This is a genomic window from Neorhizobium vignae (assembly GCF_000732195.1).
GTDB classification, from domain to species: domain Bacteria; phylum Pseudomonadota; class Alphaproteobacteria; order Rhizobiales; family Rhizobiaceae; genus Neorhizobium; species Neorhizobium vignae.
The window spans coordinates 277888-332725 of the sequence record NZ_JNNU01000005.1 but is presented as its reverse complement, the minus strand read 5'-3'; the positions used below and the strand labels follow the sequence as shown (position 1 = coordinate 332725).

At 61.9% G+C, this 54838-nt stretch carries 63 protein-coding genes and 1 tRNA gene (2 of these 64 running past the window's edge); 29 read left to right on the top strand and 35 right to left on the bottom strand.

Annotation, left to right across the window (positions count from 1 at the left end; translation table 11 throughout):
• Positions 1-149: the 5' end (the start) of a glycosyltransferase family 2 protein gene (locus tag GQ59_RS10785; RefSeq protein WP_037080953.1), read on the bottom strand. Its footprint begins 871 nt before the window's first position; only the first 149 of its 1020 coding nucleotides appear in the window; its start codon is at positions 147-149; its stop codon lies beyond the left edge, outside the window.
• Positions 150-234: 85 nt separating this feature from the next.
• Here GQ59_RS10785 and GQ59_RS10780 point away from each other — a divergent pair, with 85 nt between their 5' ends.
• A complete protein-coding gene (locus GQ59_RS10780) occupies positions 235-1197 on the top strand; it encodes a lysylphosphatidylglycerol synthase transmembrane domain-containing protein (RefSeq protein WP_037080951.1) in 963 nt (320 codons plus the stop codon).
• Here GQ59_RS10780 and GQ59_RS10775 read toward each other — a convergent pair.
• From GQ59_RS10775 to GQ59_RS10730, 11 genes are all read right to left on the bottom strand, one after another.
• The gene (locus tag GQ59_RS10775; protein ID WP_037080949.1) at positions 1194-1622 is read right to left on the bottom strand and encodes a type II toxin-antitoxin system VapC family toxin; all 429 of its coding nucleotides are present in this window, start codon (positions 1620-1622) and stop codon (positions 1194-1196) included. The genes GQ59_RS10780 and GQ59_RS10775 overlap by 4 nt on opposite strands.
• Entirely contained in the window at positions 1619-1891 is a 273-nt protein-coding gene (locus tag GQ59_RS10770) for a type II toxin-antitoxin system VapB family antitoxin (RefSeq protein ID WP_244447948.1), read from the bottom strand. The genes GQ59_RS10775 and GQ59_RS10770 overlap by 4 nt, the downstream gene beginning before the upstream one ends.
• 54 nt (positions 1892-1945) lie before the next feature.
• Positions 1946-3448, bottom strand: coding sequence for an AMP nucleosidase (gene amn / locus GQ59_RS10765; protein ID WP_037080945.1), 1503 nt, complete (start codon positions 3446-3448; stop codon positions 1946-1948).
• 74 nt (positions 3449-3522) lie between these two features.
• Complete coding sequence (locus GQ59_RS32330; RefSeq protein ID WP_156376348.1) at positions 3523-3693, bottom strand: hypothetical protein; 171 nt, start codon at positions 3691-3693, stop codon at positions 3523-3525.
• 298 nt (positions 3694-3991) lie between these two features.
• Positions 3992-4288 (bottom strand): hypothetical protein, encoded by a 297-nt coding sequence (locus GQ59_RS10760; protein ID WP_037080944.1) that lies wholly within the window; start codon positions 4286-4288, stop codon positions 3992-3994.
• Positions 4289-4740: 452 nt separating this feature from the next.
• A complete protein-coding gene (locus tag GQ59_RS10755) occupies positions 4741-4995 on the bottom strand; it encodes a hypothetical protein (protein ID WP_037080942.1) in 255 nt (84 codons plus the stop codon).
• A gap of 86 nt (positions 4996-5081) precedes the next feature.
• Positions 5082-5348 (bottom strand): hypothetical protein, encoded by a 267-nt coding sequence (locus GQ59_RS10750; protein ID WP_037080940.1) that lies wholly within the window; start codon positions 5346-5348, stop codon positions 5082-5084.
• An 86-nt stretch (positions 5349-5434) separates the two neighbouring features.
• The gene (locus GQ59_RS10745; RefSeq protein ID WP_037080938.1) at positions 5435-5650 is read right to left on the bottom strand and encodes a hypothetical protein; all 216 of its coding nucleotides are present in this window, start codon (positions 5648-5650) and stop codon (positions 5435-5437) included.
• Between the two features lie 78 nt (positions 5651-5728).
• Positions 5729-5998: a hypothetical protein gene (locus tag GQ59_RS10740; RefSeq protein WP_037080937.1), complete on the bottom strand. Its 270-nt coding sequence runs from the start codon at positions 5996-5998 to the stop codon at positions 5729-5731.
• Positions 5999-6085: 87 nt separating this feature from the next.
• Entirely contained in the window at positions 6086-6304 is a 219-nt protein-coding gene (locus GQ59_RS10735; protein ID WP_037080935.1) for a hypothetical protein, read from the bottom strand.
• A 571-nt stretch (positions 6305-6875) separates the two neighbouring features.
• Entirely contained in the window at positions 6876-7211 is a 336-nt protein-coding gene (locus tag GQ59_RS10730) for a DUF2147 domain-containing protein (protein WP_037081163.1), read from the bottom strand.
• A gap of 538 nt (positions 7212-7749) precedes the next feature.
• Between GQ59_RS10730 and GQ59_RS10725 the strand changes: the two genes are divergently transcribed.
• On the top strand, positions 7750-8016 hold the full coding sequence (locus tag GQ59_RS10725) for a sel1 repeat family protein (protein WP_007758903.1): 267 nt from the start codon (positions 7750-7752) through the stop codon (positions 8014-8016).
• A 187-nt stretch (positions 8017-8203) separates the two neighbouring features.
• Here the strand turns inward: GQ59_RS10725 and GQ59_RS10720 are convergent, their stop codons facing one another.
• The 3 genes from GQ59_RS10720 to GQ59_RS10710 form a co-directional block, all read right to left on the bottom strand.
• Positions 8204-9313, bottom strand: a complete 1110-nt coding sequence (locus GQ59_RS10720) for a pyridoxal phosphate-dependent aminotransferase (RefSeq protein WP_037080933.1) — start codon at positions 9311-9313, stop codon at positions 8204-8206.
• A 77-nt stretch (positions 9314-9390) separates the two neighbouring features.
• Positions 9391-10254, bottom strand: coding sequence for a LysR family transcriptional regulator (locus tag GQ59_RS10715; RefSeq protein ID WP_037080931.1), 864 nt, complete (start codon positions 10252-10254; stop codon positions 9391-9393).
• Between the two features lie 344 nt (positions 10255-10598).
• Positions 10599-10952 carry a PilZ domain-containing protein gene (locus GQ59_RS10710; RefSeq protein WP_084683116.1) on the bottom strand — a complete coding sequence of 118 codons (354 nt, stop codon included), beginning with the start codon at positions 10950-10952 and terminating at the stop codon, positions 10599-10601.
• 283 nt (positions 10953-11235) lie between these two features.
• On the opposite strand from GQ59_RS10710, the gene GQ59_RS10705 reads away from it, so the two are divergent.
• From GQ59_RS10705 to GQ59_RS10685, 5 genes are all read left to right on the top strand, one after another.
• Positions 11236-12465 (top strand): NAD(P)/FAD-dependent oxidoreductase, encoded by a 1230-nt coding sequence (locus tag GQ59_RS10705; RefSeq protein WP_037080930.1) that lies wholly within the window; start codon positions 11236-11238, stop codon positions 12463-12465.
• Positions 12466-12476: 11 nt separating this feature from the next.
• Positions 12477-13277 carry an aldolase/citrate lyase family protein gene (locus GQ59_RS10700; RefSeq protein WP_037080929.1) on the top strand — a complete coding sequence of 267 codons (801 nt, stop codon included), beginning with the start codon at positions 12477-12479 and terminating at the stop codon, positions 13275-13277.
• Positions 13278-13402: 125 nt separating this feature from the next.
• Positions 13403-13492: transfer RNA gene (locus GQ59_RS10695), tRNA-Ser, on the top strand.
• 418 nt (positions 13493-13910) lie between these two features.
• Entirely contained in the window at positions 13911-14963 is a 1053-nt protein-coding gene (locus tag GQ59_RS10690) for a porin (RefSeq protein ID WP_037080928.1), read from the top strand.
• 182 nt (positions 14964-15145) lie between these two features.
• Positions 15146-16186 (top strand): porin, encoded by a 1041-nt coding sequence (locus GQ59_RS10685; protein WP_037080927.1) that lies wholly within the window; start codon positions 15146-15148, stop codon positions 16184-16186.
• A gap of 154 nt (positions 16187-16340) precedes the next feature.
• Here the strand turns inward: GQ59_RS10685 and GQ59_RS10680 are convergent, their stop codons facing one another.
• The gene (locus GQ59_RS10680; protein ID WP_432762577.1) at positions 16341-18332 is read right to left on the bottom strand and encodes a lytic transglycosylase domain-containing protein; all 1992 of its coding nucleotides are present in this window, start codon (positions 18330-18332) and stop codon (positions 16341-16343) included.
• 359 nt (positions 18333-18691) lie between these two features.
• Here GQ59_RS10680 and dapA point away from each other — a divergent pair, with 359 nt between their 5' ends.
• The 4 genes from dapA to GQ59_RS10660 all read left to right on the top strand — a co-directional run bounded on the left by dapA (position 18692) and on the right by GQ59_RS10660 (position 21592).
• A complete protein-coding gene (dapA, locus tag GQ59_RS10675) occupies positions 18692-19576 on the top strand; it encodes a 4-hydroxy-tetrahydrodipicolinate synthase (protein WP_037080925.1) in 885 nt (294 codons plus the stop codon).
• A gap of 119 nt (positions 19577-19695) precedes the next feature.
• Positions 19696-20172 carry an SsrA-binding protein SmpB gene (gene smpB, locus GQ59_RS10670; protein ID WP_037080924.1) on the top strand — a complete coding sequence of 159 codons (477 nt, stop codon included), beginning with the start codon at positions 19696-19698 and terminating at the stop codon, positions 20170-20172.
• Between the two features lie 93 nt (positions 20173-20265).
• Positions 20266-20559, top strand: a complete 294-nt coding sequence (locus GQ59_RS10665; protein WP_037080923.1) for a WYL domain-containing protein — start codon at positions 20266-20268, stop codon at positions 20557-20559.
• A 67-nt stretch (positions 20560-20626) separates the two neighbouring features.
• A complete protein-coding gene (locus GQ59_RS10660) occupies positions 20627-21592 on the top strand; it encodes a lysylphosphatidylglycerol synthase transmembrane domain-containing protein (protein WP_037080922.1) in 966 nt (321 codons plus the stop codon).
• Positions 21593-21624: 32 nt separating this feature from the next.
• Here the strand turns inward: GQ59_RS10660 and GQ59_RS10655 are convergent, their stop codons facing one another.
• Together GQ59_RS10655 and GQ59_RS10650 are read right to left on the bottom strand one after the other, a co-directional pair.
• Positions 21625-22686, bottom strand: coding sequence for a bifunctional transcriptional activator/DNA repair enzyme AdaA (locus tag GQ59_RS10655; protein WP_037080921.1), 1062 nt, complete (start codon positions 22684-22686; stop codon positions 21625-21627).
• An 85-nt stretch (positions 22687-22771) separates the two neighbouring features.
• Positions 22772-23347, bottom strand: coding sequence for a LabA-like NYN domain-containing protein (locus GQ59_RS10650; RefSeq protein ID WP_037080920.1), 576 nt, complete (start codon positions 23345-23347; stop codon positions 22772-22774).
• Positions 23348-23636: 289 nt separating this feature from the next.
• Between GQ59_RS10650 and rpoZ the strand changes: the two genes are divergently transcribed.
• Together rpoZ and GQ59_RS10640 are read left to right on the top strand one after the other, a co-directional pair.
• Positions 23637-24044, top strand: coding sequence for a DNA-directed RNA polymerase subunit omega (gene rpoZ, locus GQ59_RS10645; RefSeq protein ID WP_037080919.1), 408 nt, complete (start codon positions 23637-23639; stop codon positions 24042-24044).
• A 158-nt stretch (positions 24045-24202) separates the two neighbouring features.
• Positions 24203-26419, top strand: coding sequence for a RelA/SpoT family protein (locus tag GQ59_RS10640; RefSeq protein ID WP_037080916.1), 2217 nt, complete (start codon positions 24203-24205; stop codon positions 26417-26419).
• Between the two features lie 66 nt (positions 26420-26485).
• On the opposite strand, the gene GQ59_RS10635 is transcribed toward GQ59_RS10640, so the two are convergent.
• Positions 26486-27964, bottom strand: a complete 1479-nt coding sequence (locus GQ59_RS10635; protein WP_174459611.1) for an FAD-dependent oxidoreductase — start codon at positions 27962-27964, stop codon at positions 26486-26488.
• Positions 27965-28147: 183 nt separating this feature from the next.
• A complete protein-coding gene (locus GQ59_RS10630) occupies positions 28148-28801 on the bottom strand; it encodes a glutathione S-transferase family protein (protein ID WP_037080914.1) in 654 nt (217 codons plus the stop codon).
• A gap of 300 nt (positions 28802-29101) precedes the next feature.
• Between GQ59_RS10630 and GQ59_RS31035 the strand changes: the two genes are divergently transcribed.
• The 7 genes from GQ59_RS31035 to GQ59_RS10600 all read left to right on the top strand — a co-directional run bounded on the left by GQ59_RS31035 (position 29102) and on the right by GQ59_RS10600 (position 33661).
• Complete coding sequence (locus GQ59_RS31035; protein WP_084683115.1) at positions 29102-29257, top strand: DUF3563 family protein; 156 nt, start codon at positions 29102-29104, stop codon at positions 29255-29257.
• 227 nt (positions 29258-29484) lie between these two features.
• Positions 29485-30045: a DUF2062 domain-containing protein gene (locus tag GQ59_RS10625; RefSeq protein WP_037080912.1), complete on the top strand. Its 561-nt coding sequence runs from the start codon at positions 29485-29487 to the stop codon at positions 30043-30045.
• Between the two features lie 40 nt (positions 30046-30085).
• The gene (gene acpS, locus GQ59_RS10620; RefSeq protein ID WP_037080909.1) at positions 30086-30487 is read left to right on the top strand and encodes a holo-ACP synthase; all 402 of its coding nucleotides are present in this window, start codon (positions 30086-30088) and stop codon (positions 30485-30487) included.
• Between the two features lie 83 nt (positions 30488-30570).
• On the top strand, positions 30571-31320 hold the full coding sequence (gene lepB, locus GQ59_RS10615) for a signal peptidase I (protein WP_037080907.1): 750 nt from the start codon (positions 30571-30573) through the stop codon (positions 31318-31320).
• The gene (gene rnc / locus GQ59_RS10610; RefSeq protein ID WP_037081156.1) at positions 31317-32036 is read left to right on the top strand and encodes a ribonuclease III; all 720 of its coding nucleotides are present in this window, start codon (positions 31317-31319) and stop codon (positions 32034-32036) included. Before lepB ends, rnc begins: the two co-directional genes overlap by 4 nt.
• Positions 32037-32046: 10 nt before the next feature.
• Positions 32047-33000: a GTPase Era gene (era, locus tag GQ59_RS10605; RefSeq protein WP_037081154.1), complete on the top strand. Its 954-nt coding sequence runs from the start codon at positions 32047-32049 to the stop codon at positions 32998-33000.
• Between the two features lie 157 nt (positions 33001-33157).
• A complete protein-coding gene (locus tag GQ59_RS10600; protein WP_037080905.1) occupies positions 33158-33661 on the top strand; it encodes a PAS domain-containing protein in 504 nt (167 codons plus the stop codon).
• Positions 33662-33670: 9 nt separating this feature from the next.
• On the opposite strand, the gene GQ59_RS10595 is transcribed toward GQ59_RS10600, so the two are convergent.
• A complete protein-coding gene (locus GQ59_RS10595; protein WP_051903898.1) occupies positions 33671-34060 on the bottom strand; it encodes a hypothetical protein in 390 nt (129 codons plus the stop codon).
• 187 nt (positions 34061-34247) lie between these two features.
• Here GQ59_RS10595 and recO point away from each other — a divergent pair, with 187 nt between their 5' ends.
• Entirely contained in the window at positions 34248-35000 is a 753-nt protein-coding gene (recO, locus tag GQ59_RS10590) for a DNA repair protein RecO (protein ID WP_037080904.1), read from the top strand.
• Positions 35001-35015: 15 nt separating this feature from the next.
• Here the strand turns inward: recO and GQ59_RS10585 are convergent, their stop codons facing one another.
• From GQ59_RS10585 to GQ59_RS10575, 3 genes are all read right to left on the bottom strand, one after another.
• Positions 35016-36257, bottom strand: coding sequence for an MFS transporter (locus tag GQ59_RS10585; protein WP_037080902.1), 1242 nt, complete (start codon positions 36255-36257; stop codon positions 35016-35018).
• Positions 36258-36528: 271 nt separating this feature from the next.
• Positions 36529-37428 (bottom strand): DMT family transporter, encoded by a 900-nt coding sequence (locus GQ59_RS10580; RefSeq protein ID WP_037080900.1) that lies wholly within the window; start codon positions 37426-37428, stop codon positions 36529-36531.
• Between the two features lie 241 nt (positions 37429-37669).
• The gene (locus GQ59_RS10575) at positions 37670-38068 is read right to left on the bottom strand and encodes a VOC family protein (protein WP_037080899.1); all 399 of its coding nucleotides are present in this window, start codon (positions 38066-38068) and stop codon (positions 37670-37672) included.
• Positions 38069-38155: 87 nt separating this feature from the next.
• On the opposite strand from GQ59_RS10575, the gene GQ59_RS10570 reads away from it, so the two are divergent.
• The gene (locus tag GQ59_RS10570; protein WP_037080898.1) at positions 38156-38863 is read left to right on the top strand and encodes a helix-turn-helix transcriptional regulator; all 708 of its coding nucleotides are present in this window, start codon (positions 38156-38158) and stop codon (positions 38861-38863) included.
• A gap of 65 nt (positions 38864-38928) precedes the next feature.
• Here the strand turns inward: GQ59_RS10570 and GQ59_RS10565 are convergent, their stop codons facing one another.
• A complete protein-coding gene (locus tag GQ59_RS10565) occupies positions 38929-39546 on the bottom strand; it encodes a TetR/AcrR family transcriptional regulator (RefSeq protein ID WP_037081150.1) in 618 nt (205 codons plus the stop codon).
• A 158-nt stretch (positions 39547-39704) separates the two neighbouring features.
• Here GQ59_RS10565 and GQ59_RS10560 point away from each other — a divergent pair, with 158 nt between their 5' ends.
• The gene (locus GQ59_RS10560; RefSeq protein ID WP_037080897.1) at positions 39705-40928 is read left to right on the top strand and encodes an MFS transporter; all 1224 of its coding nucleotides are present in this window, start codon (positions 39705-39707) and stop codon (positions 40926-40928) included.
• A 163-nt stretch (positions 40929-41091) separates the two neighbouring features.
• Positions 41092-41559, top strand: a complete 468-nt coding sequence (locus GQ59_RS30535; protein WP_152564293.1) for a hypothetical protein — start codon at positions 41092-41094, stop codon at positions 41557-41559.
• Here the strand turns inward: GQ59_RS30535 and GQ59_RS10550 are convergent, their stop codons facing one another.
• The 3 genes from GQ59_RS10550 to GQ59_RS10540 are packed head-to-tail and all read right to left on the bottom strand — an operon-like array spanning position 41560 to position 45860.
• A complete protein-coding gene (locus GQ59_RS10550; RefSeq protein WP_037080896.1) occupies positions 41560-42411 on the bottom strand; it encodes an MOSC domain-containing protein in 852 nt (283 codons plus the stop codon). It abuts the gene before it with no gap.
• 12 nt (positions 42412-42423) lie between these two features.
• The gene (locus GQ59_RS10545) at positions 42424-43062 is read right to left on the bottom strand and encodes an HD domain-containing protein (protein WP_037081146.1); all 639 of its coding nucleotides are present in this window, start codon (positions 43060-43062) and stop codon (positions 42424-42426) included.
• Between the two features lie 20 nt (positions 43063-43082).
• A complete protein-coding gene (locus GQ59_RS10540; RefSeq protein WP_037080895.1) occupies positions 43083-45860 on the bottom strand; it encodes a DUF2339 domain-containing protein in 2778 nt (925 codons plus the stop codon).
• A gap of 364 nt (positions 45861-46224) precedes the next feature.
• Between GQ59_RS10540 and GQ59_RS10535 the strand changes: the two genes are divergently transcribed.
• The 5 genes from GQ59_RS10535 (at position 46225) to GQ59_RS10515 (ending at position 50215) form a co-directional block, all read left to right on the top strand.
• Positions 46225-47265: an ABC transporter substrate-binding protein gene (locus tag GQ59_RS10535; protein ID WP_037080892.1), complete on the top strand. Its 1041-nt coding sequence runs from the start codon at positions 46225-46227 to the stop codon at positions 47263-47265.
• A gap of 182 nt (positions 47266-47447) precedes the next feature.
• Positions 47448-48236, top strand: a complete 789-nt coding sequence (locus GQ59_RS10530) for an ABC transporter ATP-binding protein (RefSeq protein WP_037080891.1) — start codon at positions 47448-47450, stop codon at positions 48234-48236.
• On the top strand, positions 48233-49054 hold the full coding sequence (locus tag GQ59_RS10525; protein ID WP_037080890.1) for an ABC transporter permease: 822 nt from the start codon (positions 48233-48235) through the stop codon (positions 49052-49054). Before GQ59_RS10530 ends, GQ59_RS10525 begins: the two co-directional genes overlap by 4 nt.
• 82 nt (positions 49055-49136) lie before the next feature.
• Positions 49137-49526 carry an MbcA/ParS/Xre antitoxin family protein gene (locus tag GQ59_RS10520; protein WP_007768817.1) on the top strand — a complete coding sequence of 130 codons (390 nt, stop codon included), beginning with the start codon at positions 49137-49139 and terminating at the stop codon, positions 49524-49526.
• Positions 49523-50215, top strand: coding sequence for an RES family NAD+ phosphorylase (locus tag GQ59_RS10515; RefSeq protein ID WP_037080888.1), 693 nt, complete (start codon positions 49523-49525; stop codon positions 50213-50215). Before GQ59_RS10520 ends, GQ59_RS10515 begins: the two co-directional genes overlap by 4 nt.
• 79 nt (positions 50216-50294) lie before the next feature.
• Here the strand turns inward: GQ59_RS10515 and GQ59_RS10510 are convergent, their stop codons facing one another.
• The 7 genes from GQ59_RS10510 to GQ59_RS10480 all read right to left on the bottom strand — a co-directional run.
• Entirely contained in the window at positions 50295-51218 is a 924-nt protein-coding gene (locus tag GQ59_RS10510) for a mechanosensitive ion channel family protein (RefSeq protein ID WP_037080886.1), read from the bottom strand.
• A 120-nt stretch (positions 51219-51338) separates the two neighbouring features.
• Positions 51339-51863 (bottom strand): tyrosine phosphatase family protein, encoded by a 525-nt coding sequence (locus GQ59_RS10505; protein WP_037080883.1) that lies wholly within the window; start codon positions 51861-51863, stop codon positions 51339-51341.
• The gene (locus GQ59_RS10500) at positions 51860-52444 is read right to left on the bottom strand and encodes a YfbR-like 5'-deoxynucleotidase (RefSeq protein ID WP_037080880.1); all 585 of its coding nucleotides are present in this window, start codon (positions 52442-52444) and stop codon (positions 51860-51862) included. Before GQ59_RS10500 ends, GQ59_RS10505 begins: the two co-directional genes overlap by 4 nt.
• A gap of 32 nt (positions 52445-52476) precedes the next feature.
• Positions 52477-53319 (bottom strand): CAF17-like 4Fe-4S cluster assembly/insertion protein YgfZ, encoded by an 843-nt coding sequence (gene ygfZ, locus GQ59_RS10495; protein ID WP_037080877.1) that lies wholly within the window; start codon positions 53317-53319, stop codon positions 52477-52479.
• A gap of 361 nt (positions 53320-53680) precedes the next feature.
• The gene (locus tag GQ59_RS10490; protein WP_037080875.1) at positions 53681-54445 is read right to left on the bottom strand and encodes a hypothetical protein; all 765 of its coding nucleotides are present in this window, start codon (positions 54443-54445) and stop codon (positions 53681-53683) included.
• 16 nt (positions 54446-54461) lie between these two features.
• The gene (locus GQ59_RS10485) at positions 54462-54719 is read right to left on the bottom strand and encodes a hypothetical protein (protein WP_007752665.1); all 258 of its coding nucleotides are present in this window, start codon (positions 54717-54719) and stop codon (positions 54462-54464) included.
• A 101-nt stretch (positions 54720-54820) separates the two neighbouring features.
• A protein-coding gene (locus GQ59_RS10480) for a TIGR02301 family protein (protein WP_037080871.1) crosses the window boundary here: on the bottom strand, positions 54821-54838 show its 3' end. 411 nt of this gene lie beyond the right edge of the window; only the last 18 of its 429 coding nucleotides appear in the window; the start codon falls outside the window, past its right edge — the gene reads right to left on this strand; it ends in the stop codon at positions 54821-54823.

The following is a 54838-nucleotide window of genomic DNA, read 5'->3' as shown; positions in this document are numbered from 1 at the left end:
GTCGTGGCGTAACCGTCCATCGCCGCGCAGATCCGCTCGATCAGCGGGCCGACGCTTTCTTCTTCGTTGAAGAGGGGCACGACGAGGGACAGTTCGATCGGCTCGGCCGTCTCGATGAGGCCCGTCACCGACTCTGCTGTTGTACGCACCTTGCGTTTCTCCTAAACCACGGGCTTGAAACGGCGCGCCTCGATGGCGGCAAAACCCGAAATATCACATGGGGCACCCTACTATATGAAGAATTCTCCGGTTGCCAGCCGGGCATGGATAATTCGCCACGCGATGACGCTCGCAACGTTGGCGATCATCGCCCTCTACGCCGTGTTCATCCAATGGGTCTGGGGCTGGCAGAGCGTCGTGTCGCTGTGGAGCAGCGCCGGCTGGGGCTCGGCGGCGGTAGCGCTGGTGCTGCTGCTCGGCACCTATGTCCTTAGAACCTGGCGCATCTACGACTATTTCCCGGCCGAGACCGGCGGCCGGTTCGGCACGCTGCTGCGGCTCGTCCAGGTTCATAACCTCTTGAACATCATGCTGCCCTTCCGCACCGGCGAGGCGAGCTTTCCGCTGCTGATGAAGCGCGAATTCGGCCTGGGCGTTGCGCGCAGCACCGCAGCGCTGTTGGTCATGCGGCTTTTCGACCTGCACGCCCTGCTCGCCGCCGCCGGCACCGGGCTGGCGCTGCAGACAGGGAAACTCTGGGCCTGGGCGCTCTGGCTCGCCTTCCTCATCCTGCCGGCAATCGCCTTCGCGCTGCGCGGCCCGGCCTTCCGGTTTGCGGCCAAGATCCTGCCGAACAAGGCGAAAAAACTGCTCGACGAGATCAAAGCTGGCCTGCCGCTCGATGCGAAGGCCTTCGCCCGTGCCTGGGGCGCGACGCTGATCAACTGGTTCACCAAGATCGCCGTTCTCGCCTGGGTCCTCGGCCTTTTGGGTGACCTCTCGATCGCCGCAAGTTTCGGCGGCGCCCTCGGCGGCGAACTCTCTTCGGTGCTTCCGGTCCACGCCCCCGCCGGCGTCGGCACCTATCCCGCCGGCATCACCGCCGGCGCCGTCGCCTTCGGTGCCGGCACCGCCGGACTGCCCCTGGAGGAACTCGGCCAGGCGGCCGTCAATGCGCATCTCCTGGTGATCGTCTCGTCGCTGGTGGGGACGGCGCTGTCATTGCTGGTGGCGAGGCCGACACATCATCGCAGTTAAGCCAATTCGCTCAGCGATATCGCCACGTCCCGGAGTTCCGCTTCAGAGCTTTGGCGCAGCTTCCGAACAAGGCTTTCATCTGCGGTGACGAAGCGAATGTCCTCCTTGAGCGCAAGCGCCAGATAGATGCAGTCATAAGCCGGATGATCGAGTTTGATTGCCAATTCGACGCTGGACGTGAAAGACGGCAGCATTTCCCGCAATTGCAGGACCGAGCCTTCGATGAGCCTTGCGGCAAAATGCGCCTCAGCAGCGGAAAGCTCGCCGCGCCGCGACTTCTTCCAGAGGATGTTGGCGCATTCGGTGAGGATCAATTCCGGAGCAACCAGCGTGTTAGCCTGGAGTAGCGACAGCGCCTCAGGGGTTCCCTCTTCCTGGACCACCCATTTGATGACGACGCTTGCGTCGACGACGAACGTTGTCACCGTTCCCCGCGTCCCTCACGCATCAACACTTCTGAAGGCGTGTGAAGACGATCCGCGGTCAAGGCCCGAAATTCGGACGCCAATGTCTCAAAGGTCGGTCGGCTGTGATGCGGACCGTCCCAGCCCAGGCCGGAAAGTTCGCTCAGAGCTCGACGCTGGCGTTCATTCGTGACGAATCGACGAAGTATCTCTTCTACGGTCGCCGTGGTCGGCAAACCGGTAATTTCCTTCGCTTCGTTTAGCAGTTCATCGTCGAGATTTAAGGACATTCGCATCTGGAGCCCTCCGGAGACACCAGAATATAGTCCTAAATCAGGGCGATGTCACTGAAACGCCGTCTCATAAAAGCTTCTCAGCTTGCGTGAATGCAGCGTCTCGGTCGGCATGGCCGCGAGTTTCTGCACGGCGCGGATGCCGATCTGCAGGTGCTGGCTGACCTGGGTGCGGTAGAAGGCGGTCGCCATGCCGGGCAGTTTCAGTTCGCCATGCAGCGGCCGGTCGGAGACGCAGAGCAGCGTTCCGTAGGGCACGCGGAAGCGGAACCCGTTGGCGGCGATCGTCGCCGATTCCATGTCGAGGGCGATTGCCCTTGACTGGGAGAGCCGCTTCACCGGTCCGCGCTGGTCGCGCAGTTCCCAGTTACGGTTGTCGATGGTCGCGACCGTGCCGGTGCGCATGATCCGCTTCAGCTCGAAGCCCTGGTAGCCGGTGACCTCCTCGACGGCGCTTTCGAGCGCCTGCTGCACTTCGGCAAGGGCGGGGATCGGGATCCACACAGGCAGGTCGTCGTCGAGCACGTGGTCCTCGCGCACATAGGCATGCGCCAGCACATAGTCGCCGAGGCGTTGGCTGTTGCGCAGGCCGGCGCAATGGCCGACCATCAGCCAGGCATGCGGTCGCAGCACGGCGATATGGTCGGTGATCGTTTTCGCGTTCGAAGGCCCGACGCCGATATTGACGAGCGTGATGCCCGCATGGCCCTTTTTCTTCAGGTGATAGGCCGGCATCTGCGGCATGCGCACGACGGCGTCGGTTTCCGGCTTGTCGCTGCCCGCAAGGGTAACGAGGTTGCCGGGCTCGACGAAGGCCGTATAGCCGTCGCCACCCCTGGCCATCATCTCGCGCGCCCAGGCGGCGAATTCGTCGATGTAGAACTGATAGTTCGTGAACAGCACGAAGTTCTGGAAATGATCCGCGCTGGTCGCCGTATAGTGGCTGAGGCGGGCGAGCGAATAGTCGATGCGCTGCGCGGTGAACGGCGCAAGCGGCGCCGGCTCTCCGGGCACCTGGTCGTATTCGCCGTTGGCTATCAGGTCGTCGGTGTTGTTGAGATCCGGCGTGTCGAAGAGGTCGCGCAGCGAGATGTCGGCGAGCGAACTGGTCGCGGATGCTTCGACATGTGCGCCTTCGCTGAAGGCGAAATGCAGCGGGATCGGTGTTGTCGATTCCGAAATCGTCACCGGAACGCTGTGGTTGCGCATCAGGAGGCCGAGCTGTTCTTTCAGGTAATGCCGGAACAGCTTCGGCCGCGTGATCGTCGTCGTATAGACGCCGGGCGACGAGACATGGCCGTAGGACAGGCGCGAGTCGGCGTGGCCAAAGGAGGTCGTCTCGATGCTGACCTGCGGATAGCAGGCACGGTAGCGGCCGGTCACGGCCGCACCATCGGCAAGCGCCCCAAACGCGTCGATCAGGAATTTCGTATTGCGTTCGTAAAGTTCGGTCAGGGCGTCGACCGCCTCGACCGGATTGTCGAATGCGCGCGGCTCTACCGGGCTTGGGCTGATGAAGGAAAGCGGGGTCAAGGAAAAGATTCGTGTGTTCATGCGCTATTATAGAGAGAACTCGATAACAATCAAACGACGTTGAAACGCTCCCGCCGATTGAACACCTGGACTTTTCAAAGGGCCGCGACGCAGTTCGGCGTGGCGGGATGATAGCAGGGCACCCCGGTGCCAAGATGCACGCGCAGATCGTTGCGCGCCGGAACGGCCACGAGTGCCGCAAAGGCGAATGCGAAAATGGTCATGATCAGCGTCACGATTGTCAGGCGGCGTGCAAGGATGGTCATGGTTCTCTCCCCAAAGCCAATGACGGCAGAATAAAGGCGCGGGGCTGAATGCGTCCTGAGAGAGAGTTTCATCCAGGGTTCAGAATGGTTAACGCCGAATGGGCGGGCGGTGCGACGAAAATCGTTCATGACGCCGTCGGCGGTAACATCCGCTCGCCGAGGCGTAGCCGCGCCCCCAGAGACGGCATCCATGAAAAAAGCCGGCCACGAGGGCCGGCTTCAAATTGGTCTGTCGGTGGAGAGGTCATCCCGTGCGTCGTTGCGACCTGCGCGGGATGCGGTATCTTGAAGCAACTGCTTAGTTATGCGGACGCAACGTACCGTCGTAGTAGTCGCCTTCGTCCTGTCCACCATCGAGATCGGCGTTGCCGCTCGCGTTGTTGTTGTACATGTAGCCGGCGCTCGGATAGATGCTGCCGGTCGACATGGTGTCCACGCCCTGACCGCGATCCTGACCGCGATCCTGCTGGATGGTCGGCGGCGAATGAGGCAGGCCGTCCGGGTCCGAATAGACCGCATTTTGTGCTGCGGCGGCACCGGCGAAACCGGCCGAAATGATAAGAGCGGCAATACCGGAAGTGAGATAGGTTTTCATTTTCCAGTCCTTTCCATCTGTTTTCATGGTGCGAAGCGATAGGTTCATCGCTCCGTCCGAGCTACAAATCCCTGGAAGGGAGGATCGTTCCAATAGAAATGGGGCGGACATGCCAACTCCCGGTTTTTTCTGAACGCCAGAAAAGTCTGTAATATTGCGGGAAACCGGCTGCGCAGGGCCAAATGCAGGAAATCTCACGAAGAAGAGCATCAACGTGATTGATTCGTGGAAAAGCTTCACTTAATCTTGAACTCGATGGCTGGTTTCAGAGTCCGGCCATCACGCACCGGAAAGACGATTGCGACCCGTCTTTCCAATCGGTGTCTTGAATGAACTGCGAATACCAGCCGCTCGCGCGGCTGGTATTTCATTTTTTCCGTATGTTTGCTGTCTGTTTGATCCCGCACCGGGCAAGGCTCTGTGCGGCTATCGATGGCGAACGAACTTAGGCGTTAGTTCGGGCGGTTGACGCCGCTGTAGTAGTCGCCGCTGTCCAGATCGGAAGCGCGGTTATCGCGGCCACCGCCATTGTTGAACGGAAGCTTGCCGTCCTGACGATCGATGCTGCCGGTGTTCAGGCGATCGATGGATGTGGCGGGCCCGGTCTTCTGGGTGCCCTGGTAATAGTCGCCTTCAGCAAGTGCTGCACCGGCGAACGAAACCGAAGCGATCAGGGCTGCGGCGAGGGCGGAAGTGATCTTTGTCATTGTCTTGTGCCTTTCAGAGTTGCCCGCGGCAGTGAGTTTGCGACCCGTCCTGCGGACATATGTGGGGTATCTTGAATAGGAGGCGGTTAGTTCGGACGAACTGCGCCTTCGTAGTAGTCGCCACGGTTCAGGGTGACCGTGCCGTCGAACGACTGGCTCGACTGGGCAGAACCATGGGCGCGAGCGATCGAACCGGTATAGCCGAAGCTGTCGACGCGAGCGCCATGGACGGACTGAGCCTGCTGGGTGGGCTGTGCGCCTTCGTAATAGTCGCCTTCGTCAGCAAGGACGGCGGTGGCGAAGGAAGCCGAAGCGATGAAGGCTGCGGCGATAGCGGAAGTGATCCTGGTCATTGTGGTAGTCCTTTCAGAGTGTTCCGCGGCTTCAAAGTTTGCGACCTGGCCTGCGGATCGTTGTTCGGTATCTTGATGAGTTGCTGTTAGTTCGGGCGGTTTGCGCCGTCGAAATAGTCGCCGCTGTTGACGTCGGCCTTCTGGGCATCAACATTCTGGTCGATGCTGCCGGTCTGAACGTGGTCGACGGTAGCGGAAGCCTTGGCGGCGCCTTCGTAATAGTCGCCTTCAGCGAGAGCTACGGAAGCGAAGGAAGCCGAAGCGATAAGGGCGGCGGCGAATGCGGAAGTGATCTTGGTCATTGTGGTAGTCCCTTCAGAGTTGTCCGAGGCTCTTAGTTTGCGACCTGGCCTGCGGACGATTGTTTCGATGTGTTGCGGTTAGTTCGGACGAACTGCGCCTTCGTAATAGTCGCCACGGTTCAGGGTGACCGTGCCGTCGAAGGACTGGTTCGAACCCTGAGCGTTGGAGACCGAGCCCGTGTAGCCGTAGCTGGCCGAACCCTGAGCCTTCTGATGTGTTGCCGGGTGCTGCTGGCCGGCCGACGGCGGAGTAACGCCTTCGTAGTAGTTGCCTTCAGCAAGGGCGGCGGTGGCGAAGGAGGCCGAAGCGATCAAGGCAGCGGCGATAGCGGAAGTGATCCTGGTCATTGTGGTAGTCCTTTCAGAGTGTTCCGCGGCTTCAAAGTTTGCGACCTGGCCTGCGGATTGTTGTTCGGTATCTTGAATGAGCTGCGATTAGTTCGGGCGGTTTGCGCCTTCATAATAGTCGCCGCGGCCGATCGAAGCGGGGATCTGGTTCTGTTGATCCTGAGCAATGCTGCCGGTCTGAACGTGGTCGACGGTAGCGGAGGCCTTGGAGGCACCTTCATAATAGTCGCCTTCAGCGAGGGCGACGGAAGCGAACGAGGCGGAAGCGATAAGGGCTGCTGCGAATGCGGAAGTGATCTTGGTCATTGTCTTTATCCTTGGGTTATGTTCGGTTCGGTCTTGGGTCGAACCAGAGTGAATTTCTGTTTGCGATGCTGATATCGGACCGATCGGTTCGATCCGAAAGCCCTCATTTCGGCGACTGCTGTCAACGAAACGTTGACAGCGAAAACGGCCGGGAAAAAATGCACGTAATGGGAGTGTATAGTGGCCAGTTCTCGAGAAAAGCCACGAATAAATCGATTAGGTTACGATTTGTTAAGATAATTAATCAGCAGAATCAACAGGATATGTGGTTATGGAACGGCTTGCACGGAGTGCGTGCAATTTTCCGGACATTATGTCATTTTAGCGGCTTTTGTGTGGCTTAAACCGTGTTCAAGGGGTATTCAAGTTTTTCACAAAACTGTGACATTGAAACTCTGCGAATTTTTACGCCCAAAATCGATGCCGTTTGCGTGATCAAATTGCCTTTTCTTGATGCGGCGCAGCAAAATATTCGGGCACCTCTTGACGGTTGGAAACGAAAAATGACCGTGCCGTTGCCGGCGCGGCCATTTCTGCACTTCTTGTACGGGACGATATTTGGGCGATCGGCTTAGAGGCGCGTCCAGGTCTGCGACTTGCAAAGGATGGCGAGAACGCAGCCTTTCATCTTGAGCGAATTGCCGCTGACCGAGCCGGACCCGCTATAGGTCTTATCCTCCGCGGGGTCGGTGATCTCGCCGCTATATTCGCCGTCCTTGCCGGAGAGCTTGCCGATCTGCTTGCCCGAATGTTTGCCGGTCTTCAGCGTCACGCAATAGGCGGTGCCGCATTTGCCGATCACGGCGGTCTCGCCGCTCGCGGTCTTCCAACTGCCTTCGATCGGCTCTGCGGCTCGGGCTCCGGTCGCGGCAAGTGCCAGCACTGCAACAAGCATCACTCTGCGCATCATGATTGTCTTCCTCCTTCGCTTCCGCCGCTGAGCTCCTTGAGAGCAGACAGACAGCGCGGTTTCCTCCAGTTCGCACCCCTCTGTACGAACTTGCGCTGAAATTATCTTACGCACACGTAAAGGTAAATATGAATGTGGGTCGATATGGCTGAATTTCAGGTGACCGGGAGGGCTGGGTTTTCACAGCCGGGGGCGGGGTTCGCCGAACCGAACCGTATTCGTAGTTAGCGATCGGTTTAAATCGTTTTCTAAACTTTTCGTAAAAATCGCCGCAAAATCCTTAAAATGCAAGGCATCCCATGTTTAACAAAAGCTCAAGTTTACGAAGTGTTTTATCTTTGTTTTCGTTGAATTAATCATGCTTTTTAGGCGTCTTTTGGAAGGTTGGGCGCATAGTGAAGTCATCAAACGAGCGGGAAAAACCGCCGGCCGGAAGGATCGAAACAGCCGCTTGAAGACGGTGATCCGGACGGAGCCCGAAAGGGCATGAAACAGGGCAGACGACGAACAACAGGCTTTAACAGGGATCAAACCGATGGCACGCTTTGAAATGAACAATTCCGGAATGGCCACCATGGGTGGCGAAACCCGCGCCGACACTTTCTGCGAAATGGGCCTGATGTATGCGACCGGCCGTGGTTGCGACGTCGATCTCGTTTCCGCTCACAAATGGCTCAACATCGCCGCGATCAAGGGCTCCGACCGCGCCGCAGAACTGCGCGCCGACCTCGCACAGACGATGAGCAAGATGCAGCTGGCCGCCGCACTCCGCGCCGCTCGCGAATGGATGACCATGCACTGAGCTCCTGAAGGAGCGCCGTGGTCGACGAATTGACTGGCCCCGCAAGAGGGCCGGCGGGAGAACAATCCAAAAAACAGCCCCAAAGGGGATCGGGAGACAGGACGGTCGGGTCTGGACGGGGACGACCGCCTGAAATTGAGACCGCGACCGGCAGGAACAAGGCCGGCGCGGTCGTTTTGCGTATAGCCTATAGGCTCTTCAGCACCTTCGGCAGCGCTTCCTCGAAAAGCGCCATGTCTGATTCCGGACCCGTGCTGACGCGGATGCAGCGGTTGAGCTGCGCGACACCCGGCATGCGGATGAAAACTCCGTGTTCCATCAGCCCATCGACGATCGAGCGCGCATAGGCGCCGTCGCGGCCGCAATCGATCGCCACGAAATTGGTGGCGGACGCCAGCGGCTTCAGGCCATTGGTTTCAGCGATGGCGGAAATCCGGTCCCGCGAGGCCTTGATCCACCCGATCACCTGGGAGAGGTAGGCCTGGTCTTTCAGCGCCGCAAGTGCCGAGGCAACACCGATCCGGTTCATGCCGAAGTGATTGCGGATCTTGTCGAAGGCCTCGGCAGTGCCGGGCGTCGAGATCGCGTAACCCACCCGCGAGCCGGCCATGCCGTAGGCCTTCGAGAAGGTCCGGGTGCGGATGATGTTCGGCCGGTCGATCAGGGCGGCGATATCGGGCGTCGCGCCGGCCGGGCCGGTCTCGCAATAGGCCTCGTCGAGAATCATCAGGCAGGTTTCCGGCAGCGCCTTGGCAAAAGCGACGATGCTGTCGGCATCCCACCAGCTTCCCATCGGATTGTCCGGATTGGCGAAATAGACCAGCGGCGCGTTTTCGCGGCGCACGGCTTCCAACAACCCGTCGAGGCTTTCGCGGTCATCGACGTAAGGCACCGTCACCAGCCGGCCGCCATGGCCGGCCACATGGAAGTTGAACGTGGGGTAGGCGCCGAACGAGGTGACGACGGGCATGCCCGGCTCGATCACCATCCGGACGATCAGCCCAAGCAGGCTGTCTATGCCTTCGCCGACGGCGATGTTGTTCACCTGACAGCCCAGATGCGTGGCGAGCGCCTGCTTCAGTTCGAAATTCTCCGGATCCGCATATTTCCAGGTGCTGGCCGCTGAGGCGCTGATCGCTTCGATGACGGAAGGCGCAGGGCCGAAGCCGTTTTCATTGGCGCCGATGCGCGCTTTCACCATGAGACCGCGATTGCGCTCGATGGCCTCGGGTCCGACGAAGGGGACGGTGGCGGGAAGGGCGCTGATCAGCGGTGTAAAGCGCAAAAATGCAGGCATGGACTTCAGTTCCGGTTCTTTTAAAACCGGCACACAATAGGATCGATTCACCGGCATGCAAGTCCGCTTGAGCTCGATTAGGCTTCATCGCCGCTAAATCTTTTCGCCTCCCGTTTGAAGAGCGCGCCGAGCCTTTCGATGACCTGACGTACCTCCGGCCGGTGCCGGTCGTCGTCATTGGCAACGATCCACATTGTGTAGGTGAGCTCTGCGATGATTCCGCCCTCGCGTACCAGGCCGGGAACGGAATCGCCAATGAAGCACGGCAGCACGCCGCGCCCGTTGCCGCTTGCAATCAGCCGCAGCAGCAGTTCCGGGGAATTGGTCCAGGTGCGGATATCAGCCTCGTGCTGCTGAAACACCCATTTGTCGGCCGGCGAATGGGAGCTTTCGGTGCCGATCGAAACCCACGGCATGGCCTCGTCTTCGGCAAGCCTGTCCACTCTATATATACAGTGTGCGACAGTGACCGAGCGGCGGGTCGCCACATTGCCGGATTCAGGCCTTTGACCGACGATCCCGACATCCGTTTCGCGATAGGTGAAATCGACCCCCTTGTGCAGCGATTTGCAGCAGAGCCGGAACCGGTCCTGCTTGCCTCGAATCTCGGACGTATGGTCGCTGACGAAACCGGAAAGCCATGCGTCGGCGCCGATCGAAACGATCGGCAGGGCAAAGGCCTGCGCCTTCCAGCCGGCGATGCTGTCGGCCGTCTTTTGCATGGCGCGGACATGTTCGAGCAGCGTTTCGCCATCCGGCGCCAGCCGATAGCCCTGCTGGCTGCGCACGAACAGGGTCCGGCCGGTTGCCCGCTCGAGCGCCAGCATCCGCCGGCCGATCGTCGGGGCACTGAGGCCCGTGCGGGCGGCGGCACCGCTCAAGGCCCCTTCGCTCGCCACATGCAGGAACAGTTTGAGATCGTCCCAGCCCGCGTCCGTCATGTCAGGCACCCTATCGTTTCACCGGTGATCTTCCCATCGTTCATGGATGAAAAGCGGCTTTCGCCGGCGCGTCTACAAGGCCCGCGGCAAATCACTAGCTCGATGGCATCGCATCATAGATGGAGTGACCGCCATGCTTCTCAACTGGGTGAGACTTTGGGAACAGCTGAACAAGGGAAAGGACAGGCGCTGCCTGAACGGGCAGCGGCATCCGATGGCCGATCCCCTCGAGGGGGCCGAATGGGCCGGGCTGCTGTGGGCCGTGCCGTTTCTGGCGCGGCTGACGAGCGGCGGCCATGAGCGGCGGGAGAAAACGGCCCCCCGGCCGCGGGACTATCTGCCGGTCAATGACTCGTCTCGAAGCTCAGCCGGATCACGTGGTGCAGAAACTCGGCGTCGATCAGCATGTTGAAGCCGACGGTGACCTTCTCTTCTTCGCGGCGGATCACCGTGCATCCGATATCGTCGTGGATGCCGAGGATTTCGAGGAAGAAGTTGTTGGGCATCGGCAGCGTCGGGCCCACCTCGATTTCCGCACCGTAGAGCGAGATGCTGCGGATCAGGCAGCGGAAGCTGGTTTTGGTGCTGAGATGATGGCCGACCAGGATGACCTTGCCGGGGCGGTCGATCGTGAACTTCTCGAAGGCCTGGTCGCGCGGGCCGTCTTTTCTGGTGTCCTGGTTCATATTCAAGGGCATGACACCCTCCCGTTTTCATTCCTACTCTGTGACTATATTCCTCCTGCGCTGACACATTCTGAAACGGAATGATAAAATGCGACGGATAGGCAGGGATATTGAGGGCAAATCCGGAGTTTTCACGCTGTAGAGGCGGTTTTTCCTTTCCGTGTGGGACAGCTGCCAACTCATCGCGCGTAATCGGCCATGTCGCGTTGTTGACGGACCGGTGTCGCGGGGATACCCCTTGCGATCGGACGAGTGGTGCTATCAACGAAACCATGATCGGTGTGGGGAGCGAGACGTGACGGGCAGGTTGGTGATAATCGGTGCGGGCCAGGCGGGTTTCGCGCTCGCTGCAAAGCTCCGGGCTCTGAAGGATGCACGGCCGATCACGATCATCGGTTCCGAAAACGTGATCCCCTACCAGCGCCCGCCGCTCTCCAAGAAATATCTGCTCGGTGAAATGGAGTTCGAGCGGCTGACCTTCCGGCCCGAAACCTGGTTTGCCGAAAACGATGTCGAGCTTCTGCTCTCGACCTATGTCGAGGAGATCGACCGCAAGGCGAAGTCAGTCCGCATGCAGGACGGTGCCGTGCTGGAATACGACACCCTGGCGCTCGCCACCGGCTCGACGCCGCGCACGCTTCCGGCAAGTGTCGGCGGCGATCTCGACGGCGTCTTCACCGTGCGCGACAAGCGCGATGCCGACCTGCTCGCCGTCGAGATGAAACCGGGCCGACGGCTCCTTATTATAGGCGGCGGTTATATCGGCCTCGAAGCGGCCGCCGTCGCCCGCCATCTCGGCCTCGAAGTGACGTTGATCGAAATGGCCGACCGCATCCTCCAGCGCGTCGCTGCAAAGGAGACCGCCGACGTGATGCGCGCCATTCACGGCAGCCATGGCGTGGTCATCCGCGAAAAGACCGGCCTGCACCGCCTGATCGGTGGAAGCGGCCCCGAAGGGAAACACGTGCGCGCCGCCGAGCTTTCCGACGGCAGCACGATCGAGGTCGATTTCGTCATCGTCGGCATCGGCGTGAAGCCGAACGACGATCTGGCTCAGCAATGCGGCCTCGAAGTCGGTAATGGCGTGATCGTCGACGAGTTCGTCCGCACCTCGGATCCGTCGATCTTCGCCATGGGCGACTGCGCCATGCTGCCCTGGAAGGGCGAGCGCATCCGTCTCGAATCGGTACAAAACGCCGTCGACCAGGCGGAAGCCGCCGCAGCGATCCTTGCCGGCGGCTCCGCGCCCTATGACGCAAAGCCCTGGTTCTGGTCCGACCAGTACGATGTGAAGCTGCAGATCGCCGGCTTCAACATGGGGTATGACGAGACGCTGGTGCGCAAGGGTGCCCGCGAAGGCAGCCTGTCGATCTGGTATTTCCGTGAGGGCCGCTTCATCGCCGTCGACGCGATCAACGACGCCAAGGCCTATGTAAGCGGCAAGAAGCTGCTCGACACCGGCATCGAACCGAGCCGCGCCGTCCTCGCCGATCCGTCCGCCGACCTGAAACAGCTCCTCTCCTGAAGGGAAACGCCATGCCGTCTCCGAAGAATCACTTCAAGGCGGCGCTCGAAGCCCGCCAGCCGCAGATCGGTCTCTGGCTGAACATGGGCGAGGCGCTGACCGCCGAGATCGCCGGCCATGCCGGTTTCGACTGGCTGGTGATCGACGGCGAGCACGGGCCGAACGACCTGCGCAGCATTCTCGCGCAATTGCAGGCGCTTGCCACCTCGCCTTCGGAAGTGGTCGTGCGGCCGCCGATCGGCGAGACCTGGGTCATCAAGCAGATGCTCGACATCGGTGCCCGCACGCTGCTGGTGCCGATGGTCGATTCGGCCGAGCAGGCGCGGGAACTCGTCCGGGCCGTGCATTATCCGCCACGCGGCGTGCGCGGCGTCGGTGCCGCCGTCGCCCGCGCCTCCGGCTTCAACGCCATTGCCGACTATGCCGAGACGGCCGCCGACGAAATCTGCCTGATCGTCCAGGCCGAGACCATGGCCTCGATCCGCGACCTGGAGAACATCGCCGCGGTGGACGGCATCGACGGCGTCTTCATCGGCCCGGCCGATCTTTCGGCCGACATGGGTTATCTCGGCCGCATGGAGGCCCCGGAGGTCCAGGAGGTGATCGAGAAGGCGATCGGCACGATCGTGAAATCCGGCAAGGCGGCCGGAATCCTGACGTTCAGCGAAACCCTGAACCGCCATTATCTCGATCTCGGCGCGAGCTTCGTGGCCGTCGGCGCCGATGTCACCGAATTTTCGGGCGCGTTGCGATCACTGGCCGGCCGTTACGGCCGGGGCGGCGGCGTCAGCAGGCAGCGTTCGGGCTACTGAGAATCACCGAAGCTGCGGGAATGGAATCACTTGTTGCGATTCGTGTGTCTTTGCCGGTGGAATCGCATGACATTTCCATAAAAGACCTTGCCATCGATATCGTTTCCCAATAATCAGGCCCGACCGGAGAGGTGGCCGAGTGGTCGAAGGCGCTCCCCTGCTAAGGGAGTATACCCGAGAGGGTATCGTGGGTTCGAATCCCATCTTCTCCGCCATTCCAGGCTCGAAACGCCCGCCCAATCCTGAAATCCAATCCCGTTCTGATCGACCTTTACGCTTTGCCCGCAGGACCGCGCAGTCGCGCCGCGTGACGGGTGAGGTGATTCCCTTCCGGAGCTTTCCCGAGGCGCTAAGTGGCTGCCAGATAAGCCCTTTCTTAACAAAGTGTAAAATACCACCTAAGCCAGTCCCCGGCTTTGTGTCCTTTCGGCAACAGACTTGGGGGAAGCGGGTACCGGAAGGGCGCCCGATTGAAGTTCCAGATTGCATGACCCTCCCCGTCTTGTATTTTCAAATCCGGAAGCGAGGCGGTGGATCGTCCTTCTTCTAGCAATCGACGGGGATGGGGCAGGGAACGCTGTCCTTCAGCCAAAAGAACCCAGACCCATACGAAACTTTGACTGGAGGTCAAAAATGAACATCAAGAGCCTTCTTCTCGGCTCCGCTGCTGCCCTCGCAGCAGTCTCCGGCGCTCAGGCAGCTGACGCCATCGTAGCTGCTGAACCGGAGCCCATGGAATACGTTCGCGTTTGCGACGCTTTCGGCACCGGCTACTTCTACATCCCGGGCACCGAAACCTGCCTCAAGATCGGCGGTTATGTCCGTTTCCAGGCTGATATCGGTCAGGACGTAAACTCCTTCAACGACACCGACTGGGATACCTGGTCGCGCGTTCAGCTCGACTTCACCGCGAAGTCGGACACTGAGCTTGGCACGCTGACCTCGGTTGCTTCGGTTCGTTTCGAAGCCAACCAGGACGTTGGTTACACGTCCAACGGCAGCTCCAACGCCGCCTACATCAACGAAGCTTACATCCAGCTCGGTGGTTTCAAGGTCGGTCGTTACTACAACCCTTGGGATAAGGGTATCAACGGCGAGTCCGATTGGAACTCCGGTACCCAGAACACCCGCATGCAGTCTGTCGGCTACTTCTACACGGGTAGCGCCTTCACCGCTGGTGTCCAGGTTGACGAACTGTCGCGTCTTCAGGGTCTTGGTGGCCAGAACGTCGGTCTCGAAGCTATCGTAACGACCAAGTTCGGCGGCGTAGCTTTCGACCTTCTCGGTGCTTATGACTTCAGCGCTGAAAACGGTGCAGTTCGCGCTCTCATCTCGGCTCCGGTCGGCCCGGGCACCCTGCAGGCTCTCGCCATCTGGTCGAGCGGTGTGGGCGATGCGAACTTCGACAACGCCTACTTCAACCGTGGTGAATGGGCTCTCGCTGCTTCGTACGCTTTCAAGGTCTCCGACAAGCTGACGATCACTCCCGGCGGTACCTACGTCTGGAATTCTGAAGTTGACGCTGACGGCGAATTCACGGGCGACGACGCTTGGCGCGCTGGCGTAACGGTCGATTACACGATCGTTCCGGGCTTCACTGCCAAGGTTACCGCGAACTACAACGACACTTCGGGCGCTGCTGAAGAATTCTGGGATGGCTTCGTCCGTCTCGACCGCACGTTCTAATAATAAAGGAACTCCCCCGGCTTGCCGGGGGAGTTCTCTATAAATGGTTGGCCTCTATGCAGGGCCTCCACATGGGGAGTTGATATCGGGGGATAGGGCTGCTTTCGCGGCCTTTACGCGTTTGATCAATTTTGGGTCGGGCGCGAACTAGCATTCAGAGAAATTGACTGGAGGTCAAAAGAATGAACATTAAGAGCCTTCTTCTCGGTTCTGCAGCGGCTCTCGCGGCAGTTTCCGGTGCTCAGGCTGCCGACGCCATCGTCGCTGCCGAACCGGAGCCTATGGAATACGTTCGTGTCTGCGACGCGTTCGGCACTGGTTACTTCTACATCCCGGGCACTGAAACCTGCCTCAAGGTCGGTGGTTATGTCCGTTTCGAAGTTGGCTTTGGTGAAGACACGAATAGCTTCAACAACGGCGACTGGGATTCCTACAGCCGCGCTCAGCTCGACTTCACTGCAAAGTCCGACACCGAACTCGGCACGCTGACTTCGGTTGCTTCGGTTCGTTTCGAAGCCAACCAGGACGTTGGCTACACGTCCAACGGCAGTGCCAATGGCGCCTATATCAACGAAGCCTATATCCAGCTCGGCGGTTTCCGCGTTGGTCGCTGGTTGAACTGGTGGGATGCCAACGACCTTCCGGGCGAACTCGACAACCTCGGTTCGAACCGTCTGCAGTCGATCTCCTACACCTATACCGGCTCGGCCTTCACGGCTGGCATTCAGGTTGACGAACTGTCGCGTCTTCAGGGCGTTGGCGGACAGAACGTCGGTATCGAGGCTATCATCCAGGCAGCGATCGGTCCGGCCAAGCTCGAACTGCTCGGTTCTTATGACTTCGGTGCCGAAGACGGCGCTGTCCGTGCGATCGGCTCTGTTGCGGTTGGTCCAGGCACCTTCTACCTCTCCGGCGTTTGGTCGTCGGGTGACAATGCCTATTACGGCGTAACCGACACCGGTGCTGGTGAAGCAGCTGTAGCTGTTGCCTATTCCTTCAAGGCGACCGACAAGCTCGAAATCATTCCGGAAGCCCAGTACATCTGGAACACGGAAGTTGATGCAGATGGCGACTTCTTCGGCGATGATGCCTGGGGCGCTGGCGTTACCGTCAACTACCAGATCGTCGAAAACTTCGCTGCCAAGGTTGCTGTAAACTATCAGGAAATTGGCGACGAAGATGGCACGGTACAGGGTATCGTCCGCCTGCAGCGCGACTTCTAATCTGATTTGATCGGATTGAGCTTAGAAGCCCGGCCTCGTGCCGGGCTTTTTGTTTTGATGACTTCGCCTGCAACAGGGATGGCTGTTGGAACTAGGTCCGCGTCGTCTCTTGTTTGAAGATGAGAAGATCAGGCTCGATGAGGCCGCGGCCTGCTTATCGCCGCCCGAACCGCAAATCCGCTTCGATATCCGCCTTCTGCCCAAGCCTCACCTTGTAGACCTGATAGTTCTCCATCACCCGCTGCACGTAATTGCGGGTTTCGGGGAAGGGGATGCGCTCGATCCAGTCGACCACCTCATCGAGGGATTTGCTGCGCGGGTCGCCATAGCGGGTGATCCACTCGGGCACCCGTTTCGGACCGGCATTATAGGCGATGAAGGTGAGGATGTAGGAGCCGCCGAACGCGTCGATCTGTTCGCCGAGATAATGTGCGCCGAGCGTGGCGTTGTAGCCCGCATCCGTGGTCAGCTTTGCTGCCGCATAGGTGAGGCCGTGCCGCTTGGCGACGCCCTGCGCCGTGCCGGGCAGGATTTGTAAGAGGCCGCGGGCATTGGCAGGTGAAACCGCGCCCGGGTTGAAGGCGCTTTCCTGGCGGGCTATCGCATAGGCGAGCGCCTTGCCGGAACTTTCGATATCGGCACCGGCCGGGATGACGCCGATCGGGAAGGCGAGCGCGGCTACATCGATGCCGCGGCTGAAAGCCGTCTTGCCGATCTGCAGCGACAGGGCGTGATTGTCTTCCGATTCGGCCCTTGCCGCGAGGATCGCAAGCTCTCCCGGGCTGGTCATTTCTTCCGCCAGCGCGCGATAGAGTACTGCGGCGCGTTTGCCATGGCCGGCATCTTCGAGCCTTGCGATCGCCCGGACGGCTTCGCGGCTTTCGAAATTCTGCCGGTCGGCTCCACTCGCGGTCGGATAGGTGACGTCGAGCGACTTGAGGTCGAGACGTGCGGCGGCAAGTTGGCCATAGAACGTGCTGGAGAAATGCGCCGCCTTGGTGAAAAACTCCTTGGCGCTGCCCGGCCCGCCGTCTTCCGCCGCGCGGCCGAGCCAGTAGAGGGCGCGCGACGCTGAAAGCGGCTTGTTCGAGGTCTCGAGGATCTTGCGGAAATGTTTCTCGGCGGTTGCCGGCTCATGCAGCGCCCGCAGCGCATACCAGCCAGCGTGGAATTCCGCATCGACGATATCGGTGGAGGATGCGGCAACATAATTGGCCGCGGTCCGGTAGGCGAGCTTGAACTCGCCCTGATCGGCAAGGCCGCGCGCCACGATGCGTCGCTCGTTCCACCATTCCGTCGTGTTGACCAGTTTTGCCGCGTCGCGCGGGGCCTTTTCGAGCAGGTCTGCCGCGTCCCGGTATTTGTCCTGGCGCCGCAGATATTCGACGCGGGCGAAGAGATAGCCGGCATCGTCCTTCAGGGAACCGTCGATGCCGTTCAGCAGCGCCTCGGCATTCTTGGCATTGCTGATGACGGCGGTCCAGGCCTTGTAAAGCGATTGCGCCTTGGCGAGATCGCCGAAGCGCTTGGCCTGTGCCGCACGCCCCTTGTACATGAGGAAGTCCATCCGCGCTTTATGGTCGGCGGCGGTGAAAAGCGCGGAAAACTCGGCGAGGATCTTGTCCTCGGTCGGCTTGTCGAGCGTTTCGGTGAACCAGATCTGACGCAGCGGGCGGGCGGCCTCCGCCTGCCTGGCCGATGCGACGAGCGCGCGGGCGAGGATGAGCGTGCCCTCGGTCGTTTCCGGACGGGTTGAGCCGAAGGCCGCCAGCACTGTCGGAGCGGGCGGATTTTCGCGATAAAGAGCGCGTTCGGAATTGGCGCGCAGGCCCTTCAGACCCGGCCAGCCCTTCAGTTCCGTCTGGGCTGCCGCGATCTCGCCCGACGGCACGCCCGGCGCGCCGGAGGTGGCGATCGCCCAGGTGAGGATATGCCGGTCGAGCGAGCCTTCGGCAAGAGCGTTGCGTGTGGCAAGGGCGGCGGCGATGTCATTGCCGGCAAGCGCGTCGAGCCCTGCTTTCAACTGGGGAGCAACGACAAGCGGATCCGTCCGCGGGATCGTGCCGGTGACGTCCGGCACCGGCATCGCGGCGGGCATGGGCATCGCGACCGGATTTTCGGGCTTCATATAGGGAAGGGGGGCCATGCTTTCGGGCAGCGATGCGGCAAATGCATGCATGCTCGCAGCGCCGAGCCCCAGTGCTGCGAGGATCAGAACAGGCCTGTACATCCGGTAACTCGCGAAAATAGTCGTCCCCTTATTAGCCGCCAGCCACGTTAACGAAAGCTTACCGCATTTATGAAAATGCGCGGTTTCTTATATGAGATTCCATATGAAATCCCTGGCACTTGCGCTTGTCGCCGCTTTCCCGCCGCTTTATGGTGCGCGACCTGAAAGGCTTTCGGGAAAAGGTCGACTGCGTCGCGGCCCGTCCAAAATTGTCGAGAGCCCTCATAATCATGGATTGCGGCAGCAGAATGGACGCTGCCGACTGGGAGTTTTGCATGTTCAAGGGATCGATGCCCGCGCTGGTCACTCCGTTCACTGCCGATGATGCGGTGGATGAGCAGGCTTTTGCCGCGCATGTGGATTGGCAGATCGTCGAAGGCAGCAGCGGTCTGGTGCCTGTCGGCACCACCGGTGAATCGCCGACGTTGAGCCATGACGAGCACAAGCGCGTCGTGGAACTCTGTATCGAAGTCGCGAGGAAGCGGGTGCCCGTTATCGCCGGTGCCGGTTCCAACAACACGCGCGAGGCGGTGGAGCTTGCCGTGCACGCGGAAAAGGCCGGCGCCGATGCCGTCCTCGTCGTGACGCCCTATTACAACAAGCCGACCCAGAAGGGCCTGATCGCGCATTTCTCGGCGATCGCGCAAGCGACGAAGCTGCCGATCATCATCTACAACATCCCGCCGCGTTCGGTCATCGACATGTCGCCGGAAACGATGGGCGCGCTGGTGAAGGCGCACCGGAATATCATCGGCGTCAAGGATGCGACCGGCAAGATCGAGCGCGTCTCGGAGCAGCGCATTACTTGCGGCAAGGATTTCGTGCAGCTCTCGGGGGAGGACGCGACGGCCCTCGGCTTCAACGCCCACGGCGGCGTCGGCTGCATCTCGGTAACGGCCAATGTCGCACCGCGCCTCTGCGCGGAATTCCAGGCGGCGACGCTTGCGGGCGATTATGCCAAGGCGCTCGAATACCAGGACCGCCTGATGCCGCTGCACAAGGCGATCTTCCTGGAACCCGGCCTCTGCGGCGCCAAATACGGCCTCAACAGGATCCGCGGCATGAACCGCACGGTCCGCTCGCCGCTGGTCTCGACGCTGGAACCCGCAACCGAGGCGGCGATCGATTCCGCGCTGCGCCACGCCGGGCTCCTGAACTGAGACACATCCGCGCTCGCCGCTTCACTTTCGGCATCGGCCGCATTACATAGACAAGTAACCCCGCTCATAGCCCATGGGCGGGGATTTGTTTTCAGATAAGGGCGGAACGGAATACACCCATGGCCCCCAAAGGCAGCCAGCGCACGGTCAACAAGATTGTCGCGGAGAACCGCAAGGCCCGCTTCAACTATGAAATCATGGATACCTACGAGGCCGGCCTGGTCCTGACCGGGACCGAGGTCAAGTCTTTGCGCGAAGGCAAGGCCAATATTGCCGAATCCTACGCCTCCGACGAGGGCAACGAGATCTGGCTGATCAATTCCCATCTGCCTGAATATCTGCAGGCCAATCGTTTCAATCACGAACCGCGCCGCCGCCGCAAGCTCCTGCTCTCCAAGCGCGAGATCGGCCGCCTGCGCGCCGGCATCAACCGCGAAGGCATGACGCTGGTGCCGTTGAAAATCTATTTCAACGAAAAAGGCCGCGCCAAGCTCGAACTGGCCCTCGCCAAGGGCAAGAAGCTGCACGACAAGCGCGAGACGGAGAAGGAACGTGACTGGAACCGCCAGAAGTCGCGGCTTCTGAAGTCGAACTGATTAACCGCGCAACTGCCGCCCCGCCGTTTCTTCCCATGGCGATCATGAACTTCCATGCCTCCCGGCCGTTAAGGGAGACACCAGGGAGTTTTCGTGCGGAAGACAAGCTATCCGGATATCATCATCGGTGCGATCGAGCGCCGGCGGATCATCGAGCTCCGCTACAAGGACGTAAAGCGCAGGGTGCGGCCGCATATCCTCGGTTATGTCGGGGAGGGCGCACTCGCCCTCAGCGCCTGGCAGATCGCCGGAACGGGTTCCGGGTGGCGTCTGTTTCACGTCGATGACATCGTCGATTTGACCGAGACAGAGGCGGGCTTCCGCAGCCCTGTTCGCGGATATAATCCCAACGATCCCGCCTTTTCGCGCATCATCCAGCGGCTGTGAAATCCTCGTACTAGGAACAAAATCCGCATCCACCCGTTGCGTGTGATCTTGTGAGCGTGAGCGGGCGATGACGCGAAAGAAAATCCTGACCTATGGCATGCTGGTGATCGGCTTCGGCGCCGCCGGATATCTGCTCTATCATACGTTCCGTGACTTCACGTTGTCCGAAATCATCGAATCCTTCCGGGCCATCCCGACCGTCAACCTGTTGATGGCACTCCTCTTCGCCTTCGGGTCCTATCTCTGCCTCTCGGGCTTTGATTGGGCCGGCGTGCGTTATGTGAAGAACGACCTCGCATATCCAAAGATCGGCCTTGCCTCGTTCATCGCGCTCTCGATCGGCCAGAGCGTCGGTCTTTCGGGCTTGAGCAGCGGCGCGCTGCGTTACCGCTATTATGCCCATTGGGGCATGAGCACCGAGGACGTGGCGAAGATCGTGCTGCTGTCCGGCGTCACGGTCGGTATCGGCATGGCGATGCTGTCGGGCATCGTCATGGTCCTCAACCCGAAGGATGCCGCTTCGGTGTTGGGCCTGAGCGAGGCCGTAATCATCGCGATCGGTTTTGCCTGCCTTGCCGCAACAGCCGGTTACCTTGCACTCGCGGCCTTTGTCCGTACTCCGCTGAAGATCCGTTCCTGGACCTTCGAAATGCCGACTTTGACGATTGCTATTGCCCAGGTGGTGATCGGCACGATCAATTTCGCGCTGGTCTCGGCCTGCCTGCGCGAAGTCATGGCCGCCAGTGCCGACGTGAGTTATCTGAAAGCCGCCACGGCCTTCGTGCTCGCCAACCTGGCGATTTTGATCACCCATGCGCCGGGCGGTCTCGGTGTCCTGGAGGCGACCGTCCGCCATGTCATGGGAGACCAGGCCTCGATCGGCTCGCTGGTCGCCTTCCGGGTGATCTATTTCTTCATCCCGTTCTTCATCGGCTTGCCGCTGGCCTTGATCGTCGAAGCAATTTTCCGGGCCAGGAAGGCGAGGCGGCAGTCTCATTCCGGGCTTGAATTCACCGAACCGGCAGCGACGTGACCCGCCGAAGGCGTCGTCCACGGTCGGAGCTTCTAACCTTTCCTCACCACCATCCGCCGCTCATGTTCCAACAGCCAGCGCTTGCGCCACAGCCCGCCGCCATAACCGGTGAGGCTGCCGTCGGCGCCGATCAGCCGGTGGCAGGGAATGACGATGGCGATCTGGTTGGCGCCGTTGGCGCCCGCCACCGCGCGCGTGGAGGAGGGGAGGTTGAGTTCGGCCGCGACCATTCCATAGGTCGTCGACACCCCGACCGGGATCGCCCGTAACGCCTCCCAGACCCGGCGCTGGAAAGGTGACCCGTGCCCGGCAAGCCGTGTCTTGAAGCCCAGATCCGCGCCGGCAAAATAGGCCCTCAGCTCCGTCTCGATCTGATCGATCGGCGGATGGCGTCCCATGACGATGCCGCTGCCGGTAAACCTTTGAAGTTTCCTGATCTCCGCCGGCAGCGCCTTGCGCTCGGCGAATTCGAGCAGATGCAGCGAGTGCTGATCGGCAATCGCCATCATCGGCCCGATCGGCGTTTCGATCCAGTCGGCCCGCAGCAGGGTCTTGGTCCGCAGATTGGCGGGTGCCGCACCGAACAGCTTGGTCACCGCGCTGCGAAAACCGCTGCCGGATTCATATCCGGCATCGAGCTGAGCATCGAGAACGCTCGCACCCTCCTTCAGCGTTTCGGCCGCCTTGCCCATCCGTCTGAGCCTCGTGATTTCGAGGAAGCTCATGCCGAACTGCCGCTTGAAGGCGCGCCGCGCGGTCGACGGATCGATACCGAGCGAAACGACATCCTCCTCGCTCCAGCGACGGAAAGGTTCCGTATCGAGCGCCGAAAGCAACCGCGTCACCATCGGATCCGCCGCACCCAGCTTCAGCATCGGCCGGCAGCGGCTGCAGGGTCTGAAGCCGGCCTCCAGGCATTCGGCGATCGTCTCGAAGAAACTGGTGTTTTCCCGCTTCGGCTTGCGCGCCGGGCAGGTCAAGCGGCAGAAAATACCGGTCGTCTTCACCGCCGCCCAGGCAAAACCTTCATAGCAGGCGTCGCGGGCGACCAGCGCTTCGTAAAGAAGATCATCGGAAGGGCGTTCGAAAAGCATGGACCTTTTCTAACCCAGAACGAAAAAAGGCGCCGCCGAAAAACGGGCGCCTATTCTTCTTTTGATATCTGTGGTGTGGCCCGGATCAGGGATCCGTGGCTTCGGCCGGTTCTGCAGGACGAACCGCGCGTTCGGAGGGGTCGCGACCGACTTCCGCCTTCAGCGATACGAGGTCGATGAAATGATCGGCCTGGCGGCGCAGGTCGTCGGCGATCATCGGCGGCTGGGTTGCCATGGTCGAAACCACGGAAACCTTGCGACCTTTGCGCTGCAGGGCCTCCACCAGTGTTGTGAAGTCGCCGTCGCCGGAAAACAGCACGAGATGGTCAACGGTTTCCGACTGTTCCATTGCATCGATCGCAAGCTCGATGTCCATGTTGCCCTTGATCTTGCGGCGGCCCATCGAGTCGGTAAACTCCTTGGCGGGCTTGGTGACGACCTTGTACCCGTTGTAGTCGAGCCAGTCGATCAGCGGCCGGATCGAGGAGTATTCCTGGTCTTCTATCAACGCGGTATAGTAATAGGCGCGTAGAAGATAACCGCGTTTCTGAAAGGCCTTGAGCAACTTACGGTAATCGATGTCGAAGCCGAGGCTTTTCGAAGCGGCGTAAAGATTTGCGCCGTCTATGAAGAGAGCAATCTTCTCCCTTGGGTCAAACATGTGGTCTCCATCCCCTTTTCTTATGAACCTGCTTGGCAGGTGGAGGCCTGGTCAATATAAGCCGAACCAAATCTCCGGAATAATCCACTACATTACGAACTATTCATATAACTGTCATTTATGGCACGATTCGTAATAATCCAAGCAGCTTGAGGTTGAAATTGGCGGGCGCCCCCAGAAGACGCGGCGCACCTTGTCAAAAGTCAATTCTCAGGAAAAACTTGAATTTGCCGCGCAATGCCTGTATCGGGCGTATCAATTCCGAAAATCACTGATCAAAGGACAGGCAATGGCCCGTGTCACAGTAGAAGATTGCATTGACAAAGTCGACAACCGGTTCGAACTGGTCCTGCTCGCGAGCCACCGCGCCCGCCAGATCTCGCAGGGCGCTTCGATCACCATCGACCGCGACAATGACAAGAATCCTGTCGTCGCTCTTCGCGAAATCGCCGACGAGACGCTTTCGCCGGACGACCTCAAGGAAGACCTCATCCATTCGCTGCAGAAGCATGTCGAAGTCGACGAGCCCGAACCCGATCCGGCTTCGCTGATCGCTGCCGGCGGCGTTGCCGTCGCCTCCGATCGCGACGAGGAAGACGACGCTCCGGAAACCGTCACCTTCGACCAGATGTCGGAAGAAGAACTGCTTGCCGGCATCGAAGGTCTCGTACCGCCGGAAAAGAGCGACGATTACTAAGCGAAACATTCGCTTCGCAAGTTTTCGTTCATTCTCTCGCCCTAATCTGCTTGAATGTTTTATGATGGCTGCGCCAACCTATCCGGTTGGCGCGCCATTTTCTTTTCGTCCGGTGCCCATTCGCAGGCACCGAAGCGGTATCGAGGACATTTTTCAGGATGATGCGGCAATACGAGCTGGTGGAACGGGTTCAGAAGTACAAGCCCGAAGCCAACGAAGCTCTGCTCAACAAGGCCTATGTCTACGCCATGCAGAAGCATGGTCAGCAGAAGCGCGCGAGCGGCGACCCCTATATTTCCCATCCGCTCGAAGTCGCCGCCATCCTCACCGACATGCATCTCGACGAGTCGACGATCGCGGTCGCCCTGTTGCACGACACGATCGAGGATACCACCGCCACCCGCGCCGAGATTGATGAGCTGTTCGGCGAGGATATCGGCCGGCTGGTCGAGGGGTTGACCAAGCTGAAACGGCTCGACCTCGTCTCCAAGAAGGCCAAGCAGGCGGAGAACTTGCGCAAGCTGCTGCTCGCCATTTCCGACGACGTGCGAGTCCTCCTCGTCAAGCTCGCCGACCGCCTGCACAACATGCGCACGCTCGAGCACATGAAGGCCGAGCAGAAGGCGCGCATTTCCGAAGAGACGATGGATATCTATGCGCCGCTTGCCGGCCGCATGGGCATGCAGGACATGCGCGACGAGCTGGAGGAGCTTTCGTTCCGCTACATGAACCCGGAGGCCTACGAAACGGTCACCCAGAGGCTCGCCGATCTCGAGGCTCGCAACGAGGGCCTGATCAAGAAGATCGAGGACGAGCTGCGTGAACTGCTGATCGCCAACGGCCTCAAGGACGCCTTCGTCAAGGGGCGCCAGAAGAAGCCCTATTCGGTGTTCCGCAAGATGCAGTCGAAATCGCTGTCCTTCGAGCAGCTTTCGGATGTCTATGGTTTCCGCATCGTCGTCGCGGACATCCCGTCCTGTTACCGGGCGCTCGGTATCGTCCACACCCGCTGGCGCGTCGTGCCGGGCCGCTTCAAGGACTATATCTCGAACCCGAAGCAGAACGACTACCGCTCCATCCACACGACGATCGTCGGCCCGTCCCGCCAGCGTATCGAACTGCAGATCCGCACCCAGCTGATGCAGGAGATCGCCGAATACGGCATCGCCGCGCATGCGCTCTACAAGGACGGTAGGGGCGGGGAGCTGCTGCCAAAGGAATCCAATGCCTATTCCTGGCTGCGCCACACGATCGAGTCACTGGCCGAGGGCGACAATCCGGAAGAATTCCTGGAACATACCAAGCTCGAACTGTTCCAGGACCAGGTCTTCTGCTTCACGCCGAAGGGCAAGCTGATCGCGCTGCCGCGGGGCGCCACTCCGATCGACTTCGCCTACGCGGTCCACACCAATATCGGCAACACCACCGTCGGCGCCAAGATCAACGGCCGGATCATGCCGCTGGTGACGAGGCTCAACAACGGCGACGAGGTGGAAATCATCCGCTCCGGCGTGCAGGTGCCGCCCGCTGCCTGGGAAGAGATCGTCGTCACCGGCAAGGCGCGCTCGGCAATCCGCCGCGCTACCCGCATGGCGATCCGCAAGCAATATGCCGGCCTCGGCCACCGCATCCTGGAGCGCACCTTCGAGCGCGCCGGCAAGGTCTTTGCCCGCGATACGCTGAAACCGGCTCTGCACCGGCTTGCCCACAAGGATGTCGAGGATGCAATCGCCGCCGTCGGGCGCGGCGAGCTCTCCTCGCTCGACGTGCTGCGCGCGGTCTTTCCGGATTACAAGGATGAACGCGTCACGGTGAAGCCGGCCACCGACGACGGCTGGTTCAACATGCGCAGCGCCTCGGGCATGATCTTCAAGCTGCCGAACCAGCGGCGCGTCTCCCCGGAAGAAATCGAGGCAGGGCCGGATCCGCTGCCGATCCGCGGTCTTTCGGGCAATCTGCAGGTGCGGTTCGCGCCGAGCGGCGCAGTACCCGGCGATCGCATCGTCGGCATCATGGAAAAGGACAAGGGTATCACCATCTACCCGATCCAGGCCTCGGCCCTGCAGCGGTTCGACGACCAGCCGGACAGCTGGATCGACGTGCGCTGGGATTTGGACGAGGCCAACAAGTCCCGCTTCCTCGCCCGCATCGAGGTCAACACGCTCAACGAGCCGGGCACGCTCGCGACCGTCACCCAGACGATTGCCCATCTCGACATCAACATCCGCACGTTGACCATGGGCAGCAACCGCGCCGCCGACTTCTCCGAGATCACCATGGAAGTCGAGGTCTGGGACCTGCGCCAGCTGAACCAGCTGTTGAACCAGATGAAGGATCTCGACTGCGTGGCGAACGTCAAGCGGGTGTACGACTGAGGGGAGGCACTCTTCCTCTTCCCAGCAGGTGGGGAGAAGGAGCCCGAGGCGCTGCCCGCCTGACAATCAGCCCGACACCGTCTCCGCCTGGCTCGCCAGCGGAGCCGCCTCACTTGCATCCCGCACAAACGCCCCCTGGGCGCGCAAGGTCGACTGCAGCTCGGCAATATCCACATCCCGCGGCGCGGCGCCGCGATTGGCCGCAATACCCGCCGCCGCACCCGCAGCCTGGCCTGTCAGCCAGCACTGCGGAATTTCGCGCATGAAGCCGTGGCTGTTCGCATCGCAGGAGATGTGCCGCCCGGCTGCCAGCAGTCCGTCCAGTCTTGCCGGCAAGAGTGCTCCGTAAGGCACGGAAAGAACCGGAAATTTGGGCGACACCGAAGGGCTGACGCCGACTTCGTCGGGCTGGATCGCACCGCCTGCCCACTGGCCCCGTTCGATCCGGGCAGCACCCGCCAGGCGCCGTGTGTGCCGCACGCCGAGCTGCGGCGCGCTGAGCAGCATATAGGCGTCCTTGAACCCCGGTGCATGCTTCTTGAAGAATTCGCAATGCCACTGCATGAACCGGTGCGAGCGGATTTCGACTTCGGTCATGTCGTCGACATTGAGCGCGGAAAGCCCCGATTGCCGAGGCCCGAGGAAGAGCGCGATGTCGTTGCGCCAGGAAACGTAGGGCGTCTGGAAGAACCCGAGCTGGTCGCGTCCGAGCGTATTGAAGTCGGCAAACGCCTGTTCCTGCTCCGATCGGAACGCGAGCCAGGTGGCCATGTCCACGCCGCCGAGCATGAAACCGGTATTCATCGAGTGATGCACGTCACCCTCCTCGATATCGGCCTCGAAACCCGCTCCTGCGCGCGCAAAAACGTCGCCGTCGCCGGTGCAGTCCACCACGACCTTGGCCATGATCCCCTGGCGGCCTTCCTTGCTTTCGAAGATGACGCCCTTTGCCGCGCCGTCCTCGACCACCGGTGTTGCCGCCCAGGAATGGAAGACGATCCGCACGCCCGCCTCGATCAGCATTTCCTGCGAGGTCAGTTTCAGTCTTTCAGGGTCGATCGTCGGCGCCCAGGTGACGATGCCGTGGAAAGCGGACGTGCGCAGCCGCCAGTATTTCGCCAGGTCGGCGTCCCGCTGTCCCCACAGGCTCCTGTCAGGCCCGGCGACGGCTTCAGGGGGAAGACGGCCGAGAACCTCCTCGGCAAATCCGCGAATGACCTGACGCCCGTCCCAGTCGGTCATCCGGTCGATCCAGATCACCACGCCCCCGGTGGAAAGCCCGCCGAGGTGATTGTAGCGCTCCAGCACCACGACCTCCGCGCCGGTTCGCGCAGCGGCGAGCGCTGCGGCGGTTCCGGATGGTCCCCCACCCACGACCAGCACGTCGCAGCGATGATAGACCGGGATATCGCGGGCCTCTTCCCTGAGGAAGCCCTCGCCGTTGCGACGGGGGAAGACATACTGCCCTGATTCAAAAATGTCGGAACTCAGGAAGCGGTTCTCGTTCTGGCGTATCTCCTTCACCGATACGTTGCGATCATTCATGGCATCCTCCTCATTTCCGTCGGCCGTCGCGCCCGACAAGTCCGAGGAGGATTTAGCCAAGGAAAAGGCTGCTCGGAAAGACACCAATCCGCCGATAGAGCTTTCTCGATTCAGGCGAGAATCGGCCCCGTCGAGCGGGCGAAGGACCCCGGTTGAAGGCGTCGAACCCGGAGCCGACCGTGGTCAACCGGCCGATGCGGCCGTGAAAACAGCCAACTGGGCGGCGAAAGCACGCTTGTATGCAGGCCGCGCTTCGCCGCGGACGACATAGGCGGAGAGGTTCGGATAGTCGTCCAGGATATCCGATGACGCTTTCAACCTGATGAGCACCGACACCATCAGAAGGTCGCCGGCACTGAATTCGCCATCGAGCCAGTCGGCGCTGCCAAGGTGGCGGGAAAGATCGGCCAGCCGTGTCCGGATGGTGTCGTCGAGGGCGCGCAGACGCTTCTCGTACCAGGGCTCGTCGCGCTCGAGAATCCTGGCGAGGCTGCGGTCGAAGATCGGCGGCTCCACGGTGTTGAGCGCGGCAAACATCCATGCGATCGCCCGCGCCCGGGCATTCGCATCGTCCGGCAGCAGGCATCCGTGGCGTTCCGCGATATGGAGCACGATCGCTCCCGACTCGAAGAGTGCGAGGTCGCCTTCCTCATAGGTCGGAATCTGCCCGAAAGGCTGAATCGCCAGATGCGCGGGTTCCTTTATCGCCTTGAACGAAACGAGGCGAACCTCGTAAGGTTGTCCCGCTTCCTCGAGCGCCCAGCGAACGCGCATGTCGCGTGCCAGCCCTCTGCCGCGGTCGGGTGATCGTTCGAAGGCGGTAATCGTAATGGTCATCGTCGTCCTCCATGGCTTGTCCGTCTTGAAGACGGCCCGCTAAACGAGATTCCGACATGTTTGCCCGAAATAATGCCTGCGATCATACCAAACACGCTCGAAAGCGCACGGTCTCTCTGCATGAGAGGAGGCTTCTCCGCCTGGTGTAACCGGCAAACTCGGGCGTTCGCCCATTTCCTGCGCATCCCGATTAACCTGCCATGCTTCCCACGCAAGGCTGCCCGGCGGTTGCTGCGTTGGTAAAGCATGATGTGGCGACTTATATTGCTGCAGTGCAATATTAGAAAGAAAGAAGGCATCATGTTTAACTCAGTACGCAAGTTCGCCCGCGCTTTCCGCGTCCCCACCACCCAGGACCGTGAAGTCGCTTACCTGAACGAAGCAAACGACCGGATCGACCTCGAATACCGCATGCGTCAGATCGACCGCGGCATGTTCCGCAAGTCGTCCTTCTAAGCGATACGCTCCGATCAGCCACCCGTTCGCGTGGAAATGACGCCGCGCGGCTGTTGCAGGTCTTACCGCGTCGATGCTACCGGTGACCGAATCACCTCTGCGAAAGCCGCTCTTATGCAGGGCCGGCCAATTTTCGCCATCATCTTCGGCTTGGGCTAAAGCCCGTTCGACCGAAGATTCCCGCAGCTGACGGATGAATATCCCGCTGCCGAACCAGATGCGCACTCATGCCGTTTCGCCGCCGTACACCGCTTGGAATTCGTCAAAGACTGCGCCGTGCCGTCCTGCCTCCCAAGGGCTTTCGCCGCGTCCTCGAATATTATCGCCTCAAGGTGATGCGCATCGGCGGTTCGCCGCATGCGGTTGCGGCGGGGCTTGCGATCGGTGTCGTCAGCGCCTGGACACCGTTTCTCGGCCTCCACATCCTGCTTGCGATCCCGCTTGCCTATCTCTTCGGCGGCAGCATGATCGCCGCGGCGCTCGGCACCACCTTCGCCAATCCCATCACCTGTCCGATCATCTGGCCGCTCACCTGGAAGCTCGGCGAGACGATGCTTGGCCACGACGCCGCGGGTCATGACAGTCTCGATCTCAGCAGGTTGTTTCACCACCTCGATGTCTCGCAACTCTGGCGGCCGATCCTGGAGCCGATGCTGATCGGTTCCCTGCCGCCCGGCATCCTGTGCGGCTTGGTTTTTTATGCCGTCACTTATCTGGGCGTGCGCAGTTTCCGCAACCGGCGGCTGGAACGCTTGACGGCGCGGGCCGGAGCACTCAAGTCAGTATAGGACTGACGAGAACCGGCCGGGGCGCCGCGAGGAAGATTTCATGATCATCGGCATGGGTAGTGACCTCATCGACATAAGACGCGTGGAGAAATCGATCGAACGGTTCGGGGAGCGTTTCACCCATCGCTGTTTCACCGAGATCGAGCGGGCGAAATCCGACCGCCGCCAGAACCGGGCGGCCTCCTATGCCAAGCGTTTCGCCGCCAAGGAGGCGTGCTCCAAGGCGCTCGGCACCGGCATCGCGCACGGCGTGTTCTGGAAGGATATGGGGGTCGTCAATCTGCCCGGCGGGCGGCCCACCATGGTGCTTACCAATGGCGCCGCCGAACGTCTCGCGAGCATGATGCCGGCAGGCCATGAAGCGGTTATTCACATCACCATCACCGACGAATACCCTTATGCGCAGGCCTTTGTGGTGATCGAAGCGCGCCTCGCGGCCTAATCGACCATTGCCGCCGCTTTGCGAAGGGTTTAGAGAACGCAAAACCGCTGGCAACAGCCGAGCCGAACAGAAAGACGTCAAACGTGTCCGACAAAGCCGAGACCAAGTCGCAGAACAGCCTCTGGGAAAACATCAAGGTCATCATCCAGGCTCTCCTGCTGGCAATGGTGATCCGCACCGTGCTGTTCCAGCCCTTCACCATCCCGTCCGGCTCTATGATGCCGTCCCTGCTCGTCGGCGACTATATCTTCGTCAACAAGTTCGCCTACGGATATTCGAAATATTCGCTGCCGTTCTCGCCCAACCTGTTCTCCGGCCGTATCCTGGAATTCAGCGAACCCAAGCGCGGCGACGTCATCGTCTTCCGCCTGCCGAGCCATCCGGACATCGACTATATCAAGCGCCTGATCGGCCTGCCGGGCGACCGCGTCCAGGTTACGAATGGCGTATTGTTCCTGAACGGCAAACCGGTTCCCAAACAGGGCGACGGCACCTTCACCTCCGATTACAGCCTCGATCCGGGCACCGACGTGCCGGTTTTCCGCGAAACGCTCGACAACGGCGTCACCTATGACACGCTCGACCATTCGCCGGTTTCGCGCGGCGACAACACCCAGGAATTCGTCGTCCCGGCCGGCCACTATTTCTTCATGGGCGACAACCGCGACAACTCGCTCGACAGCCGTTTCGACGTGGGTTACGTGCCCGCCGAGAACCTGGTCGGCCGCGCCAGCGTCATCTTCTTCTCGCTCGGCAACGACACCTCGTTCCGTGAAATCTGGAAATGGCCGGCGAACATGCGCTGGGATCGGATTTTCAAGGTCGTTCGGTGATGAAGTCGAAGACGCTTTCGGCGGAGGAACGCGGTCAGCTTGAAAAAGCCATAGGTCATGAATTCGCCGACAAGCAATGGCTCGACCGGGCGCTTACCCATGCGAGCACCGGGTCGGCCAAGAGCGCGAACTACGAACGGCTGGAATTCCTGGGCGACCGCGTGCTCGGCCTCTGTGTCGCCGAACTGCTGTTCAAGACGTTCCGCACCGCCGCCGAAGGAGAGCTTTCCGTACGTCTGAACCAGCTGGTCAGTGCCGACAGCTGCGCTTTGGTCGCCGACGAACTCGAGCTGCATCGGTTCATCCGTACCGGCGCCGACGTCAAGAAGCTGACCGGCAAGCGGATGATGAACGTGCGCGCCGACGTGGTCGAAAGCCTGATTGCCGCCCTCTATCTGGATGGTGGGCTGGAAGCCGCCCGCGGCTTCATCATCAGGTACTGGGAAGGCCGCGCCACCCGCGCAGACGGCGCGCGGCGCGATGCCAAGACCGAGCTGCAGGAGTGGGCGCACGCGAAATTCGGCCTGACCCCCGCCTACCGGGTGGACGAACGGTCCGGCCCGGATCATGATCCACGCTTCACGGTGACGGTTGACGTTCCGGGCGTGGCGCCGGAGACCGGCGTGGACCGTTCCAAGCGCGCCGCCGAACAGGTGGCCGCCACCAAGATGCTCGAACGCGAAGGCGTGTGGCAGAAACCCTCTGCCGAACAATGAATTGGACACCATGACCGAGAACGACAACAATACCGGTGAAGAGAACGCAGCCGGCCAGACATCCGCCGGTGCAACCCATTCCGGCTTCGTGGCGCTGATCGGCCCGACCAATGCCGGCAAATCGACGCTTCTCAACCGGCTCGTCGGCGCCAAGGTCTCGATCGTCAGCCACAAGGTGCAGACGACGCGCGCCATCGTGCGCGGCATCGCCATCCACAACAACGCCCAGATCGTCTTCATGGATACGCCCGGCATCTTCAAGCCGCGCCGCCGGCTGGACCGCGCCATGGTGACGTCGGCCTGGGGCGGCGCCAAGGATGCCGACCTGATCCTTCTCCTGATCGACAGCGAACGCGGCATCCGCGGCGACGCCGAGGCGATCCTCGAAGGCCTCAAGGACGTCCACCAGCCGAAGATCCTGGTCCTGAACAAGATCGACCGCGTCCGCCACGAAGACCTGCTGAAGCTCACCGCCACGGCCAACGAAGCCGTGCCGTTCGAGCGCACCTTCATGGTGTCGGCGACCACCGGTTCCGGCTGCGACGACCTGATGGATTATCTGGCCGACAAGCTGCCGGAAGGTCCCTGGTATTATCCGGAGGACCAGATCTCCGACCTGCCGATGCGTCAGCTGGCGGCCGAGATCACCCGCGAAAAACTCTTCCTGCGCCTCCACCAGGAACTCCCCTATGCCAGCCATGTCGAGACGGAGAAGTGGGAGGAACGCAAGGACGGTTCGGTGCGCATCGAACAGGTGATCTACGTGGAGCGTGACAGCCAGAAGAAGATCGCACTCGGCAAGAATGGCGACGCCATCAAGGCGATCTCCACCGCTTCCCGCAAGGAGCTCGCAGAGATCCTCGAGCAGCCGGTCCACCTCTTCCTGTTCGTCAAGGTCCGCGAGAACTGGGGCGACGATCCGGAACGTTTCCGCGAAATGGGACTGGAATTTCCGAAGTCCTGAGCACTGCCATATCCGCCTAAGCCGCATGGCGGCGTCAATTCCTCCGAGCGTTACCTGGGGACGGAACCAGGTAGCGGTTTTTATCCATCATTATAATGACTTGCTAACGTAGAGCCGAACATTCAATTTATCGGCAAAGTGGCACGGAGAGTCATGAATGTCGGACTTCGGATCGGGAGAGGAAGACACGGGCCCGGATGATCCGAATTCTCTCGGATTCTACAGTTGGATCGTACCGGAAAACAAGGTGTATGGCGACCAGGTGATCGCCGACATATTCGGCGTTTCCGAAGAGGAACTGGCCGCTGGCGCCCCCATCGAGAAGGTCATCCGCTACGTCAACGAGGGCGACAGGCAACGGGTCGCAAAGGCGATCCACGATGCGATCGTCAGCGGTGGCGCCTACCGGGAAAACTACCGCCTGACCCATCCGGACGGCCGCCGGATCGAAGTCACCGCGAATGGCCGTTGTCTGCGGGATTCCGAGGGCGTCCCGTATATTTATTCCGGCACCGTCGCCATCCAGTCCGCGGCCGCGGCGGTTGCCGCGACCGATCCTCTGGAACGCCATTGCCGCGCCGCTCTCTGGCTCGCCACCAAACGCCGCCAGGTGCTTGCCGCACGTTATCTCACCTCGGCGCTCAACGTGCTCGGCAAATAGGCCTGCGCGTCACTTCTGCCGGTCCATCAGCGCCTTGACTTCCAGGTAGCGGCGGCGGTTGTCCTGGTCCTGCTCGTTGGGTCCGTAGCAGGTGTCGGAAATGCAGAAGCGCTGCAGCCGGAAGGGCGGCTGTCCCTTGTCGAACTCGCACTCGATCTGGTTGGTGAAATCGGTTGGCTTGGCGTCCTCGCGGGTTGAATAGGTAAGCCGCGCGCCAGGTGGATCCAGTTCCGGGAAGGACTGGACGATGCCCGTCTTGATCGACGGCACCAGCAGGAAATTTTTGGCGACGGTGATGCAGGCCTGCTCGAGCTGCTGCGATTGCGCGGCGGCCGGCGAGGAGAAAAGGGTGGCGGGCGTGGCGGCCAGAAGGGCGGCGGCGAAGAGGGCGTATTTCATGAAGACTCCCAAGGGTCATATTGGCGTGGCGAATTTTCGCACAGGAATCCAAATGGAGGCCGATTTGTTCCAGGCAAGCCCAGGGAACCTGCATCTTTGCCGCAGAGCGGCAAAAGCAGAAACCGATTCAGTCCGAATGACTTATGCTCTATTGTTGAATCGGCTCGAAAGGAGCTTGAACAGATACATGCAGTGGCAGGACGAAGCGATCATCATAGGCGTCAAGCGCCACGGCGAGACGAGCGTCATCGCCGAGCTGATGACCCGTGACCGCGGAAGGCATCTGGGCCTTGTCCGCTCCGGCCGTTCGCGGGCGATGCAGCCGGTGCTGCAGCCCGGGAACCGGGTGGAAGTGGTCTGGCGCGCGCGGCTCGACGAACATCTCGGCGAGTTCAAGCTGGAACCGATCCGATTGCGCGCCGCCAAGCTGATGGAGACGGCGACCGCCGTCTACGGCGTTCAGGCGATGGGCGCGCTGCTGCGCCTGCTGCCCGAGCGCGACCCGCACCCGCATCTCTTCGATGCGCTGGACATCATCCTCGATGCCTTCGACGATCCGTCCGATGCCGGCGAGCTTTTCGTGCGTTTCGAGCTCGCGGTTCTGAACGACCTCGGTTTCGGCCTCGACCTCACGGAATGCGCGGCGACCGGCGGACGGGAAAACCTCGTCTACGTCTCGCCGAAAAGCGGCCGCGCCGTTTCCCGCGAGGCCGGCACGCCCTATGCCGACCGCATGCTGGCCCTGCCTGGCTTCCTCGGAGAAGGCGCCGCTTCGGTCGCCGACCGCGACAGCATGGCGGAAGCCTTCCGGCTTACCGGCTATTTCCTGCACCGCCACGTCTACGAACCCCGGGGGCTGACGGAAAACGCCGCCCGCGACGGTTTCGTCCAGGCGGCGCTCAAGGCGCTTTCGAAGGATGCGGAACGCCAAGCCAGCTAACGGCTTGGCCGGCCGCTACTCCGCCGGCTGCAATACCCCCCGGTCCACCGGCTTTTCCTGTATCGGCCAATGTACGGCGGCGGCAAAAATGCCGAGAGCCACGCCGAGCCACCAGACCGGATCGTAGGAGCCGAAACGGTCGTAGAGATAACCGCCCATCCACACGCCGAGGAACGAGCCGACCTGGTGCGACAGGAAGACGAGGCCGCCCAGGAGCCCCAGATGGCGCGTGCCGAACATGATGGCGACGAGCCCGTTGGTCGGCGGCACGGTGGAAAGCCAGAGCAGTCCCATGACGATCGCGAACACGATCACCGAGACCGGTGTTTGCGGCAAGATGAGGAAGGCCGTCACCGCGATCGACCGGGCGATATAGATATAGGCGAGGAAATAGGGCTTCGAATAGCGCTGGCCGATAAAGCCCGCGCCGAGCGAGCCGATGATGTTGAAGAAGCCGATCAGCGCCATGGCGATCACCGCGTAAGCGGGCGCGATGCCGATATCCCCGAGATAGGCCGGGAAATGCGCGGTGATGAAGGCGACCTGGAAGCCGCAGACGAAGAACCCGGCGGTCAGGAGCAGGTAGCTCTGATGAGCGAAGGCTTCCTTCAGGGCCGCACCTACCGATTGCTGGAACTGGCTGTGCGACTGGCTTCCCGAGCTTGCATTGCCGCGCAGCGGAAAGGCGAGCAGCGGCACGATCAGCATCAGCACCGACAGATAGACCAGGCTGTCGGACCAGCCGAAATTGCTGATCAGCGCCTGGCTCAGCGGCGCAAACAGGAACATGCCGGCCGAGCCTGCGGCAGTGCCGATGCCGAACGCCATCGAGCGCTGCTCCGGGGTCACGTTGCGGGCAAAGGCCGAGAGGATGACGCTGAAGGAGCCGGCGGCGATCGCCAGGCCGATCAGCACGCCGCCGCCGATATGCAGCCAGATCGGCGCATTGGCATTGGCCATGATGATGAGGCCGGCGGCATAGAGCACGCCCGACATGGTGAGGACGCGGCCTGTGCCGTATTTGTCGGCAAGCGCCCCGAAGAAGGGCTGGCCGAGCCCCCAGGCAAGGTTCTGGATCGCCATGGCGAGCCCGAAGGTGGACCGGTCCCAGCCGGTGTCGACGAGCATCGGAAGCTGGAAGAAGCCCATGGCCGAGCGCGGACCGAAGGTCAGCATGGCGATCAGGGCGCCGGCGACGATGATCAGCCAGGGCATGGAAGCCGGCCTCCGCGCGGATGGCGATGCAGACGTGGGCATGCGATTCCTCCTCGAAAACAAGAAGAAACCATATCGCGTGCGCCGCTGTTCTTAAAACAACTTTTCCTCAATCAATCCATCACCGTGATTGATGCGGCCCATGCACTTGCGAAAACCGTGCAGCTTGCGATGGGCAGGGCGTCGCAGACGAGGGAAGAGGGCGCGGCAGTCTTGACCCTCCCCCTTGTGGGGAGGGTGGCGGGCAGGCGGGAGGGGTCTTATGAAGACAGAAAACCCGTCCCCACAAGGGGGAGGGGCTCCACGCGCGCCCTTACGGCGTGCCCGGCGGATCGATCACCGGCGGCGCGGCGCGGCCGAGTCGGGCCTCGCGCCAGATGGTGAAGATGCCGGCGCCGATGACGATTGCGACGCCGAGGATCATGTTGGCGGTCATCACCTCGCCGAACACGAAGACGCCGATCAGGCAGACAAAGACCGACTGGATATAGGACATCGGCTGCACGACCACCGCGTCGAGCAGGTTGAAGGCGCGGATCAGAAGGTAATGCCCGCTGATGCCGGTAATGCAGAGCACCAGCATCCACAGCCAGTCGGTGGGCGTGACCTGCGTCCAGTAGAACGGGCCGACGATGGTGATCGTCACCGCGCCGACGATGCCGGTATAGAAAAAGGCCGTGTCGGAGGTATCTGTGCGGCTGGCAAGCCGGGTCATGACCGAATAGAGTCCGAACATCAGCGTCGCGACCATCGGAATGACGATCCGGATGTCGAAGGTGGCGTTAAGCGGGTTGACGATCAAAAGGATGCCGACAAAGCCGATGCCGATCGCCGTCCACCGCCGCCAGCCGACCTTTTCGCCGAGAAACGGCACCGAAAGACAGGCGACCACCAGCGGCGTCGCCGCAAACATCGTGTGGCTGGCCGCGAGCCCGACATGCGAGAAGGAGAAGATCGAGATGACGATCTGCACCGCCAGCAGCGCGCCGCGGGCAGCCTGCAGCCAGGGCCGGCGGGCATTGGCCGCGACCTTCACCCCGCCGGCCGAGCGGCTGGCCAGCGCAAGCGCAAAGCCCGCGAACGCCCAGTAGCGGATCATGGTGATGAAGATCGGCGGATAGGCGCTGCCCAGATGTTTGGAAATCCCGTCCTGCATCGAAAAGATCGTCACCGCCGCGAAGGCGCAGATGAGGCCGGTGGACCGAGGAGTCATGAAGGCAGTCTCTTTCGACAAACCGCCCGAAAACCCGGCCGGCGCATGAGGATCACGCAGCGTATGGTGATGACCCCGTTGTGACCGTTCGGCAAGGGGCCGGACAACCTGCTTTTGAGAATAGCTGCCATGCGTGGGGCGGGGGAGTGGGGTGGTTGGGCCGCGGTGGCGGCTTTGCGCCAATTGCAGTCATATGCGAGCGGCGCCTGGCCGGGCTCCGCTCGCGGATTTTGTCAGACCATCAGCGACCGCCAAAGCGCCGTCTGGCCGCCTGGGTAACCGGAGTATACAGAGCGACGCGGGTCCCTTCAGGGTCAGAGAACTGGACGGTTCGGTTTCCCCAAGGCAGGTCCTTTGGCTCATGCACCACCTCTACGTGGTCTTTCAGTCGTGCGAACTCCGCGTCTACGTCCTGTACCATGAACTCCAGAATAGCCGTTCTATTTGCGCAAGGTTCCGCACTTCCCTCTCTGAAAAGGGCAACAGTCTCAGCGCTGCCTATAGCCAAGGCTGCACCCGGCGTTACGATTTCGGCGAAGACGGGAGCAAGCCATTCTGCATTAAAGCCCGTCAGCAGTTCGTAGAAGGCGACCATCTTCTTGATGTCGGCGGCAACGAGGCGGGTGGATGCAAGTTTCATGATTTTTCCTTGTTGGGTGACGATCTCTTTCTCTGCTTCTGTGACACAGTCGTCCTGACAGCGTTGTGGCAGCAGGAGTCAGCAGCTATGCGAAAAGCGGATCGGTTATTTCAGATCATACAAATCCTGCGACGGTCGCACCGCCCGGTCACATCAGCGCAGCTTGCGGATGAGCTGGAGGTTTCGCAAAGAACGATCTACCGCGACCTCGCACATCTAATCAGTCAGCGCGTTCCCATCGAAGGTGAGGCAGGGTTTGGCTACCTCCTAGATTCGCGATTTGACATGCCTCCATTGATGCTGACTCCAGAGGAGATCGAGGCCGTCTTGCTCGGTGTTCAGATGGTGGGAAAGTTGGGTGACCCCGCGATCACGAACGCCGCCAGGGATGTCATCGCAAAGATTGGATCCATCCTCCCGAACCACCTAGTTCCCTTTATGGCCGATCCTGCAGTCGGTCTGAAACCCATTGAGACTGCTCACGACCTAACGTTCGATAGCCGACCAACCAGGCAGGCGATCAGGGAGGGCCGAAAGATTCAGCTCGATTATTGCGCAGCCAATGGCGAGGTCACTCACCGTATCATCTGGCCCGTGCTTCTGGGCTATGAAGATGGACACTGTCTGTTGATTGCATGGTGTGAAACAAGGCAAGCCTTTCGACATTTTCGCACAGAACGCATCCTCAATCTGCAGGTTCTCGAACAGACGGTAGGCATTGCTCGGCTAAAGTTGAGACAGCAATGGCTTCGATGGCGTGAAAATGAGCTTTCGCGGTCGCGTCCCACTTTATGACCGTTTCGGGCCGAAAGCGGACGAAGGCTCTTCTAAGGCCCAACCAACGCCGCATCGCCCCACACTCACCGCTCCACCAACAACCCCGAAACCAGCGTTAGAAACACCTCCACCGCCTTCTTCGACACCGTGTCCGGGTCTTGCGCATTGGCAATCCAAAGTGCGGCGCTCAGCGTCGCGCCGTTGACGAGGCGGGCGGTGGCTTCGGCGTCGACGGGGCGGATGGTGCCCTGGTCGATGAGCTTCTGAAGGCTGGCGGTCGTCGTGCGAATGCAGGCGCTCTGGTTCGGCCATTGCGACGGGTCGCCAAGCACCGCTGGGCCGTCGAGCAGCATGATGCGCTGGATCTCCGGCTCCAGGGACATCTCGATAAAGGCGACGCATTCGTCGACGAAAGCCTGCCAGGGCGTCTCGGCCCTTGATGAGATGGCGGCGAGCCGGTCGGACATCTCCGCGTCCATCTGCATGATCACGGCCATCAGCAGGCCCTTCTTGTCGCCGAAATGGTGGTAGAGCGCCCCGCGCGTCAGCCCGGCGCCGGCGGTGAAATCGTCCATCGAGGCCTCCGCATAACCTTGGTGCGCAAAGGCGCGCCTTGCGGCGGCGATCAGCTTGGCCTTCGTTTCGGCGATCATTTCCTTGCGCGGCCTGGCTGCGCTCTTCACGCCCGTGCCGGGAGTCATCTCGGTGACGATCTTGTCTGCGATTTTCTCTGCCATGCGGACTCCGGATTATTCGCATACGCACCGTATGCGAATTGACATACGAAACGTATGCGGCTATTTACCTTACATACGCGGCGTATGTAAGTCCTCATTCAAAATAACCCAAGGAGCAGGTTATGCCCAATCCCTATCGCGAAATATTCGCAAGGCCGGGTACGAAAGGTTTTTCCGCCGCCGCTTTCGTGGCGCGGCTGCCGCTGCCGATGACGACGATCGGCCTCGTCGCCATGCTCTCCCAGACGCATGGCGAATATTGGCTGGCCGGCGCGGTTTCGGCCACATTCGCGCTCGCCAACGCCTTCATCTCCCCGCAGGTGTCGCGCTGGGTGGATGCGAAGGGCCAGTCGGCGGTGCTGGTGCCGACGACGTTCGTCACCTTTTTCGCGCTGATCGGTCTGGCCGCCGCCGCTTGGATGCGATGGCCCATCTGGACATTGTTTGCCTTCGCCCTCGTCGCCGGCCTGATGCCGAGCATGATGGCGCTCGTGCGCGCCCGCTGGTCGGAAATCTATCGCGACCGGCCGGAACTGCACACCGCCTTCGCCTTCGAATCCGTCATCGACGAGCTCGTTTATATCTGCGGCCCGGTCTTCGGCATCGGCCTTAGCGTCGCGTGGTTCCCGGAAGCCGGCGTGCTCGCCTCGGCCGCCTTCCTGGCGGTCGGCACGACGCTGTTCGTCGTCCAGAAATCGACCGAACCGAAGGTCGATCCGCAGCGCGTAAAGGGCGGCGGTTCGGTCATGCGGCTGCTTGCCATGTGGTTCCTGGTCGTGCTCTGCGCCGGCATGGGCGTCATCTTCGGCACGGCGGAAGTCTCGGTCGTCGCCTTCTCGGAAGCGCTGGGCAACAAGGGCGCCGCCAGCTATATCCTGTCGGCCTATGCAGCCGGTTCCTTCGTGGTCGGCGTCGTCTTTGGCGCCATCAAGTTCAAGTCGTCGCTCGCCCGCCGGCTGCTCTTCGCAAGCCTGGTTGCCGCCGTCACCACGCTGCCCATGCCCTTTGTCGGCAGCCTGTGGGGCCTGACGGCGGTGATCTTCCTCGCCGGTGCCGCGATCTCGCCGACCTTCATCAGCGCCATGACCCTGATCGAACGCATCGTCCCGTCCTCGCAGGTCACGGAAGGCATCACCTATGCGATGACCGGCATGAGCATCGGCTTTGCCGCCGGCTCCTCGCTCGCCGGCTGGACGATCGATGCCTACGGCGCCTCCAACGGCTTCTGGGTCGCGGTCGCCGGCGGCGCGCTGGCGTTCACGACGATGCTGCTGGGCTATGGTTTGTTGAACCGGCCGGAACGGCAGGAAATGCCTGGGGCGGGGGCTTTGAACCCGGCGGAGTGAACGCAACTCGCACTCGTCCCGCATTGCCGATTGAAGTCCAAGGCCGCTCCCGGTGAGATACCGTGGGCGGCCTCGACGTGTGGCAGGATCCTTGAGGCAGCAGCCTGATTCTGCTACCGCAGCCGGCAATGCCATCGCCTTGGAAATCGGGAAGGATAACGGCTTGTCTCATTCGGATGACATTCTGGAACAGGCCCTGGTCGGACTTGGCGGCATCATGATGAACTGCCGCGATCCCTGGGCCGTGTTCGGCGGCGCGGCCCTGCGCCTGCACGGCGTTCAGGGCGAGCCCGTCAAGGATATCGATGTGCTTCTCTCGCTCGAAGATGCGGCGCGGATCTCGGCCCGTCTCGATCTCGAAAACGAAGCCGATGGCGGCGGCGACCGTTTCCGCTCGCAATTTTTCCTCGGCCTCCGGCTTGGCGACATACCGGTCGAACTCATGGCCGGTTTCAAAGTGTTCTCTAGCGGCCGCTGGCAGGGCGTCGAGGTCGTAGAGCCCGTCCGGATAAAATTTCGGTCGGCCGTCGCCTCCGTCGCCGGCATGGCGGACCTCAAGCGGATCTTCGAACTCTGCGGCCGGCCGAAAGACCTGCAGCGGCTGAAACTGCTGCAGGAAATGTCGGCCTGATCAAGCCCGCCGCTTGATCGCCCAGGCCTCCGGCCGCTCGGCAACCACGCTCGCAACATCGCCGACCTTGATCCGCCCGGTGCCGCGCGGCACGGCGTTCCACCCGAACAGCGGGCCGGGCACGCGCCGGTCGGCGGACATGCGGATGCGGCCCATGGAGGGGATCGGATCGGGCACGTCGCGCGAGCCGGTCTGCTGGTCCTGCGTGGTCATGATGCAGCGGGCGCAGGGCTTGACGAAATCGAAGCGGATGCCGGCGATCTCGATGCCGGTCCAGCCGTCCTCGGCCCAGGGCTGGTCGTGGTCAAGCACGATGTTCGGCCGGAACCGCTCCATGCCGACCGCGCCTTCGCCCTTCGCCGCCATGTCGACATTGAGCGCGGCGAGCGATCCCGTCGTGGTCACCAGCACCTGGTAGCCGTCGGCGAAGGTCACCGGCGAATTGTCGCCCGCCCATTCGGGGCTGGCGACGCGGCGGGCCTGCTCGTCGAAAAACACCAGCCGGATATCCCGCCCGAGCCATTCCGACAGCACCGTATTGGCCGCATCGTCGGCAAGCGCCGCGTTGACGCTCGATTTCCAGACGACCGTCTCCATGCGCCGGTCAGCCGGCGGCCGGGCGACGCGGATCTCACCTTGCCCCTCCATCGCGAAGCGCACGGAATCGGTTTCCGGGTAGACCTCGAGCCTGGCGAGCGGCTGCAATTCCCGCTGGGTGATGAACATGCCGGTCGGATCGACGACCATCATCTCCCGGTCGCCGGGAATGCCCGCGGCCGTGATCTCTGCTTCGTCGAGCGCGATGCCGCGGCCGCTCTTCAGGGGATAGAAATTGAGTTCGCTGATCCGCATGGGAAGTCTCCTTCAAATCTCGTCGATGAAGAGGTCGAGGACCTGTTTCAGCCGCGCGTGCCGCTCGGTGGCAAAAGCCCGCCCCGCGGCCGTCTGGAAGCCGTCGGCGAGCTTGAACAGTTTCACCTCGAAATGGTCGATCGCAAAAGCCTTGTCGTCGAGCGGGCGATGTCTGGCGAGCGGATCGGCCGGGTCGTAGAGGCCGGAGCCCATGCGCCCGGCGATGTAGAAACAGCGCGCCGCCCCCACCATGCCGATCGCGTCCAGCCGGTCCGCATCCTGCAATATCTTCGCTTCCAGCGTCTCGGGCACGATGTTGGCCGAAAAACTGTGCGCCGTGACCGCATGTGCGACTGCCCCGATATCCGCCTTGTCCCAGCCGAGATCGGCAAGGATCACCGACGCTTTCTCGGCCGCCAGCCGCGAAGCCTGCGCCCGCAGCGGCGAGTTCTTCTCCACCGACACGCAGTCATGCAGCAGCACGGCGGCGGCCAGCACCCGCCCGTCGCCACCTTCCTGGGCGTGGATGCGCATCGCATTGCGGAAGACGCGCAGGATATGGGCGATGTCGTGCGAGCCGTCGTCACCCTCGGTCGCATGCGGGATCAGGGTCTCGGCAAGCGCCTCGAAGGGCGAAAAGGCGGCGGCCAGGGAAGCGATAAGCGAAACGGTCACGAGGCGGGTTCCTGGGAATCGGTGGCGGCGGGTTCACCGCCCTTGTTCACCAGAATGCGCTGGTAGAAAAGCCCGATCCCGATCAGCACCGCGCCGAGCCCGATGAACGACAGCGCCCGAAGAATCCCTTCGAGGTTCGACATGTCGACCAGGAACACTTTCACCACCGCGACCAGCACGAGAGCGGCGGAAGCGAGCCGCAGGCTCTTGGCATCGAGCTTCGAACCGATCGCCAGCAGCAACACGCCTATCAGCAGCCAGACCACCGAATAGGTATAGGTCTCGGCGGCCATGAACCCCTTCCAGTCGGCAATGTTCTCGCCCTGCCAGAAACGGCGTACCGAAAGCGTCGCCCATAGGAAACCGAGCACCGCGCCGGCGAGCGCCAGCATGATCACGTAGGGCATCGGCCGCCGCCCGCGGGCGTAATAGGCGACGAGTGCATAGGCGAGGCCGGGCAGAAGATAACCGAGCAGCAGCAGGTTGAGGAAAGGCCAGGAACCGGTGTTTTCGCCGCTGAAATAGGGGTTCAGCGCAAACACATGCAGCGACAGCGCATTGATCGTCGCCAGCACGCCGGCGATCATCGAACCCCAGCGGAAGACAGGGCTCGGCGACTTGAGGTCGAGCGTCATCAATATGCCGGAGAAGCCGACCGTCAGCAGCGTGTAGATCGACTGTTCGCCAAGCGTCGGCACCCGGTCGTCGAGTACGCCGCCGTTCATCGCATGGCGCACCAGCACCGCCACCGTCATCAGGGCGGCGAGCGACGCGAGCGCCTGCATGAGGTTGCGGATGCGGAAATCCGAAGAGTCCTTCAGCAGATAGGCCGTCACGATCGCCAGCAGGGTCGGAATGCCGTAACCTGGCAGAAGCGCGTTGAAGAACGGCGTGGTGCCGAGACTGTTCTGGCCGATCAGCGTCGGCTCCCAGGCGATGCGTCCGAAGACGATCAGGATCGCCGCCGCCATCATCCACGGCAGCGCCGGCCATGGCCGTGCCCGCATGCCGAGCACATAGGCGAAACCCAGCAGGGACAGGAGGATGGTGGTGACGATACCATTGGACAGCGCATGCAGCGCCAGCGTGAAACCGGCAAACGAGCCGGCAACGACCAGATTGGCCGCCCAGTCGATACGCCCATCCGTCTCGTTGCGATCGCGGAACAGCCATTCGGCACCGGCCAGAAGCACGAGGCCGAGACCGACCCCGTAAAGCCCGTGGATCCAGTCGCGCCCGAGATTGCCGAAATTGAGGAAGCTGATCGTCGCCAGCGCCACCGGCACGCCCGACATCAGTACGCTCCAGACCATCGCAAATTCCGGCTCCGTCTTGCGGAAGCGTCTGAGGAACGCAAAGCCCAGCAGGGTAAACACCGCCCCGAGCAGCAGGCTGACCGCGATTTCCGTCGTATAGGTGATGACCGGCAAAGGTTCGTTGCCGACCGGCTGCGGCACATAGGTGTCGAGCAGCGAAATCGCCACGATGGCAAGGCTCAGCACCGCTCCGCCGGCCGCGATCATCGCCGGCCAGACCGCGTAGGCCCGGCTGGCGCCGAGTGCCGCAAGTGCCGCGATCACCGCCGCGGCGGGAAAATACGGATCGATGCCGGTCACCGGGTTGGTCGCCAGCATGGCGAGCGACGGCAGCACCGACATGAACGCCACCGACAGCGTGATGGTCAGCGGCTGGCGCCCGAGCATTCCGCCCCAGCCGGTCTTGACCACCCGGTCCCTGCCATAGACCGAACCCGGCCAGAAGAAGCCGGTGCCGGCGATCATCACGATCAGCGTCAACGTCGGCGGCATCGTATCGAAATCATCCGCGCCGATGGCATAGGCGATCACCCACAGCCCGATGCCGATATTGGCGAGCATCGGCACGATCGTCCATTTGCGGAAGCGCGAGGCGGCATTGACCGCGACCCAGGTAAGGCCGAGGAAGAGAAACAGCGCATTGGCGTTCGGCTCGCCGCTGGCGACGAGGCCGGGCGTCAACAGCGAGGCGAGCAGGCCGAGCCCGGCCAGCGCCTGCCCGTGCAGCAGCGAGAGGGCGATGGTGGCAAACGAGACGAGCGCCAGCAGGACGAAGGCCGGCGTCGCACCGATGAATTGATAGACGCCGTAGGCCGCATAGATCGCCCCGAGCAGCGTCACGGCACCTGCCGCCGTCAGCGCTCCGGGGATCATCGCATTGCTGAACCGGTCGGACACCTGCGGCATCGCCCGGCGTCGCACGATCTCGCCGCCGGCCATCAGGAGGAGGCCGAACAGGCAGGCGAGCACGAGGCGCGCACCCGGTCCGAGCAGCCCGGCTTCGATAGACGCGCGCACGAGAAAGATGCCGCCGAAGGCGAGTGCCACGCCACCGACCCAGACGGGCCAGCGGGCGCCGAGATAACTTTCGAGGTTTTCCTTGGTCTTCGGTTTTGCCGGCGTCGGTGTCCTCGCTACAGCCGGGGCGGGAGCCTCTTCCATGGCAGCAGCCTCTTCGGCAGTCGTGCTCGCTGCGATCGTCTCCTCGGGCAGTGTCTCGGGCGCAGCCGGAGCGGCCTCGGGCATCGGCTCTGCCTGAGCAGGTAGTTCTTCGACGACCGTCTCGGTGATGACGGCGGCCGGCGCCGCCACGGGCGTGGCCGCGGAAACCGGTTGCTGCGCCAGCAGCCCGGCCTTGACCGCCTCCAGCTCCTTTTCGAGCGCGCTCACCCGGGCCGATGTCTTGCGATTGAGGCCCACCATCAGGACCACCAGCAGCAGAAGGAGGATTTCGATCATCGGCACGCTCGCAGGTGAAGAGTTGGGTAGAGCGTTTATACAGTTGCCGGACGAGGGAAGGGAAGAGCCGTTCCACAGCCAATTTCCAATCGGAAGCCTTGGAAACCATTGTCGTTTCGGAGTTCCGGCCGGCCACGCTCGGTGGCCTGCGCCTCCCTTGCGACGTGGTCCGGACGGTTCCAGGTGGAGCGAGGGATCCTGCTGAAAAGATAGGCAGTATCATGTGTGCCAAATCGGCATGTGCCCATGAGGAGGGCGGCATGAAAATATGATTGTTTTATGTGCAGTTTCGACTTGCGCTGCCCCTGAATAAGCGCTTGGATGCAGGCCATCCGAACAAAAAACTCCAGGGGGACGACCTTTCATGATCTCGCGCAGACTGCTTTCAAAACTATCGGCCGTGGCGGCACTGGCGCTTGCTGCCGGCTTTTCCATGCCGGCCGGCCAGGCGCTGGCGCAAACTGCGGTCAAGTTCACGCTCGACTGGAAGTTCGAAGGCCCGGCCGCCGGTTTCCTGCTGGCGCAGGACAAGGGTTACTTCAAGGCTGAGGGCCTCGACGTCACCATCGACACCGGCAATGGCTCCGTCGAGGCCATCCCGCGCGTCGCGACCGGCGCCTACCAGATGGGTTTCGGCGACATCAACTCGCTGATCAAGTTCCTCGACGAGGATCCGAACCAGAAGATCAGGGCCGCGATGATGATCTACGAGCGCCCGACCTTCGCGGTCGTCGGCCGCAAGTCGCTCGGCATCACCACCGACCCGAAGTCGCTGGAAGGCAAGAAGCTCGGCGCGCCGCCGCCGGATGGTGCTTTCGCCCAGTGGAAGGCCTTCAAGCAGGTCGCCAAGATCGACGATTCCAAGATCACGATCGAATCGATCGGCTTCCCGGTCCGCGAGCCGATGCTCGCCCAGGGGAAGGTCGACGCTGTTTTCGGTTTCGCCTTCTCGGTCATCCTCAACCTGAAGGCCCAGGGCATCAAGGATGACGATATCGCCACCATCCTGATGGCCGAAAACGGCCTCAACCTCTATGGCAATGCGGTGCTGATCAACACCGATTTCGCGGCCAAGAACCCGGCCGCCGTCAAGGGTGTCCTGAAGGCGCTCGCCAAGGGTTTTGCCGATGCCGTCGCCAAGCCGGAAGAAGGTGTCGCTGCCGTCCTCAAGCGCAACGAGACGCTCAACAAGGATATCGAACTCGAGCGCCTGAAAATGGCGAATGCGATGAACATCAAGACCCCTTACGTGGTCGCCAACGGCTTGGGCGGTATCGACCCGGCGCGGCTCACCGCCTCCATCGACACGCTGAAAGTCTCCATGGGCCTCAAGGGCAACGTCAAGGCCGACCAGGTCTTCGACGCCAGCTTCCTGCCGGCCAAGGAACAGCGGATGCTGCCGTGATTGGATCTATCTTCTCCCCTCGGGGAGAAGATGCCCGATAGGGCAGATGAGGGGGAGGAGCGCAGCGACGCCTTGAGCGAAAAGCAAAGGCTGAACCTGCGGCAAGCCCCCTCATCCGACCCTTCGGGCCACCTTCTCCCCGAGGGGAGAAGAGGAAACAAGCCGCCAGCAACGGAGACCAAATGCCTCACCTCGTTACCATCGACAATGTCGACATGCGCTATGGCGGCGCGGCCGGCACGCTTGCCGTCTCCGGCCTCACCATGAAGGTTGGTAAGGGCGAGTTCGCGGCCGTCGTCGGCCCGTCCGGCTGCGGCAAGTCGACATTGATGAAACTGGTTACCGGCCTGCACATCCCGCAGAGCGGTGTCGTCATCGTGGCGGACAAGCAGGTGACCAAGCCCGTCTCGATCGTCGGCATGGCCTTCCAGAACCCGACGATGCTGCCGTGGCGCACCACGCTCGATAACATCCTGCTGCCGCTCGAAATCGTCGAAAGACACCGCCACCGCCTGCGCGCCAACAAGAAGGAATATGTCGAGAAGGCCGAGCACCTGCTCGAAACCGTCGGCCTGAAAGGGTTCGGCTCGAAATTCCCCTGGCAGCTTTCCGGCGGCATGCAGCAGCGCGCCAATCTCTGCCGCGCGCTGATCCACGAACCCGAACTCCTGATGCTCGACGAACCGTTCGGCGCGCTCGATGCCTTCACCCGCGAGGAACTGTGGTGCGTCATCCGCGACCTGCATGCGGCGCAGGGCGTCACCATCATCCTTGTCACCCACGACCTGCGCGAGGCGACTTTCCTCGCCGACCGCATCTTCGTGATGAGCGCCCGTCCCGGCAAGGTGCTGAAGGAGCACGCCGTTCCCTTTGCCCGGCCCCGCGATCTCGAAGTCATGTACGAAAAGGCCTTCAACGACATGGTGCATGAACTGCACGGCGAAATCGCCAGCGCGAGGGTTGTCGCATGAGTGTCGTGACCGAAAACACCGCAACGTCTGCCACGCCGGCCAAGCCGCTTGCCCAACGGATCAACTGGGTGAAGCTCGCGCCCTGGCTCTACACGATCGGGCTCTTCGTCGCCTGGGAACTGCTGGTCATCGTGCTGCAGACACCGCCCACCATCCTCCCGGCGCCGTCGCGCGTCTTCCAGGCGATCGTGCAATACTGGTCGCCGATCTGGAAAAACTCGCTGCAGACGCTCTATACGACCACCGTCGGCTTCGCGATCGCGGTGGTGGCGGGCCTGGCGATCGGCCTCTTCATCGGCTGGTCGAAGGCGATCTATGCCGGGCTCTATCCGCTGATGATCGGCTTCAACGCCATCCCCAAAGTGGCGCTCGTGCCGATCCTGGTCATCTGGTTCGGCATCGGCGCGGTCCCTGCCATCCTCACCGCCTTCCTGATCTCCTTCTTCCCGATCGTCGTCAACGTCGCGACCGGCCTTGCCACCATCGAGCCGGAAACCGAGGACGTGCTGCGGGCGCTCGGCGCGAAGAAACTCGACATCATGCTGAAGGTCGGCATCCCGCGCTCCATGCCCTATTTTTTCGGCTCGCTGAAAGTGGCGATCACGCTCGCCTTCGTGGGCTCTGTGGTCTCCGAAACCGTCGCGTCAAATTACGGCCTCGGCAACATGATGAGTTCCGCGCAGAGCCAGTTCAACGTGCCGCTGGTCTTCGCCGGCCTGTTGATGCTCGCCGTCGAGGGCATCGCCATGTATGCGCTGATGGCCTGGATCGAGATGCGTATGACCGGCTGGGCGCATCGTTCGACCATGTCGCAGTGATGCGCGCAGACTAAAAGTCCATTTGACCTTTACATCGAGATCAAATGAACTACATTTGGGTTCGACGCAAAGGAGCCTCGGCATGGCGGTCACGGCACGGAAAGAACAGGCGGAACAGCTGACGGCGGTTGCGCTGAAAGCATTCGGCAATGTCGTCGCCGAATGGGGCGTGCCGGTAAACGAGGCGGCAGCACTTGCCGACATGTCGGAAAGCACCTGGAAACGCGCCCGAAAGCCCGGTTATTCCGGCGGGCTGACCAAGGATCAGATGCTGCGCCTCAGCGCCGTGATCGGCATTTACAAGGCGCTGAAACTCTATTTCAGCGATCCGATCGCCACCAGGTGGATGACGCTTCCGAACGAGGGGCCGCTGTTCCGCGGCGCCCGGCCGATCGATACGCTGATCGACGAGGGGCTGCCGCAATTCCTCGCCGTCCGCAATTACCTCGATGCCCTGCGGGGCGGCGCGTGATCGTCACGGCGGTCAGCGACCGGGGCCTGGTGCGGCTGATCCCGGCGACCTACCACAAGCCGCCCAGCCTGCGCGGCCTGGTGGATAGCGACGAGGAACTGGCGATCCTTGCCGAGATCGAGGGCATGACCAGCGCTCGCCTTGCCGCCGAGCGAGGGCTGAACCTCTATCTCGACCGCCGCGAGCTCGCCTGGAAACGCCGCAAGCACGACCTGCAGGTCTATGGCAACACCCATATCAACGCCGCCTTCACCTACACGCGAAAAGGCGGAAACCGCTTCAACGACGAAAACCGCGGCGCCTGGTACTGCAGCTGGGACACGATGACCTCGCTCGCCGAAGTCGCCTTCCACAAGACCCGCGAACTGAAGTTCATCGGCGTGTTCGAGGAGACGGCGCGTTACGTCGAACTGCTGGCGGATTTCATCGGCGAGTATCCGGACATCACCGACGAGAGAGACCACCCGGCGCTCGATCCGGATCCGGCAATCGGTTATCCCCAGGGCCAGGCGCTTGCCGAGAAACTGAGGCGCGACGGCCACGACGCACTGATTTATCCGTCGGTGCGCCACAGCCAAGGCCGCTGCCTCGTCGCGTTTGAGCCGACGGCCATCCGCAACGTCCGCCCCGGCGCCTCGTGGGACATCGTCTGGTCGGGCAGCGAGGAATACGGCCTCAAGGCCGTGTGACGATGGCCAATTGATTCTCATGAGATTTGGGCATCGGGCCGGCTTCCTCGTGAAAAGCCGGCCCGATGCATCCTTTCCTTCAGGTCCGCTCTGCGACCGGTTCGTCCGCACCGTGAGGAGCCGGAGGTCCGCTCTCACCGGAAACGTCGCGGGTTTCTACCTGAGGGTCTGGAAGCTGTTCCGGCGATTTGTCGCCAGGGAATTTATCGCCAGGGAATTTATCGAAAGCGAGCTTGACGTCCCTGGTCAGGTCGCGGCCGGTTTCCCACCAGTCGCTGCTCTTCGTCCAGTAGCGCAGCGTCAGCTTGGCGCTGCCGGCATCGAATTCCGCCACGTAGACGGTCGGTGCCGGATCCTTCAGCACCCGCCTGTCGCCGCTGGCGATCGCCATCAGTTTCGCCTGGGTCCGGCCGATATCGCGGTCGGTGCCGATGCTGACTGAAATCTCGTTGCGGCGTGTCTTCAACCGGCTGTAATTGGTGATCGGCACGTTCCACAGCGTTGAGTTCGGCGCCAGCCGATAGACGCCGTCGGCAGTCCGAAGTTCGGTTGCAAACAACCCGACATCGACGATCGTGCCGGTAACGCTGCCGGTCTCGATGCTCTCCCCGACCCGGAACGGCCGCAGGACCAGAAGCATGATGCCGGCCGCGATGTTCTGCAGCGTACCCTGGAGCGCGAGGCCGACCGCAAGTCCGATCGCGCCCAGCGCCGCGAGCACCGACGCCGTCTGCACCCCGAACTGGCCGAGCACCATGACGATGACGATGACGAGGATGGCGTAGCGGATAATGTTGGAGAAGAATTGCGACAGCGTCGCATCGATTCCGTGGATGCGCGACAGGCCGCGATGCGCCCAGCGGCTGATCAGGCCGGCGGCCATCCAGCCGAGGATCAGCAGAACGATCGCGCCGACGGCGGAGAAGGAATATTGCACCGCCAGCGCGCTCAATTGAGCGAGCGCCGCTCTGGTTGCCACAACGAATTCCGACGCCTGGTCCATCCGGCGGTCTGCTCCTTCTTTCGGTTTCGCCGTTAATTGGCGCAGCAGGCCGCGAGGTCAAGAAAAAAATGGAGGTTTCCCGCCTCCAGCTAAACAATTAGGAAAATTCAACTTTCAGGTTCAAGGCGAGATTTTTAGCGGCAGGATGAACGACGCCCGGCCATCGGTCTCGGCGCCGCGCCCGATCCCTTTGATGGCGGCAATCAGCCGGCCGTTGCGGCCGAGCAGCCGGTCGCCGAACTCGATCAGCCGCGTATTGGGCGTCGCATGCGGCGCGACGCTGCGAAGCCTTGCGGCCAGCGCGAAATCGTCTTCCTCGGGATGCAGCGAGAGCGCGGCGATCACCGCTGCGGCAGGCGAACGAGAGACACCCATCCAGCAATGGATGATGATCGGCGCCGACTGGTCCCAGTCGCGCACGAAGGCGATCAGACTTTCCACATGCGCCTCGCTGGGCGCGATCAAGCCTCCCGTGCCGGCAAAGCCGATATCGTTCATCGGAAGCTTCAGGTGGCGGTCGGCGGCAATCACGCCCGGCCGGTGAAAGTCCTGGCCCTCGGCGATCAGGCTCACCATTTCGCGCGCCTTGTGCCGCACGGCGGTCTCGGCGATGGAGCCGAGCGGGCAGACGACGATCGCGGTCATGACGCCTTGCCCGAAGCGGCGCGTGCGGCTTCTATCTCATGGAACCGGTCGAGGAAACGCTGTTGCGCCGTCAGCGCCGGCATCGGCTGGATCGGCAGCATGTCGGCGGTGATTCCGCGCGGCTGGCCGAAGAATTTTCGGGCCTCGGCCACCGAAAATCCGGCAAGCTCGGTGGCCTCGAAAAAGGCGGCGATCGTATCGGCCTTCTTGATCAGCGCCTTGAGCTCGCGGGTCGGATGCGGCGGCAGGCCGAAACGCAGGTGGATCGCCGCCTCCAGCCGCTGCTCGACCGCTTTGTAGCCGCCGCCGACCACGGATTTGAATGGCGAGATCATGTCGCCGATCACATATTCCGGCGCGTCGTGCAGCATGGTCATCTGCAGCGCATCGGCCGTGCAGTCCTCGTTGCAGCGTCGGAAGATTTCTTCGACGACGAGGCAATGCTGGGCGACCGAAAACGCGTGGTCGCCGCGCGTCTGGCCGTTCCAGCGGGCGACGCGGGCAAGCCCGTGGGCGATATCGGAAATTTCGACGTCGAGCGGCGAGGGGTCGAGCAGGTCGAGCCGTCGTCCCGACAGCATCCGTTGCCAGGCCCGTGCCGTTACCGCTGGGCTCACGTCTCGGCCTCTTGCGCCTCGACCGGGAAGGAGAGCCCGCTCCAGGCGGGAAGCGCCAGGCTGACCGCGACGTCGCCGGCCGAAAGCTGCACTCCACGCGCCAAAGCGTCGCCGACGCGGTCGATGCGCACGATCGCCAGGCCCTTGTTGCCGGAAACCGATCCGAGCGTCCCGACCGGCTTGCCGCCGGCTGTGATCTCGGTGCCGGACGCGGGCAGGGCGGCTTCGCCCGAAACGATCGCCACCCGCCGCCGCGCCGTGCCGCGATGCTGCATGCGGGAGACGACTTCCTGGCCGACATAGCAGCCCTTGCGGAAGGAAAGACCGTCCGTCTGGTCGAGCAGCACGTCGTGCGGAAAGGCGTCCTGCAGCGCATAGTCGTGGCCGGACATCGAGATGCCGGCGTCGATGCGGAGAGCGTGATAGGCCGCTTCCGGCTGGTCACTCAGCTTGCCGGGCGCGCGGGTGAGCGTGATGCCGGACTTGGCAAAGGCCGCATCCTTCACCGCGCTCTTGTCCGAATCGTCGCCCCAGAAAACGGTAACACCGTCTTCCGGACCGGCAGCGATATCCACGGCTGCGCGCAGCTTGTACATGGTCAGCCGCCGCATCAGCGCCTCGCGCTGGGCCGTCTCGGTCTCGATGACGAACCCGTCGCCGTCGCGCCAGACCAGGAAATCGAACAGGATCTTGCCCTGCGGCGTCAAGAGCGCACCCGGCCGGGCTTCACCCTCCGGCAGCGAATCGATGTCGGTGGTGACGAGGCCCTGCAGGAAATCCTGCGCATCCTTGCCGGTGAGGCGGATCAGGCTTCGCGAGGGAAGAATGGCGGCGGGCATGGTGCGGGAATCCGGTTGTTCTGAGACTGAGAGTTAAGTCTTCGCGACGGCGGCGGCAAGACATGCCGGGCGGCAAATGCAGAGGCGGGCAAATATCCCGCCGCACCCCCCTCTGCCCTGCCGGGCATCTCCCCCTCAAGGGGGGGAGATTGGTTGGGGGCACCGTCCGGTTCCCAATATGCGGTGTCGTCCTCCTGAGAAGTTAATCGGGGAAATGAAGCCGGCACGGCAATCTCCCCATGATCTCCCCCCTTGAGGGGGAGATGTCACGAGAGTGACAGAGGGAGGTAGTGACCGTGCGGCAGATACGATGATGGCGACCAACACAAAGCCAACCGCCAACCCGAGTTCCCCGCTCGCTTTAATCGCCGCCGGAGAAGAACTTCCATTTGCCGTCCGGGCTGATGCCGGCGCGGAAGAAATTGTAGTTGCCGTTCTCTTCCATCCCGGCGAGGTCGCCGGCCGTCACGATGCGCAAAAGGTCGACCCGTTCGGGCGGCGTCAGCGTCGAAAGCTGCTTTCCTGCGAAATAGGGCCAGACATAGGCTTCATCAGCCGTGCCGACGTCGAAATGCGCGGCACCGGTGGAGAGGATGTCGAGCATGATGGCGAGGATTTCCTGGCCGTCCGCATCGCCAGAAAAGCTCTTCAGCGTTTCGATCGGATCCTCGAATTCACCATTCATCACCTGCGTCTGAGTCGGTCCCGTACCCATCAGGGCGCGCAGGCGGGTGACATCGCCGGAGGCTGCGGCCTCGACCAGCTTTTCACGCATCTGTTTGACGGGCGCGGGCAGCTTGGTCATGTCGCGGATGATTTCCGCCGGCTTGTCGTCGGCAGGCGCGGGCTTGGCGGCGTTGGGCTCTGCCGGGGCGGCAGGCGCCTTGTTGTCGCCGGCCTGGGCCGATCGGTTGATCGCAGGACCCGGCTGCGGCAGGGTCGTGCCTTCGAACGCCTGGAGGATAGCGCGGCTCTGGGCACGCTCCGGCTCTTGCGGCTCGACACTCGGGCGCAGCTCGGACAGCGCAAAAGCCTGGCCGCCGACTGCCATCGCGGCAGCAAGCAGCGTTGCCGCCGAAAAGCGGATGATCAAATGGGACCTCGTCGTTTCCGCCGCGTTCCGCATGGGAAACCTCTATCGTTTATTGAACAGTGCGCTCGGGGGAGAATTCGCCGGCGAGCATGCGGCTCTTGAGCGAATCGAGCATGGCTTCGGCGCCCATTTCACCGTGTATGCGAATGGTTTCCCGCATGGCAAGGACCAGGGCTGCGTCGGCGATGATTTCCGGCTCGATACCGTCTGCACGGCCGTCGGCCCATGCCTCGCTCTGATATTCCAAGGCAGCCTGCATCTTCTCATGCACAATCATGTCGTCGATGTCGTTGCGGCCTGTCTGCATTCTGTCGTCCTCGGTGCCCGTTTAATTACTAGCCCGTTAAAAACTTTATCAGCCTTTTATCAAAACGACACGGCCTCCCGCCAAAAGAGGTAAATAATCCTCTAATTTCCGAAGCGCGC

Coding starts and splice junctions, on each gene's coding strand:
- GQ59_RS10780 (WP_037080951.1), top strand. CDS start 235: ATGAAGAATTCTCCGGTTGCCAGCCGGGCATGGATAATTCGCCACGCG.
- GQ59_RS10770 (WP_244447948.1), bottom strand. CDS start 1,891: ATGTCCTTAAATCTCGACGATGAACTGCTAAACGAAGCGAAGGAAATT.
- amn (WP_037080945.1), bottom strand. CDS start 3,448: ATGAACACACGAATCTTTTCCTTGACCCCGCTTTCCTTCATCAGCCCA.
- GQ59_RS32330 (WP_156376348.1), bottom strand. CDS start 3,693: ATGACCATCCTTGCACGCCGCCTGACAATCGTGACGCTGATCATGACC.
- GQ59_RS10760 (WP_037080944.1), bottom strand. CDS start 4,288: ATGAAAACCTATCTCACTTCCGGTATTGCCGCTCTTATCATTTCGGCC.
- GQ59_RS10755 (WP_037080942.1), bottom strand. CDS start 4,995: ATGACAAAGATCACTTCCGCCCTCGCCGCAGCCCTGATCGCTTCGGTT.
- GQ59_RS10750 (WP_037080940.1), bottom strand. CDS start 5,348: ATGACCAGGATCACTTCCGCTATCGCCGCAGCCTTCATCGCTTCGGCT.
- GQ59_RS10745 (WP_037080938.1), bottom strand. CDS start 5,650: ATGACCAAGATCACTTCCGCATTCGCCGCCGCCCTTATCGCTTCGGCT.
- GQ59_RS10740 (WP_037080937.1), bottom strand. CDS start 5,998: ATGACCAGGATCACTTCCGCTATCGCCGCTGCCTTGATCGCTTCGGCC.
- GQ59_RS10735 (WP_037080935.1), bottom strand. CDS start 6,304: ATGACCAAGATCACTTCCGCATTCGCAGCAGCCCTTATCGCTTCCGCC.
- GQ59_RS10730 (WP_037081163.1), bottom strand. CDS start 7,211: ATGCGCAGAGTGATGCTTGTTGCAGTGCTGGCACTTGCCGCGACCGGA.
- GQ59_RS10725 (WP_007758903.1), top strand. CDS start 7,750: ATGGCACGCTTTGAAATGAACAATTCCGGAATGGCCACCATGGGTGGC.
- GQ59_RS10720 (WP_037080933.1), bottom strand. CDS start 9,313: ATGCCTGCATTTTTGCGCTTTACACCGCTGATCAGCGCCCTTCCCGCC.
- GQ59_RS10715 (WP_037080931.1), bottom strand. CDS start 10,254: ATGACGGACGCGGGCTGGGACGATCTCAAACTGTTCCTGCATGTGGCG.
- GQ59_RS10710 (WP_084683116.1), bottom strand. CDS start 10,952: ATGCCCTTGAATATGAACCAGGACACCAGAAAAGACGGCCCGCGCGAC.
- GQ59_RS10700 (WP_037080929.1), top strand. CDS start 12,477: ATGCCGTCTCCGAAGAATCACTTCAAGGCGGCGCTCGAAGCCCGCCAG.
- GQ59_RS10690 (WP_037080928.1), top strand. CDS start 13,911: ATGAACATCAAGAGCCTTCTTCTCGGCTCCGCTGCTGCCCTCGCAGCA.
- GQ59_RS10685 (WP_037080927.1), top strand. CDS start 15,146: ATGAACATTAAGAGCCTTCTTCTCGGTTCTGCAGCGGCTCTCGCGGCA.
- GQ59_RS10680 (WP_432762577.1), bottom strand. CDS start 18,332: ATGGCCCCCCTTCCCTATATGAAGCCCGAAAATCCGGTCGCGATGCCC.
- dapA (WP_037080925.1), top strand. CDS start 18,692: ATGTTCAAGGGATCGATGCCCGCGCTGGTCACTCCGTTCACTGCCGAT.
- smpB (WP_037080924.1), top strand. CDS start 19,696: ATGGCCCCCAAAGGCAGCCAGCGCACGGTCAACAAGATTGTCGCGGAG.
- GQ59_RS10660 (WP_037080922.1), top strand. CDS start 20,627: ATGACGCGAAAGAAAATCCTGACCTATGGCATGCTGGTGATCGGCTTC.
- GQ59_RS10655 (WP_037080921.1), bottom strand. CDS start 22,686: ATGCTTTTCGAACGCCCTTCCGATGATCTTCTTTACGAAGCGCTGGTC.
- GQ59_RS10650 (WP_037080920.1), bottom strand. CDS start 23,347: ATGTTTGACCCAAGGGAGAAGATTGCTCTCTTCATAGACGGCGCAAAT.
- rpoZ (WP_037080919.1), top strand. CDS start 23,637: ATGGCCCGTGTCACAGTAGAAGATTGCATTGACAAAGTCGACAACCGG.
- GQ59_RS10640 (WP_037080916.1), top strand. CDS start 24,203: ATGATGCGGCAATACGAGCTGGTGGAACGGGTTCAGAAGTACAAGCCC.
- GQ59_RS10635 (WP_174459611.1), bottom strand. CDS start 27,964: ATGAATGATCGCAACGTATCGGTGAAGGAGATACGCCAGAACGAGAAC.
- GQ59_RS10630 (WP_037080914.1), bottom strand. CDS start 28,801: ATGACCATTACGATTACCGCCTTCGAACGATCACCCGACCGCGGCAGA.
- GQ59_RS31035 (WP_084683115.1), top strand. CDS start 29,102: ATGTTTAACTCAGTACGCAAGTTCGCCCGCGCTTTCCGCGTCCCCACC.
- GQ59_RS10625 (WP_037080912.1), top strand. CDS start 29,485: ATGCCGTTTCGCCGCCGTACACCGCTTGGAATTCGTCAAAGACTGCGC.
- acpS (WP_037080909.1), top strand. CDS start 30,086: ATGATCATCGGCATGGGTAGTGACCTCATCGACATAAGACGCGTGGAG.
- era (WP_037081154.1), top strand. CDS start 32,047: ATGACCGAGAACGACAACAATACCGGTGAAGAGAACGCAGCCGGCCAG.
- GQ59_RS10600 (WP_037080905.1), top strand. CDS start 33,158: ATGTCGGACTTCGGATCGGGAGAGGAAGACACGGGCCCGGATGATCCG.
- GQ59_RS10595 (WP_051903898.1), bottom strand. CDS start 34,060: ATGAAATACGCCCTCTTCGCCGCCGCCCTTCTGGCCGCCACGCCCGCC.
- recO (WP_037080904.1), top strand. CDS start 34,248: ATGCAGTGGCAGGACGAAGCGATCATCATAGGCGTCAAGCGCCACGGC.
- GQ59_RS10585 (WP_037080902.1), bottom strand. CDS start 36,257: ATGCCCACGTCTGCATCGCCATCCGCGCGGAGGCCGGCTTCCATGCCC.
- GQ59_RS10580 (WP_037080900.1), bottom strand. CDS start 37,428: ATGACTCCTCGGTCCACCGGCCTCATCTGCGCCTTCGCGGCGGTGACG.
- GQ59_RS10575 (WP_037080899.1), bottom strand. CDS start 38,068: ATGAAACTTGCATCCACCCGCCTCGTTGCCGCCGACATCAAGAAGATG.
- GQ59_RS10570 (WP_037080898.1), top strand. CDS start 38,156: ATGCGAAAAGCGGATCGGTTATTTCAGATCATACAAATCCTGCGACGG.
- GQ59_RS10565 (WP_037081150.1), bottom strand. CDS start 39,546: ATGACTCCCGGCACGGGCGTGAAGAGCGCAGCCAGGCCGCGCAAGGAA.
- GQ59_RS10560 (WP_037080897.1), top strand. CDS start 39,705: ATGCCCAATCCCTATCGCGAAATATTCGCAAGGCCGGGTACGAAAGGT.
- GQ59_RS10550 (WP_037080896.1), bottom strand. CDS start 42,411: ATGCGGATCAGCGAACTCAATTTCTATCCCCTGAAGAGCGGCCGCGGC.
- GQ59_RS10540 (WP_037080895.1), bottom strand. CDS start 45,860: ATGATCGAAATCCTCCTTCTGCTGCTGGTGGTCCTGATGGTGGGCCTC.
- GQ59_RS10535 (WP_037080892.1), top strand. CDS start 46,225: ATGATCTCGCGCAGACTGCTTTCAAAACTATCGGCCGTGGCGGCACTG.
- GQ59_RS10530 (WP_037080891.1), top strand. CDS start 47,448: ATGCCTCACCTCGTTACCATCGACAATGTCGACATGCGCTATGGCGGC.
- GQ59_RS10525 (WP_037080890.1), top strand. CDS start 48,233: ATGAGTGTCGTGACCGAAAACACCGCAACGTCTGCCACGCCGGCCAAG.
- GQ59_RS10520 (WP_007768817.1), top strand. CDS start 49,137: ATGGCGGTCACGGCACGGAAAGAACAGGCGGAACAGCTGACGGCGGTT.
- GQ59_RS10510 (WP_037080886.1), bottom strand. CDS start 51,218: ATGGACCAGGCGTCGGAATTCGTTGTGGCAACCAGAGCGGCGCTCGCT.
- GQ59_RS10505 (WP_037080883.1), bottom strand. CDS start 51,863: ATGACCGCGATCGTCGTCTGCCCGCTCGGCTCCATCGCCGAGACCGCC.
- GQ59_RS10500 (WP_037080880.1), bottom strand. CDS start 52,444: ATGCTGTCGGGACGACGGCTCGACCTGCTCGACCCCTCGCCGCTCGAC.
- ygfZ (WP_037080877.1), bottom strand. CDS start 53,319: ATGCCCGCCGCCATTCTTCCCTCGCGAAGCCTGATCCGCCTCACCGGC.
- GQ59_RS10490 (WP_037080875.1), bottom strand. CDS start 54,445: ATGCGGAACGCGGCGGAAACGACGAGGTCCCATTTGATCATCCGCTTT.
- GQ59_RS10485 (WP_007752665.1), bottom strand. CDS start 54,719: ATGCAGACAGGCCGCAACGACATCGACGACATGATTGTGCATGAGAAG.